The sequence below is a fragment of the Herbaspirillum frisingense genome, assembly GCF_047325095.1.
Taxonomy (GTDB): Bacteria; Pseudomonadota; Gammaproteobacteria; order Burkholderiales; family Burkholderiaceae_D; genus Herbaspirillum; species Herbaspirillum frisingense.
Window position 1 is genome coordinate 3,637,818 of the sequence record NZ_CP168558.1, and the last position, 54,604, is coordinate 3,692,421.

55 protein-coding genes (2 of these 55 only partly in view) are annotated in these 54,604 nt (G+C 64.5%); 14 read left to right on the plus strand and 41 right to left on the minus strand.

Translation table 11 applies throughout. The annotated features are described in order from the left end of the window. The 3 genes from ACEOAC_RS16770 to ACEOAC_RS16780 form a co-directional block, all read right to left on the minus strand. Positions 1-278, minus strand: the 5' end (the start) of a protein-coding gene (locus tag ACEOAC_RS16770; RefSeq protein ID WP_077238220.1) for an ABC transporter permease. Its footprint begins 436 nt before the window's first position; only the first 278 of its 714 coding nucleotides appear in the window; the start codon lies at positions 276-278; the stop codon falls past the left edge of the window. Positions 279-885: 607 nt separating this feature from the next. Next, positions 886-1,584 (minus strand): DUF4197 domain-containing protein, encoded by a 699-nt coding sequence (locus tag ACEOAC_RS16775; RefSeq protein ID WP_006464551.1) that lies wholly within the window; start codon positions 1,582-1,584, stop codon positions 886-888. A 61-nt stretch (positions 1,585-1,645) separates the two neighbouring features. Then, complete coding sequence (locus ACEOAC_RS16780) at positions 1,646-2,980, minus strand: MFS transporter (protein WP_342222436.1); 1,335 nt, start codon at positions 2,978-2,980, stop codon at positions 1,646-1,648. 288 nt (positions 2,981-3,268) lie between these two features. Here ACEOAC_RS16780 and ACEOAC_RS16785 point away from each other — a divergent pair, with 288 nt between their 5' ends. Beyond that, on the plus strand, positions 3,269-3,667 hold the full coding sequence (locus ACEOAC_RS16785) for an NINE protein (RefSeq protein ID WP_006464549.1): 399 nt from the start codon (positions 3,269-3,271) through the stop codon (positions 3,665-3,667). Between the two features lie 24 nt (positions 3,668-3,691). On the opposite strand, the gene ACEOAC_RS16790 is transcribed toward ACEOAC_RS16785, so the two are convergent. The 9 genes from ACEOAC_RS16790 to ACEOAC_RS16830 form a co-directional block, all read right to left on the minus strand. Then, a complete protein-coding gene (locus tag ACEOAC_RS16790; protein WP_234296080.1) occupies positions 3,692-3,874 on the minus strand; it encodes a DUF1289 domain-containing protein in 183 nt (60 codons plus the stop codon). A 329-nt stretch (positions 3,875-4,203) separates the two neighbouring features. Then, a complete protein-coding gene (locus ACEOAC_RS16795; protein WP_077238223.1) occupies positions 4,204-5,562 on the minus strand; it encodes a hemolysin family protein in 1,359 nt (452 codons plus the stop codon). Between the two features lie 138 nt (positions 5,563-5,700). Next, on the minus strand, positions 5,701-7,227 hold the full coding sequence (locus tag ACEOAC_RS16800; RefSeq protein WP_413628460.1) for a sulfite reductase subunit alpha: 1,527 nt from the start codon (positions 7,225-7,227) through the stop codon (positions 5,701-5,703). A 2-nt stretch (positions 7,228-7,229) separates the two neighbouring features. Further along, positions 7,230-8,237 (minus strand): FAD:protein FMN transferase, encoded by a 1,008-nt coding sequence (locus tag ACEOAC_RS16805; protein WP_413628461.1) that lies wholly within the window; start codon positions 8,235-8,237, stop codon positions 7,230-7,232. 84 nt (positions 8,238-8,321) lie between these two features. Then, positions 8,322-9,152 (minus strand): DUF4198 domain-containing protein, encoded by an 831-nt coding sequence (locus ACEOAC_RS16810; RefSeq protein ID WP_413445678.1) that lies wholly within the window; start codon positions 9,150-9,152, stop codon positions 8,322-8,324. A 53-nt stretch (positions 9,153-9,205) separates the two neighbouring features. Next, a complete protein-coding gene (locus ACEOAC_RS16815) occupies positions 9,206-9,751 on the minus strand; it encodes a DUF2271 domain-containing protein (protein WP_039876113.1) in 546 nt (181 codons plus the stop codon). 76 nt (positions 9,752-9,827) lie between these two features. Continuing rightward, positions 9,828-10,505, minus strand: coding sequence for a PepSY-associated TM helix domain-containing protein (locus tag ACEOAC_RS16820; protein WP_077238227.1), 678 nt, complete (start codon positions 10,503-10,505; stop codon positions 9,828-9,830). Positions 10,506-10,656: 151 nt separating this feature from the next. Continuing rightward, a complete protein-coding gene (locus ACEOAC_RS16825) occupies positions 10,657-11,601 on the minus strand; it encodes an alpha/beta hydrolase (protein ID WP_413628462.1) in 945 nt (314 codons plus the stop codon). Continuing rightward, on the minus strand, positions 11,601-13,670 hold the full coding sequence (locus ACEOAC_RS16830; protein ID WP_241812830.1) for a TonB-dependent receptor domain-containing protein: 2,070 nt from the start codon (positions 13,668-13,670) through the stop codon (positions 11,601-11,603). The genes ACEOAC_RS16825 and ACEOAC_RS16830 overlap by 1 nt, the downstream gene beginning before the upstream one ends. A 225-nt stretch (positions 13,671-13,895) precedes the next feature. Here ACEOAC_RS16830 and ACEOAC_RS16835 point away from each other — a divergent pair, with 225 nt between their 5' ends. Together ACEOAC_RS16835 and ACEOAC_RS16840 are read left to right on the plus strand one after the other, a co-directional pair. Continuing rightward, the gene (locus ACEOAC_RS16835; RefSeq protein ID WP_413445616.1) at positions 13,896-14,639 is read left to right on the plus strand and encodes a response regulator; all 744 of its coding nucleotides are present in this window, start codon (positions 13,896-13,898) and stop codon (positions 14,637-14,639) included. Further along, complete coding sequence (locus ACEOAC_RS16840; protein WP_413628463.1) at positions 14,636-15,943, plus strand: ATP-binding protein; 1,308 nt, start codon at positions 14,636-14,638, stop codon at positions 15,941-15,943. The genes ACEOAC_RS16835 and ACEOAC_RS16840 overlap by 4 nt, the downstream gene beginning before the upstream one ends. Before the next feature lie 18 nt (positions 15,944-15,961). On the opposite strand, the gene ACEOAC_RS16845 is transcribed toward ACEOAC_RS16840, so the two are convergent. Next, a complete protein-coding gene (locus ACEOAC_RS16845) occupies positions 15,962-16,633 on the minus strand; it encodes a glutathione S-transferase family protein (protein ID WP_413628464.1) in 672 nt (223 codons plus the stop codon). Between the two features lie 69 nt (positions 16,634-16,702). On the opposite strand from ACEOAC_RS16845, the gene ACEOAC_RS16850 reads away from it, so the two are divergent. Next, the gene (locus ACEOAC_RS16850; protein WP_241812834.1) at positions 16,703-18,142 is read left to right on the plus strand and encodes a PLP-dependent aminotransferase family protein; all 1,440 of its coding nucleotides are present in this window, start codon (positions 16,703-16,705) and stop codon (positions 18,140-18,142) included. Between the two features lie 53 nt (positions 18,143-18,195). Here ACEOAC_RS16850 and ACEOAC_RS16855 read toward each other — a convergent pair whose 3' ends face one another. The 3 genes from ACEOAC_RS16855 to ACEOAC_RS16865 all read right to left on the minus strand — a co-directional run bounded on the left by ACEOAC_RS16855 (position 18,196) and on the right by ACEOAC_RS16865 (position 21,502). Beyond that, the gene (locus ACEOAC_RS16855) at positions 18,196-18,486 is read right to left on the minus strand and encodes a helix-turn-helix domain-containing protein (RefSeq protein ID WP_413444644.1); all 291 of its coding nucleotides are present in this window, start codon (positions 18,484-18,486) and stop codon (positions 18,196-18,198) included. Between the two features lie 15 nt (positions 18,487-18,501). Next, a complete protein-coding gene (locus ACEOAC_RS16860) occupies positions 18,502-20,829 on the minus strand; it encodes an FdhF/YdeP family oxidoreductase (protein WP_241812836.1) in 2,328 nt (775 codons plus the stop codon). A 184-nt stretch (positions 20,830-21,013) separates the two neighbouring features. Further along, complete coding sequence (locus ACEOAC_RS16865; RefSeq protein ID WP_006464533.1) at positions 21,014-21,502, minus strand: Lrp/AsnC ligand binding domain-containing protein; 489 nt, start codon at positions 21,500-21,502, stop codon at positions 21,014-21,016. Positions 21,503-21,654: 152 nt separating this feature from the next. Here ACEOAC_RS16865 and ACEOAC_RS16870 point away from each other — a divergent pair, with 152 nt between their 5' ends. Beyond that, positions 21,655-22,956: a D-amino acid dehydrogenase gene (locus ACEOAC_RS16870; protein ID WP_077238235.1), complete on the plus strand. Its 1,302-nt coding sequence runs from the start codon at positions 21,655-21,657 to the stop codon at positions 22,954-22,956. 115 nt (positions 22,957-23,071) lie between these two features. Here ACEOAC_RS16870 and ACEOAC_RS16875 read toward each other — a convergent pair whose 3' ends face one another. Further along, positions 23,072-23,884, minus strand: a complete 813-nt coding sequence (locus ACEOAC_RS16875) for an AraC family transcriptional regulator (RefSeq protein WP_413444645.1) — start codon at positions 23,882-23,884, stop codon at positions 23,072-23,074. A gap of 117 nt (positions 23,885-24,001) precedes the next feature. On the opposite strand from ACEOAC_RS16875, the gene ACEOAC_RS16880 reads away from it, so the two are divergent. Continuing rightward, a complete protein-coding gene (locus tag ACEOAC_RS16880) occupies positions 24,002-24,934 on the plus strand; it encodes a DMT family transporter (RefSeq protein ID WP_413444646.1) in 933 nt (310 codons plus the stop codon). 219 nt (positions 24,935-25,153) lie between these two features. After that, positions 25,154-26,344 (plus strand): DNA topoisomerase IB, encoded by a 1,191-nt coding sequence (locus ACEOAC_RS16885; RefSeq protein ID WP_241812839.1) that lies wholly within the window; start codon positions 25,154-25,156, stop codon positions 26,342-26,344. An 18-nt stretch (positions 26,345-26,362) separates the two neighbouring features. Here ACEOAC_RS16885 and alkB read toward each other — a convergent pair whose 3' ends face one another. From alkB to ACEOAC_RS16905, 4 genes are all read right to left on the minus strand, one after another. Then, the gene (gene alkB / locus ACEOAC_RS16890; protein ID WP_413444647.1) at positions 26,363-27,016 is read right to left on the minus strand and encodes a DNA oxidative demethylase AlkB; all 654 of its coding nucleotides are present in this window, start codon (positions 27,014-27,016) and stop codon (positions 26,363-26,365) included. Next, complete coding sequence (locus ACEOAC_RS16895; protein WP_413444648.1) at positions 27,013-27,924, minus strand: alpha/beta hydrolase; 912 nt, start codon at positions 27,922-27,924, stop codon at positions 27,013-27,015. The genes alkB and ACEOAC_RS16895 overlap by 4 nt, the downstream gene beginning before the upstream one ends. A gap of 85 nt (positions 27,925-28,009) precedes the next feature. Continuing rightward, positions 28,010-29,215, minus strand: coding sequence for a bifunctional DNA-binding transcriptional regulator/O6-methylguanine-DNA methyltransferase Ada (gene ada, locus ACEOAC_RS16900; protein WP_413628465.1), 1,206 nt, complete (start codon positions 29,213-29,215; stop codon positions 28,010-28,012). Between the two features lie 109 nt (positions 29,216-29,324). Then, positions 29,325-29,843, minus strand: coding sequence for an Lrp/AsnC family transcriptional regulator (locus ACEOAC_RS16905; RefSeq protein WP_006464522.1), 519 nt, complete (start codon positions 29,841-29,843; stop codon positions 29,325-29,327). Positions 29,844-29,989: 146 nt separating this feature from the next. On the opposite strand from ACEOAC_RS16905, the gene hppD reads away from it, so the two are divergent. Together hppD and ACEOAC_RS16915 are read left to right on the plus strand one after the other, a co-directional pair. Further along, on the plus strand, positions 29,990-31,090 hold the full coding sequence (gene hppD, locus ACEOAC_RS16910) for a 4-hydroxyphenylpyruvate dioxygenase (protein WP_166758443.1): 1,101 nt from the start codon (positions 29,990-29,992) through the stop codon (positions 31,088-31,090). Between the two features lie 180 nt (positions 31,091-31,270). Further along, a complete protein-coding gene (locus tag ACEOAC_RS16915) occupies positions 31,271-31,621 on the plus strand; it encodes a hypothetical protein (protein WP_241812844.1) in 351 nt (116 codons plus the stop codon). 40 nt (positions 31,622-31,661) lie between these two features. Here the strand turns inward: ACEOAC_RS16915 and ACEOAC_RS16920 are convergent, their stop codons facing one another. The 8 genes from ACEOAC_RS16920 to ACEOAC_RS16955 all read right to left on the minus strand — a co-directional run bounded on the left by ACEOAC_RS16920 (position 31,662) and on the right by ACEOAC_RS16955 (position 39,199). Then, positions 31,662-33,029, minus strand: a complete 1,368-nt coding sequence (locus ACEOAC_RS16920; RefSeq protein WP_413628466.1) for an MFS transporter — start codon at positions 33,027-33,029, stop codon at positions 31,662-31,664. A gap of 65 nt (positions 33,030-33,094) precedes the next feature. Continuing rightward, on the minus strand, positions 33,095-34,138 hold the full coding sequence (locus ACEOAC_RS16925; RefSeq protein ID WP_413628467.1) for an amidohydrolase family protein: 1,044 nt from the start codon (positions 34,136-34,138) through the stop codon (positions 33,095-33,097). Next, a complete protein-coding gene (locus ACEOAC_RS16930) occupies positions 34,131-34,829 on the minus strand; it encodes an RraA family protein (protein ID WP_077235118.1) in 699 nt (232 codons plus the stop codon). The genes ACEOAC_RS16925 and ACEOAC_RS16930 overlap by 8 nt, the downstream gene beginning before the upstream one ends. 34 nt (positions 34,830-34,863) lie before the next feature. Further along, positions 34,864-36,066: a pyridoxal phosphate-dependent aminotransferase gene (locus tag ACEOAC_RS16935; protein ID WP_413444425.1), complete on the minus strand. Its 1,203-nt coding sequence runs from the start codon at positions 36,064-36,066 to the stop codon at positions 34,864-34,866. Positions 36,067-36,120: 54 nt separating this feature from the next. After that, positions 36,121-36,849, minus strand: a complete 729-nt coding sequence (locus tag ACEOAC_RS16940; RefSeq protein WP_006464515.1) for an amino acid ABC transporter ATP-binding protein — start codon at positions 36,847-36,849, stop codon at positions 36,121-36,123. Beyond that, positions 36,849-37,562: an amino acid ABC transporter permease gene (locus ACEOAC_RS16945; protein WP_413444424.1), complete on the minus strand. Its 714-nt coding sequence runs from the start codon at positions 37,560-37,562 to the stop codon at positions 36,849-36,851. Before ACEOAC_RS16945 ends, ACEOAC_RS16940 begins: the two co-directional genes overlap by 1 nt. Before the next feature lies 1 nt (position 37,563). Then, positions 37,564-38,262 carry an amino acid ABC transporter permease gene (locus ACEOAC_RS16950; RefSeq protein WP_234296045.1) on the minus strand — a complete coding sequence of 233 codons (699 nt, stop codon included), beginning with the start codon at positions 38,260-38,262 and terminating at the stop codon, positions 37,564-37,566. A 133-nt stretch (positions 38,263-38,395) separates the two neighbouring features. Further along, entirely contained in the window at positions 38,396-39,199 is an 804-nt protein-coding gene (locus ACEOAC_RS16955) for an ABC transporter substrate-binding protein (protein ID WP_051110930.1), read from the minus strand. A gap of 287 nt (positions 39,200-39,486) precedes the next feature. Here ACEOAC_RS16955 and ACEOAC_RS16960 point away from each other — a divergent pair, with 287 nt between their 5' ends. Next, a complete protein-coding gene (locus ACEOAC_RS16960) occupies positions 39,487-40,308 on the plus strand; it encodes an IclR family transcriptional regulator (RefSeq protein WP_413444423.1) in 822 nt (273 codons plus the stop codon). 38 nt (positions 40,309-40,346) lie between these two features. Here ACEOAC_RS16960 and ACEOAC_RS16965 read toward each other — a convergent pair whose 3' ends face one another. The 6 genes from ACEOAC_RS16965 to ACEOAC_RS16990 form a co-directional block, all read right to left on the minus strand. Beyond that, entirely contained in the window at positions 40,347-41,186 is an 840-nt protein-coding gene (locus tag ACEOAC_RS16965; RefSeq protein ID WP_241812848.1) for an ABC transporter substrate-binding protein, read from the minus strand. Positions 41,187-41,414: 228 nt separating this feature from the next. Next, complete coding sequence (locus ACEOAC_RS16970; protein ID WP_006464509.1) at positions 41,415-42,119, minus strand: ABC transporter ATP-binding protein; 705 nt, start codon at positions 42,117-42,119, stop codon at positions 41,415-41,417. Next, entirely contained in the window at positions 42,119-42,895 is a 777-nt protein-coding gene (livG, locus tag ACEOAC_RS16975; protein WP_241812849.1) for a high-affinity branched-chain amino acid ABC transporter ATP-binding protein LivG, read from the minus strand. Before livG ends, ACEOAC_RS16970 begins: the two co-directional genes overlap by 1 nt. Beyond that, positions 42,892-44,118: a high-affinity branched-chain amino acid ABC transporter permease LivM gene (locus tag ACEOAC_RS16980; RefSeq protein ID WP_006464507.1), complete on the minus strand. Its 1,227-nt coding sequence runs from the start codon at positions 44,116-44,118 to the stop codon at positions 42,892-42,894. Before ACEOAC_RS16980 ends, livG begins: the two co-directional genes overlap by 4 nt. A 43-nt stretch (positions 44,119-44,161) precedes the next feature. Continuing rightward, positions 44,162-45,088, minus strand: coding sequence for a high-affinity branched-chain amino acid ABC transporter permease LivH (gene livH / locus ACEOAC_RS16985; protein ID WP_006464506.1), 927 nt, complete (start codon positions 45,086-45,088; stop codon positions 44,162-44,164). 103 nt (positions 45,089-45,191) lie between these two features. Then, complete coding sequence (locus tag ACEOAC_RS16990) at positions 45,192-46,313, minus strand: branched-chain amino acid ABC transporter substrate-binding protein (RefSeq protein WP_077235111.1); 1,122 nt, start codon at positions 46,311-46,313, stop codon at positions 45,192-45,194. Between the two features lie 413 nt (positions 46,314-46,726). On the opposite strand from ACEOAC_RS16990, the gene ACEOAC_RS16995 reads away from it, so the two are divergent. Beyond that, positions 46,727-47,512: a phosphodiester glycosidase family protein gene (locus tag ACEOAC_RS16995; protein WP_413444422.1), complete on the plus strand. Its 786-nt coding sequence runs from the start codon at positions 46,727-46,729 to the stop codon at positions 47,510-47,512. A 346-nt stretch (positions 47,513-47,858) separates the two neighbouring features. Here the strand turns inward: ACEOAC_RS16995 and ACEOAC_RS17000 are convergent, their stop codons facing one another. Beyond that, on the minus strand, positions 47,859-48,140 hold the full coding sequence (locus ACEOAC_RS17000; protein WP_039876100.1) for a hypothetical protein: 282 nt from the start codon (positions 48,138-48,140) through the stop codon (positions 47,859-47,861). Between the two features lie 207 nt (positions 48,141-48,347). Here ACEOAC_RS17000 and ACEOAC_RS17005 point away from each other — a divergent pair, with 207 nt between their 5' ends. The 3 genes from ACEOAC_RS17005 (at position 48,348) to ACEOAC_RS17015 (ending at position 50,197) form a co-directional block, all read left to right on the plus strand. After that, entirely contained in the window at positions 48,348-49,226 is an 879-nt protein-coding gene (locus ACEOAC_RS17005) for a M15 family metallopeptidase (protein WP_413628468.1), read from the plus strand. 149 nt (positions 49,227-49,375) lie between these two features. Next, positions 49,376-49,570, plus strand: a complete 195-nt coding sequence (locus ACEOAC_RS17010; protein ID WP_413445992.1) for a hypothetical protein — start codon at positions 49,376-49,378, stop codon at positions 49,568-49,570. 150 nt (positions 49,571-49,720) lie between these two features. After that, a complete protein-coding gene (locus tag ACEOAC_RS17015; protein ID WP_413628469.1) occupies positions 49,721-50,197 on the plus strand; it encodes an N-acetyltransferase family protein in 477 nt (158 codons plus the stop codon). A 31-nt stretch (positions 50,198-50,228) separates the two neighbouring features. Here ACEOAC_RS17015 and ACEOAC_RS17020 read toward each other — a convergent pair whose 3' ends face one another. From ACEOAC_RS17020 to ACEOAC_RS17040, 5 genes are all read right to left on the minus strand, one after another. After that, on the minus strand, positions 50,229-51,158 hold the full coding sequence (locus tag ACEOAC_RS17020; RefSeq protein WP_413445092.1) for a CysB family HTH-type transcriptional regulator: 930 nt from the start codon (positions 51,156-51,158) through the stop codon (positions 50,229-50,231). Further along, positions 51,155-52,234, minus strand: a complete 1,080-nt coding sequence (locus ACEOAC_RS17025; RefSeq protein WP_006464496.1) for a sulfate/molybdate ABC transporter ATP-binding protein — start codon at positions 52,232-52,234, stop codon at positions 51,155-51,157. Before ACEOAC_RS17025 ends, ACEOAC_RS17020 begins: the two co-directional genes overlap by 4 nt. Positions 52,235-52,243: 9 nt before the next feature. After that, a complete protein-coding gene (cysW, locus tag ACEOAC_RS17030) occupies positions 52,244-53,143 on the minus strand; it encodes a sulfate ABC transporter permease subunit CysW (RefSeq protein WP_006464495.1) in 900 nt (299 codons plus the stop codon). A 1-nt stretch (position 53,144) separates the two neighbouring features. Further along, entirely contained in the window at positions 53,145-54,035 is an 891-nt protein-coding gene (gene cysT / locus ACEOAC_RS17035) for a sulfate ABC transporter permease subunit CysT (protein ID WP_077235102.1), read from the minus strand. Positions 54,036-54,194: 159 nt separating this feature from the next. Then, positions 54,195-54,604: the 3' portion of an RBBP9/YdeN family alpha/beta hydrolase gene (locus ACEOAC_RS17040; protein WP_413445091.1), read on the minus strand. It continues 169 nt past the right edge of the window; 410 of the gene's 579 nt are visible here — the last part of the coding sequence; its start codon lies beyond the right edge, outside the window — the gene reads right to left on this strand; the stop codon is at positions 54,195-54,197.

The window sequence follows — 54,604 nt, forward strand, 5'->3', positions numbered from 1 at the left end:
ACGGCGATGGACGGGATGGTGTTACCGATGTTGAAGATCTGGATGAATTTTTCTGCACTGCGCTGCATCGAGGGACGCGACAGCGCAATACCGGCCGGAATGCCGGCCGCGAGGGCCAGCGCCATGGAAAAGAAGACCAGTTCCAGGTGCTTGCCGGTGTAGTAGATCAGGTCACCGCGATACTTCTGGATGACCTCCGGACCGATCCACCAGACCAGTCCAGCAAGGACCAGCGCAATACCGCATGCGCCGGCGAAGACGTGACGAACACGTGTCATGTTACCCCCGTTGGTATAGCCGGCACGACATGACGCCGCGACGACGGGTTATAGAGTCAATTTTTAAGGGGTTCGCTTGCCCATCAGGGCGTATCGTTTGGATGCGAACCGAAAGCTGCAAGGGCAGCGATGAAACCGAAGCGATGAAGCCAGCCTCGGCATGATGCACACCGGACAGGGATGGGAACGGGTCACCGTGGAGAACGGGAGGGCGTTCGCGCTGCCAGCCGGAAATTTGGACAACCCGCACAAGCGCGGATCGGACACTGCTGAGAGTCGTAGTTGAACAAGTTATGTCGCGAAGACAAACGATAGTTTAAACCAATCGCTTAATGCTGTCCAGCAATGTAGCAATATGAATCCATAACTTGGAGATCTGAAGCACTTTTAAAAGTTCCCAACAGCGGTCAATATGCTGTCAAAAGAGTGCAACCTGAAAACCGCCCTTCCGGCGCTATCCCTTGTCCCAAGCGGCATCCTGCCGAGCTTGGCGACGATGTAAAGCGTCAAAAAAAAATCGCCAGTCACGGCTGTGACTGGCGATCTTTTCCATGCAACCTGCTGGCGACGGCCAGCGTCGGAAATCAGGAATCGGCCTGGAACGTATTCAGCGGATAGCCCCAAACACCTTGCCGATGATGGCGCTGCCACTGCCCACCGGGTCCTTGCGGATCGCCTTTTCCTCTTCGCCGATCATCAGGAACAGGCCATCCAGCGCGCGCTGCGTAACGTAGCCCTCTACCGTGCTCTGGTCGGCGCTGACCAGTCCGGACTTGGCAACCTGCCCCATCACCGCGTTATAGCGGCCGGAGAGCCCGTTGCGGTCGGTGATCTGCTTGACCAGCGGCAGGAACTTCACGGCCAGCTCACCCGAGGTCTTCTGGCGGAAGAAGTCGGTCACCGAGGTGTCGCCACCGGTCAGGATGTTCTTGGCATCGCTCACCGACATGGCCTTGACCGCGTTGATCAGCAGCGGCTTGGCCAACGGCACGGCGGCTTCGGCCGCGTGGTTCATGTCGGCCACCAGGCCATCGACCTGGCCACCCATGCCGGTCATGCGCAGGATGGGCATGGCCTGCTCCAGGGCCCCTGGCAGGTGGATCTTGACCTTGTCGTTATTGAGGAAGCCATTGGGACGCCCGAGGTTGGCGACCGCCGTGCTGGCGCCCTTTTCCAGCGCGGCCTTCAAGCCGGCGCTGGCGTCCTGATTGCTCAGGTCGGAGAGGGAAAATGCGAAGGCGCTGCAGGAGGCGAGGATCAGGCTGGCTGCGACCAGGCGGCGCAGCGGGGAGGAAGGAAGGGACATGCGGAACTCCATCGTGACGGTGCGGCGATGATACCAGCCCTGCCCCGTGTCCCCTATCGGCTCATTTGCCGCGCGACAGCTCCAGGCCCGCGTTGTGCGGCAGCCTGCCGCTGATCGGCACCGAGGCCACCGAGAACAGGCCGATCACCACGAAGGCCGGCCAGAAGTCGGCAGCGACGATGCTGGAATGGCCTTGCAGGTGGTTCGACAGCTGCAGCACGATACCGGCCACGGTCACGCCCAGTCCCAGCGACAGCTGCTGGATCACGCTGGCCAGGCTGGTGACGCGACCGGCATCGCGGTTGTCGATGTCGGCATAGGCAATCGAATTGAGACAGGTGAACTGCAGCGCCGGGAACACGCCGCCCATCAATACGATGGTGACAATGAGCAGATAAGGCGTGTGGATGCTGAAGATACCGTACGCCGCCAGGGCAATACCGGCGAACACGGCATTGACCATCAGCACCGTGCGGAAGCCATAGCGGCGCAGCACGCGGCTGGCCAGCAGGCGGATGAACAGCGAGCCGAAGGCCGAGGCGCAGGTGATGCTGCCGGCCTGGAAGGCGGTCATCCCCAACCCTTCCTGCAAGGCCAGCGGCAGCAGGAAAGGCACGGCGCCCAGGCCGATGCGAAACAGCGAACCACCCACCACGCTGGCATGCAGGGTGGGAATGCGCAGCAGCCGGAAGTCCAGCAGCGGGAAGGCGATCTGGGTGGAATGGCGGTAGTACATCACCAGCGCGATGGCGCCGATGGAGCACATGGCCACCGGCGTGGCGCCATCCACCAGATGGCTGCCGAACAGCGACAGGCCCAGCATGATCATGGCCGCGCCGACCGAGGTCAGTACAAAACCCTTCACATCCAGCGGTGCCGGGTCGTCTTCCTTGAAGTTCTGGATGAAGCGATTGGCCAGGTACAGGCCGAGGAAGCAGAACGGGATATTGATCAGGAATACCCAGCGCCAGTGGAAGTAGGTGGTGATGAAACCACCCAGCAGCGGCCCCACCACCGGCCCCAGCAGCGCCGGCAGGGTGAGGTAGCTGACCGCCTTGACCAGTTCGGACTTGTCCACCGAGCGGGCGATGATGACCCGCCCCACCGGCACCATCATGGCCCCGCCGATGCCTTGCAGGAAACGCGCTGCCACGAAGGTCACCAGCGACCCGGAGACCGCGCACAGGATGGAACCGGTCATGAACACGATCATGGCCGCGCTGAACACCTTGCGCGCGCCCAGCTTGTCGGCCATCCAGCCCGAGATCGGGATGAACACGCCCAGCGCCGCGACATAGGCGGTCATGGCCAGCTTGAGGGTGATCGGGTCCTGGTTGAGATCGCGCGCCAGCGCGGGGAGCGAGGTGGCCAGCACGGTGGCGTCCATGTTTTCCATGAACAGCGCACAGCCGACGATAAGCGGAATGAGCAGCGAAGGTCGCACGATGGGCAACAGATGGCGGAATGAAGGTGGCGGAGGTTCTGTGCCTCCTGAAGCTTCACAGTTTATACCAGTTGAGCTTTTCTTGCGGGCAAGCCCCGCGGGGCTTTGCTGACCGGTGCCTGTCGCTGAACTTCACTTTTGTTTGTAACTCTACCGTAAAGTAACGCACCGTCCGCGCACTACAATGTGTCGAACCGCCTGCTTTTTACGGTTTTGAACTGCACTTTTTCTGGAGCCTGCATGAACAACGACACCCATAGCAAAACCCTGGGCTACCTGCTCTGGATCTTCGGATTCACCGGCGCTCACCGCTTCTACTACGGCAAGCCGGTGACGGGCACGATCTGGTTCTTCACGCTGGGCTTGCTGGGCATCGGCTGGATCATCGACCTGTTCCTGATCCCGTCGATGGACCGCCAGGCCGATGCGCGCTTCGTCGGTGGCGAGGTCAATTACTCGGTGGCGTGGCTGCTGCTGACCTTCCTGGGCCTGTTTGGCGTACACCGCATGTATATCGGCAAGTGGATCTCGGGCATCGTCTACCTGTTCACGGGAGGCTTCTTCCTGCTGGGCGTGCTCTACGATTTCTGGACGCTCAACGCGCAGATTTCGGAACGCAACCACGGGGCCAGGGCGTAAGCTCGCGGCGGCACACAGCCGCCGCTATTTCTTCTTCAGGGCCTTCAGGCGCTTGGCGGCGAGATGGACGGTTTCCAGCTGCGCCTTGCGCTTCATCGATTTCCAGTCCTTGATTTCATCCCGGGTGCGCCCGCAGCCGGTACAGACTTCGTGCTTGAGCTTGCACAAGGAGACGCAAGGGCTCTTGACCTCTTTTCCCAATTTCACTTCCCGCTTGAATACACCAAAGGCCTGACTGTACTTCAATGCGGCAGGCGCTGCAGGCCGGGCATCGTCGATGGCAGCATCGATACGGAAATCGACCGACGAAAAAAAGCCCGCATCCTTCCGGATGCGGGCTGCCCACGACTACCTCTGCTACGGTTACTTCAGTTACTTCAGTTACTGCGTTACTGCATTTGCTGCATTTGCTGCGTTTGCTACTTTTTGAAACGGCCGTCTGCTTTCCCCGAGTACCAGTCTTTCAAGCAAACGACCGAGGGGAAGTATCCCGATTCGGGCAGGTCGTGAGGATAGGAAAAATCTGAAAAATCGTATTAATTCGTACCGGCTTCCTTGTCGGTCTTGTCCGCGTTATCCGCCTTGTCCGCCTTGTCCGTCCGCTCCAGCTTGAAGCGGGTCACCAGCAACTGGTTGATGCGATTGCCCTCGATATCCACCACCTCGAACTTGAAGTCCGAGAACAGCACGAAATCGGTCTTCTTGGGAATCTTGCGCAGCATGTACATGATGAAACCGGCCAGGGTCTCGTAGCCGACCGGGTTGGGATATTCGTCGATGTCCAGTTCGTTCATCACGTCGTTGAGCGGCGTAAGACCATCCATCAGCCAGGAGTTTTCATCGCGGCGCACGATCTGCTGCTCTTCCTCGGCCATGGCCAGCAGGTTGCCCATCAACACCCCGGTGACATCGGTGATGCTGATGATGCCCACCACCAGCGCATATTCGTTGACCACGATGGCCAGGTCCTCGTCCATGGCCTTCATGCGCTCCAGCACTTCCCACAGGTTCAGGCTGTCGGGGATGGACAGCGGGGTATGCACCAGCCCCTTGTCGGCCAGGGAAAACTGCTCGCCCTTGAGCAGGCGCTTCAAGACGTCCTTGCTGTCGATATAGCCCAGCACGGCATCGATATGGCCTTCGCAGACCAGGAAGCGCGAATGCGGATGCTCGATGATCTTCTGGCGTATCGTGTCTTCACTATCGGTGAGCAGGAAGTAGACGATGCTGTCGCGCGGCGTCATGGCCGAGGGCACGTAGCGGCTTTCCAGCTCGAACACGTTTTCGATCAGGTGATGCTCTTGCGTGAGCAGCACGCCGGCCTGGGCGCCGGCATCGACCATGGCGTGGATCTCATTGGGGGTGATGACTTCGGTGCGCACCTGGGGCAGGCCGAAGAGCGTGAAAATCCACTTCGACAGGCTGTTGAAGAACCACACCAGCGGCTTGAAGAGCTTCTCCAGCAACAGCATCGGCTTGACCAGCGCCACCGCCGCCCGCTCCGGCGCCACCATGGCCAGGCGCTTGGGCATCAGATCGGCGAAAAGGATGAAGAAGGCCGTCACCACCAGGAAGGACATGGCGAAGCTGACGTTCTCCAGCAGCGGGCCGACATAGAAGGTGCTGATGATCTCGCGCATGTGCGGCGTCAGTGCCGGCTCGCCGACCACACCACCGAGGATGGCCACGGCATTCAGACCGATTTGCACCACCGTGAAGAAATTGCCCGGCTGCGCCTGCAGCGAGAGCACGCGGTCGGCATTTTGCACGCCCTCCTTGGACATCATCTCCAGGCGGATCTTGCGGGAGGCTGCAATGGAAATCTCGGCGCAGGAAAGAAAGGCGCTGACCACCACCAGGAGCAGGATCAGCAGCAGGCTGGCGAATAGGCTCATGTTGTTCTTATCTCATTGATTTGATGTGACATTCTCTCGCGCAACGGGGAGAAAAAGCAAATAAAGCAAATGCCGGCAAATCCATGGGATTTCCCGGCATTGTCAGCCAACTTCACCTGTGAGGCCCGACGCCTGCCCTCAATAGACGTCGCGCCGGTAACGCCCCTGCTCGGCCAGCGCCTGCAGGGCCGCCTCGCCCAGAATCTCCTGCAGCGCCAGCGTGACGCCGGCCGCCATGCCCTGCAGGCTGCCGCACACGTACAGGCTGGCGCCCTGCTCCACCCACTGCTGCAGTTCAGCGGCGGCCTCGCGCAGCTTGTCCTGCACGTAGATGCGCTGCGCCTGGTCGCGCGAGAAGGCCAGGTCCAGCCGCTGCAGATGGCCCTCGGCCAGCCAGCCCTGCAGTTCGTCGCCATGGAAGAAGTCGTGCCGATGCGAACGCTCGCCGAAGACCAGCCAGTTGCGGCGCTGCCCGGCGGCGATGCGCTGGTGCAGATGCGCACGCAGTCCGGCCAGCCCGGTGCCGTTGCCGATCAGGATCAGCGGCCGGTCGTCCTGCGGGCCATGGAAGGCGGTATTGACCCGCACCCGCAGGTCGATCTCCTGGCCCGGCGCGGCATGCAGGCCCAGCCAGCCGGAACCGATGCCGGCCCGTCCATCGGGCTGGTGCATCAGCCGCACCATCAGCTCCAGGCCACCATCGGCCGGCAGCGAGGCAATCGAATAGGCACGGTGCGGCAAGGGTTTCAGGCGGGCGAGCAGGTCAGCGCCGGACAAGCCGCGCAAGGCCTGCAGCGCCGCGGCCTCGTGCGGCAGCAAGCGGCTGGCGAGCACCGGAGCCAGCGTTGTCGTTTCATTCTGCAAACCCAACGCCTGTATGAAGCCCTGTACTGCCTGGTCGCTGTTGCGCGGGCCGATCTCGGCGATGTCGCCGGCCTGCCAGCTCGGCGCGGGCAGGTCCAGCGGCGTGAGTTGCAGGTGGCACACCGCTCCACCGGCGCTACCCGGATTGAGCAGCCGACGCTGCGCCAGCCGCCAGCGCCCGTAGGCCGGCGCACTCCAGTCGGCCTCGTCGCTGTGACCGCTGAGTACGCCCAGCTGATGTTGCCAATGGCGCAGGGCGCCGTCGTCGCCGTTGTCGACGTCAATCACATCGAACAGCGGCTGCGCATGGCGGCGCCCCAGCCAGGCATGCAGCGCATAGCCGAAGGCGCAATATTGCTGGTAGCTGCGGTCGCCCAGCGCCAGCACGCCGAACTGCAGTTGCGGCAGCGGCGCGCCCGGGGACGGCTGCGCCATGCGTTGCGCCAGGGTGGCGGCCATGTCGGGCGCATCGCCCTCGCCGGTGGTGCTGACCACGAACAGGAGCAGTCGGCTGCGCAGCAGGTCATCCTCGCGCAACTGGTCCAGCGGCAGCACGCGTACCGCCATGCCGCCGGCCCGCAGGCTCTGCGCGCTCTGCAGAGCCAGGCGCTCGGCCGTGCCGGTCTGGCTGGCAAAGGCCAGCAGCACGGTGGCGGCATCGCTATTGCCTGCGGCCGCGCCCGCCCATTGCGCCTGCTGCCGGCGCTGCGCGCGGCGGTAGGTGAGCGCCGTCATGACGCAGAACACCAGATAGGTCAGCGCGACGAGCGCCGCCAACAGATAACGGGTCTGCAGTGCCATGCTCACTCCAGCATGGCGGCCAGGGCCGGGGTCATGGTTTCGCGGTAGCCCTGCGGCTGTGCGCTGATGAACAGCGCCGCAATACCGCGCTGGCGGGCGAAGGCCATGCCGGCCTCCTCGCCCAGCACGGTCAGCACGGTGGCCAGTGCATCGGCCACCATGCACTGCCGGTGCAGTACCGTCACCGAGGCCAGCGCCTGCCGTACCGGTGCGCCAGTACGCGGATCGATGGTGTGGGCATAGCGCTGGCCCTGATGATCGACATAGCGGCGATAGTCGCCCGAGGTCGCCACCGACAGGCCGTGCAGTGCCACCACCATGCCCGGGGCGGTATCGTGCGGGGGCCGTTCCAGCGCCACCCACCAGGGCTGGCCGTCGGCCTTGACGCCCTGCCCGGCCAGCTCGCCACCGATTTCCACCAGCCAGCTTGCACAGCCAAGTTCATGCAGGGCCTGCGCCACCAGATCGACCGCGTACCCCTTGGCGATGCCTGAAAAATCCAGAGAAACGCCACCGGCCTGCAGCATCCGGCGCTGCTCGCGGTCCAGCACGATGCGCTGCCAGCCGCAGCGCTGGCGCACGGCCGCAAGGCGCTCCGGATGGGGCAAGCGCAGACGGTCGGCGGCCACGCTACCGGCGCCAAAACCCCACAGATCGACCAGCGGCCCGACCGTGGGATCGAAGGCGCCTTCGCTGTCGGCCGCCATGGTCAGCGCGGCATCGAGCACGGTAAAGAATGCTGGCGGCAATGCATGCCAGCTACCGGCCTGGGCCTGGTTGAAGCGGCTGATGATGGACTGTGGCGACCAGGTGCTCATCTCGTCGATCACGCGCTGCAACTGCGCCTGGATGGCATCGGCAATGGCCGCCGTGGTCAGCGCCGGTGGGGCCAGTAACTGCACGCTCCAGGTCGTGCCCATGGTGTCGCCGGCCAGGCGATGGGCCACTGCCCCGGCGGGCAGCGCGGCCGGGGCCTCCAGGTCGATGGGGATCAACACGCGATGGGACATCGTCACCGCTCACACTCCAAACAGGTATCTAAAATGAAAACGGCGCCCGCATCGCAGGCGCCAACAAGGTCGGTCAGGCCGTGCTCAGGGCAGTACTTCGATGGTGGCGATGTAGGTGGCGCGGCGTTGGGTGGCCTGCGGCAGCGTGGTCTTCTGGTCGGCGACGCTGGCTTCCATCCAGTACATGCCCGGACCCGCCCACTTCACGCTGAACTTGCCGTCGGCCGCGGTCTTGAGCTTGGTGTCGAGCAGCTTGTCGCGATAGCGGATGCCGCCGGGTACCAGTTCCACCTCGATGTCGGCGGCCGGCTTGCCGTCCAGCAGCAGCTGGAAGGTCGCGGTGTCACCCGCCACCAGGTCGGTGGGATGGGTCACGGGGACCAGCTCCAGACCGGTGCCGGTCGGCGCCAGGGCAGCCGTGGTCGGCTTGCCGGCGGTGACGAAGGTCTCCACCCGGCTATTCATCTGGGTCACCTTCAGTTCGGTGGCGTTGGCCGGGATCTCCTTGGCCAGGGCCTCGGCGCTACCGCGCCAGCGCTTCTGCTGGCCATCGATCTTGTAGCTGGCGAAGACGCCGTTGTTGACCACGGCGATCTTGTAGGTGCCGGGCTGGCTCAGTTGCACATCGAAGGTGCTGCGATACTTGCCGGTGGCGGCATTGACCGCCTGCAGCGGCTTGCCGTCGGGGCCGGTCACCACCAGCCCGTCCAGGCGCAGCGGGAAGTGTTCGAAGTAGAACAGGTCGTTGGAGACCGCCGCATCCACCGTCACCCAGGCCTCGCTGCCGGAGAGCACGGTGGCCGAGGGCAGCAGCCACTGGCGGTGGGCATGGGCCGACAGCGGCAGGCTGATGGCCAGGGCCAGCGCGGCGATCTTCATGGAGCGGGCGGTGAAATGCTTCAGGGAAAACGTCATGACAGCTTCCTCTTTCTTGATGGTTTTATGGTGTGATGCTGCGCTTCTGTGCCTCAGGGCTTCAGTTCCAGCGCCACCGCCCCCAGTTCACTGCTGCCCTGGCCCTTGGCGCTCTGGACCGACTTGGGCGGCCACTGGAACGGCACCTTGACCAGTTCGCGACCGCCGACTTCGCGGGCGGCTTCCACCATCAGCACATAGTCACCCGGGGCCAGGTTGGCCAGCGGCCCCTTGGCAGAACCGAAATTGAGCTTCTGCTCACCCGGCGCGCGGGTGGCACCGCTGACGCCGTCGATCGGCATCTGCTGCTCGCGGCCAGTACGACGCCACCACTGGCGCATATCCTTGAGCCACTTCTCGCCTTCCTTGTCCTTCTTCTTGACGTCGTACCAGACCGCCAGGTTGGCCGCCACGCTCTGGTCGGCGCGTTCGATCCAGGCCGCCAGGTAGGGCCGGTGGTATTCGGCCACGTTCAGGGTGGGAACCTCGATCTTCAGATTCATCTCCGCCGCCCCGGCCGGGGCGGCCGTGGCGAACAGTGCCGCCATGGCCAGTGCCAGGGCGGTCGGTTTGAGCAGCATGGAATGACTACGCTTCATGTGACCTCGCAAAATAAGACAGGATGACTGGCTGCAAGCCCACCGGGCTCGTCTGGCTGGGAGAAAAACGCAAGCTTCAATGCATGAACAGCAGCGCCAGCAACAGCGGCGCCACCAGGCCCAGCGCGACCAGCGGCCAGGTGGCCGGGCGCTTGCCGGCATGCATCTGCAACAGGAACAACCCGGTGATGCAGAACACCAGGCAGGCTACGGCGAAAATATCGATGAACCAGCTCCAGGCGGCGCCTGTGTTGCGGCCCTTGTGGAGGTCGTTGAAATAGGAGATCCAGCCGCGATCGGTCTTTTCGTATTCCACCTGCCCGTCTTCCAGCGCCACCCGCAGCCAGGCATCGCCGCCGGGACGTGGCAGCGCCACATAGACTTCATCGGTCGACCACTCCGCCGCCTGCGTGCCCACCGCCACCGACCATTGCTGGGCGACCCAGTCCCGCACCGGCGCGGGCAAGGGGTCCTTGCTGCCGCCTTTGGTATCGACGGCGGATGCCGCCTCGGCCTGCTGGCGTAGCGGGGTCAGCAGCGCGGGCGGCAGCACGGCGGTGCGATGCACCACCTGCGGCTTTGCTTCGATCTGTGCGGCGTGGTTCAGCGTCAGGCCGGTGACGGCGAAAGCCAGCATCGCCACCAGGCAGATGCCGGAACTGATCCAGTGCCACTGGTGCAGGTGCTTGAGCCAGAAGGCCCGACGTTTCTGGTCCGCAACGGCATTGACAGGGATGAGCGAAGAATCCTTCATGAAATCGACAACCGAAATGAAGCAGGCTGCAAATAATAACAATTCTCAATTATAGCTTCACTGCTGCGCTGTGCCAGCCCCATCGCGGGTCTTTTACTTTGCGATACATGACGATACAAACCCGCCCACGCAGCTCCCGCAGCCGTCCGTCTCAAGGCGCCAGCCCGGCAGCGATACGCAGCGCCGGGGCCAGTGAGGCCGGCAGCATCGGTCCGTGCGCCAGCCCCGGGAAGCTGCGCATCTGCACCTCCAGCCCCTGGCGCTGACGCAGCCGCACCGCCATTTCTTGCAGTGCCTGGGGCGGTAACCAGGCGCGCGCGGCCAGCATGGCGCGGCTACGTTCATCGAGCTCCCGGGCGGGCTTGCGCTCGCGCTGTTCGGCCTCCCCCACCATCAGCCACAGCCGGGCGCCGGGCGCCTCCGTGAAACGCCGTTCTTCTTCCAGGATCAGGCCGCGCTGCCACCACAGCGACGGGCTGGCGGCGATATAGCGGGAGAACAGCCCCGGCCGGGTGAACAGCGTATGCAAGACGAACAAGCCACCGTAGGAATGCCCCCACAGGCTCAGGCGCCCACTGTCCAATGGTGCCAGCCGACGCACCTGCGGCAGGATGCGATCCTGCAACAGGTCCAGGAACACATCGGCCCCACCGCCCCGGCGTCCGCGCAGGGCTTCGTCATCGGCCTGCCCGGCAGGAATGGGCGGCGTGTAGTCATAGGCGCGGGCCGCGACATCGAAGCGCAGGTCAGTGTCATAGCCAATGGCCACGATCAACGGTGGACCAGCCGCATCCAGCGCCTGCAACTGCGCTTCGTCGATGGCCGCCAGCGCGGCATTGCCGTCCAGCAGGACGATGGCCGGATAACCGTCCGCCGGCGCGGCACGGCGTGGCAGGCACACGGTCACCCGGTAGCCGCGCTGGCCGTCCTGCGAGCGCAGCGCAAAGCGCTCGAAGCGATACCAGGCCGAACCGTGCTCGGCAATCGTCGGCCCCAGCCGCTGCGACAGGTCAGGCTGCGCTACCGCCATTGCCGGCAGGCTGGCCAGCATGGCGGCCACCAGCACGCGCCGCCGGTGCAGATCGACGCCGGCCATCAGAAGCGCTGCGTCAGGCTGACCCACAGGCGGCGCCCATCGCCGACGGTGTTGAAGCTCTGCTCATCCAGACGCTTGTCGGTAAGGTTGTAGATCGCCGCGCTGACCGAGGTGAGCTTGTTGATGTCATGCGTCACACCCAGGTCGGCCAGGGTATAGCCCTGGTACTCCTTGACCCCCGACGAGGAAATGGTGGTGCCGGCAGTCCCCACGCGCGCAGCTGCATTGACCTCCTTGCCGTGGTAGGCCAGCGCACTCCAGACGGTCCAGGCATCGGCCGGGGTCCAGTCGGCACGCAGGTTGAACATGTGCTTGGGTGTGCGGGCCAGCGCATAGCCATCGTAGGCGCCACCCTTCTGGCGTGAATCGGTATAGGTGTAGTTGGACTTGAACGCCACGCTGCGGGTGGCCTGCCAGCGCCCGCTCAACTCGATGCCCTTGATCGTGGCGCGATCGACGTTGTAGCTGGTCCAGAGGCGATAGTTGCTGTTGGCCGACCAGCGCGCAATGCTGCCATCGGCGTTATAGACCAGGGCATTGCTGACCTTGTCCTTGAAGTCGGTGTAGAACAGCGTGGCACCGGCGGCCAGGCCGGCGTGGTTATCCCACTGTGCGCCCATTTCCCAGCTGGTGCTGGTCTCGGGCTTGAGGTTGGGGTCGCCGATGATGACCCCGCAGGTGCCGGTGGGGCCGACCGTGCAGCCAGCGCCCCCGGTGGTATAGGCGTAGCCCGGTGCGATGGTGCGAATGTCCGGCGCCCGGAAACCACGCGAGACACCACCCTTGAGCACCAGTTGCTCGCTGCCATGCCAGACCGCATACAGGCGTGGGCTCCAGTGGTTGCCATAGACCTGGTGGTGGTCCAGGCGCAGGCCGCCGGTGAGGGCCAGGCGTTCGGTCAGCTTCCACTCGTCCTCGACGAACAGCGCCTTCTGGGTGATCTTGAACTGCTGCACCAGGGTACTGCTCACGCCCGGGTTGACGTCGGTGAGGGTGGCCTCGTTCCACTGGCCGCCCAGTACCAGCCAGTGCGCCCCCAGCGGCAGGGACAGCTTGCCGTCCATCACCAGGTTCTCGATCTTGGGGGCGCGCGCGGCCTGGGTGTAGCTGTCGCTGCCGACCGGGCTTTCGGTGTAGCTCTTGCGCTGCGCCTTCTCGTAGGAGATGGACACATCCGAGGTGGCCCAGCCATAGCGACCGGTGTGCGACAGCGACATGTGGTCGCGCGGGTTTTCGTTGTAGGTATCGGCCGTGGTACGCGTGGCCGCCAGGGTGTGATAGCTGGAGGCATCGCGCCGGACCTGGGTGGTCCCGATCTCGGCCAGGATGTCGTGGTCCTTGTTGGGCGTCAGCGCCAGGCGGGCGGTAAAGTCGGTGTCCAGCGCCTTGGTATTACCGTTGAGGATGCGGTCTTCCTGGCGCTTGTAGACCTTGCCCCACATCTGCAGTCCCAGCACATCGCTGGCGATGGGACCGTTGACGTAGAACTGGCCCTGGTAGGCATCTCCCGAGTCGGCATGCTGCTGCAAGGTGGTATCGACGCTGACCGAGCCGCCCCACTGGCGCGCCACCTTCTTGGTGATGATGTTGATCACGCCGCCCATCGCATCTGAGCCGTAGAGCGAGGACATCGGCCCGCGCACCACCTCGATGCGTTCGATGGCCGCCAGCGGGGGAATGAAGGATTGCTCGAAGCCGGAATTGCCGTTGGTGCGCGCATCGCGCGTGCTCTGCCGCTTGCCGTCCACCAGGATCAGGGTATAGGCACCGGGCAGGCCACGAATGAAGATGTCCTTTTCGCTGGCGGTGCCGGTGACAGTCACGCCCTCGACATCCTTCAAGGCATCGGTAAGGTCGCGAAAGGGTTTCTTCTTCAATTCATCCTGGCCGATGACGGTGATGCTGGCCGGTGCATCGATGACTTCCTGCTCGAAACCGGTGGCGGTGACCACCACCTGGCTGAGGCCGGCTTCGGCCTGCTGTGCCTGCGCCAGACCGGCCGACAAGGCCAGTGCGGCAGCCACCGCGAGCGTCATGCGATTGGGTGTGAAAAGACGGTATGCGTACATGTGATTGCTTCCCCTGTTGGATGCCAGCGTGCCGACGTCCGGGCGCACACGCTCCCCTGCTGGCCACGGTCATGGCCTGCAACGTTGCTGGGGAAATGGATTTGCGCCAGACCGGACGGGTCCTGGTCGATTGCCGTTGATTTGCAAATGAGAATTATATTCATTTAAAATTGGCAAAAGTTTGTCAAAGTGTGGCAAGCCAAGGCCACCGGAGAAGGAACAACCATGCAAGCGCAACGCCACATCCTGGTGGTGGATGATCATCCCGATATCTGTGAACCGCTGGCCGCCTACCTGCGCCGCCAGGACCTGCTGGTGAGCATGGCCCTGGATGCCGCACAGGCGCGCGCGCTGCTGGGCAGGCAACGCTTCGACCTGGTGGTGCTGGATGTGATGATGCCGGGCGAGGACGGCCTCTCGCTGTGCCGCTACATCGACCAGCAACTGGGTACGCCGGTGATCCTGCTGACGGCCATGGCCTCCAGCGACGACCGCATCCGCGGCCTGGACACTGGTGCGGACGACTACCTGATCAAGCCCTTCGAACCCGGCGAATTGCTGGCCCGCATCCGCAGCGTGCTGCGCCGCATCGCCCGCCAACTGCCGGGCGCATCGCTGCCCGCTGCGCCGCTGGCGGTGCGGCGCTACCTCTTCGATACATGGACCCTGGATGTGGACAAGCGCGAACTGCGCGACCGCGACGGCGCCAGCGTGACCCTCTCCAGCGTCGAATACCGCCTGTTGCGCGTCCTGGTGGAACATCCCAACACCGTGCTCTCGCGCGACCGCCTGCTGGACCTCACCGCTGGCACCGAAGCCCAGGCCTTCGATCGCAGCATCGACAGCCAGGTTAGCCGCCTGCGCAAGAAACTCGAACCCGACCCGCGCCGCCCCAGCCTGCTCAAGACGGTATGGGGCAACGGCTATCTGCTGGCGGCCCAGGTCAGCGCAGAGCCCGCCGTCTCATGAGACTGTGGCCGCGCACCATGACCGGCCAGTTGCTGGCCCTGCTGCTGGTCGGTCTGGTAGCGGCCCATGCCATCGGCCTGATGTTGGTATTGGGCAATGGCGAACGTATCCACGTGATCTCGCGCGAGCAGATGGCCGAACACGCCGCCATCGCCTGGCGCCTGGGCCTGCTGCCCACGCCCCAGGCCCGGGCGGCGCTGCTCCAGGCCAGCCTGGACAGCCGACGCTATACGCTGGACCCGCAACCGCACATCGATGCCCAGCACCAGCGAGGACGCGACCAAGACATCCTGCGCCAGCGCCTGCAGGACCTGCTGGCGCTGCCCGCCGATGCCCTGCGGGTGAGCCTGTACGAATCCCCGGAAGGCCCGGCCACGCTGCGCATGGCGTTGCGCACGCCAGACGGGCATTGGGTCAACACCGTGCAGTTCCCGGTGATCACCCAGGGCTGGCAGCGCCCGCTACGCTTCTCGGTGCCGGTCTCGACGCTGCCGGTGCTGGTCATCGTGGCGCTGTTCCTGCGCCGCATCCTGCGCCCGATCAAGGCCCTGGCACAGGCCGCCGAACGGGTCAGCCGGGGTGAGCAGATCGACGCCCTGCCGGTCACCGGCCCGCAGGAAGCGCGCGACGTCACCAGCGCCTTCAACCTGATGCAACAACGGCTGCGCCGCTTCGTGGAAGACCGCACCCGCATGCTGGCCGCCATCAGTCACGATCTGCGCACGCCGATCACCTCCCTGAGACTACGGGCCGAACTGGTGGACGATGCCGCGCTGCGCACGGCGATGATCCACACCCTCGAGGAGATGCGGGTCATGGTGGAAGAAACGATGCACTTTGCCCGCGACGACGCCCACGCCGAAGCCACTCAACAGATCGATCTGCAGGCACTATTGCGCGAGATCGCCGAGGAACAGTCGGCCCAGGGGCACCAGGTGCTGCTGGAAGAGGCGACTTCCCAGCCCTATCGCTGCCGCCCGATCCACCTGCGCCGCGCCCTGGGCAACCTGGTGGACAACGCAGTGCGCTATGGCCAGTGCGCGCGCCTGTCCCTGAGGGCGCAGTCCGATGGCGCGCTCACGATCCTGGTCGACGATGACGGCCCCGGCATCGCCGAGGCGCAATTGGAGGAAGTCTTCAAGCCCTTCGTGCGCCTTGACCCGGCCCGCCATCGGGGCCGCGACAGCCATGTCGGCCTCGGGCTGGCCATCGCCCGCTCCAGCGTGGAGGCCCATGGCGGGCGCCTGCTGCTGTGCAATCGCAGCGGCGGTGGCCTGCGCGCCCAGGTGAGCTTGCCGGCCTGAAATCTCCCGCGCCGAAGGCTAGCGCAACAGCTCGTAAGGCCCGCCCTTTTCCAGCGCCCGCTGGTAGGCCGGCCGGGCGTGGATGGCTTCCAGGTAGCGGAGCAGCCTGGGATAGCGCCCATCCAGCCCGCCCCGCGCCCGCAGGCCCTCGACCGGGAAACTCATCTGGATGTCCGCCCCCGTGAACTGCGCCCCGGCGAACCACTCGTCCTTGCCCAGTTCCGCTTCCATGAACTTGAGCTGCCGCTCCTGCTGCGGCGCGACCACGCGGCTGCGCATGCCCTGCGCCAGCATCTTGGCGATCGGACGGATCAGCACCGGCACGGCCCCGGGCATCTTGGCGAAGATCAGGCCCAGCAACAGCCAGGGCATGGCCGAGCCCTCGGCGAAGTGCAGCCAGTAGCGATAGCGCAGGCGCTCGGCAGTACCGGCGGCCGGCAGCAGGCCACTGTCGGCGCCGTAGCGCTCCAGCAGGTATTCGATGATGTTGCCCGACTCGGCCACCGTCAGGTCGCCATCGGTAATCACGGGCGACTTGCCCAGGGGATGGACCGCCAGCAGTTCCGGCGGGGCCAGCATGGTCTTGGGATTGCGCTGGTAGAACTTGATCTGGTAATCCAGCCCCAGCTCTTCCAGCAGCCACAGTACGCGCTGCGAGCGGGAGTTGTTCAGGTGATGCACGGTGATCATGGCGGCGTCCTTGTACCTTGTAGAATGCGGGCTTAGCACTCTAACACCACTCTCCCACATCCCTCTTCCATGGCCGCCATGCCTCTCTACAAACAATTTGCCGACCAGCTGGCGGCCTCGATCCGCGCCGGCGTGCTGCGCCCGGGCGAGCGCATCGCCTCGGTACGCATTGCCAGCCAGCAACACAAGGTCAGCGTCACGACCGTGGTACGCGCCTACGAACTGCTGGAAAGCCAAGGCATCATCGAAAGCCAGCCGCAATCCGGCTACTTCGTACGGGCCCAGGCCGAGACCGTGGCCATGCCCGTGGCCAAGGCCTCGCGCGAGGATCACCCGGCCTGGCAGGAATCGACCGAGGTCGACGTCAGCCGGCTGGTGCTGGCCACGCTCAGGACCATCCAGCAGGACGGCACCGTGCCGCTGGGGTCGCCCTACCCCAATCCGGCGCTCTTCCCCTCGCACCGGCTGGCGCAGTATGCCGGCAAGATCGCCCGCCATGCCAGCCAGTCCAGCGTGTTCGACGACCTGCCGCCGGGCCATCCGGAACTGCTGCGCCAGATCGCCCGGCGCTACCTGGAAAACGGTCTCAAGGTCGCCCCCGAGGAAATCGTCATCACCGTCGGCGCGACCGAGGCCATCAACCTCTGCCTGCAAGCCGTGGCCAAGCCGGGCGACACCATCGCGGTCGAGACCCCGACCTTCTATGCCATGCTGCACGCCATCGAGCGACTGGGCATGCGGGCGCTGGAAATCCCCACCGATCCCGAGCGCGGGATGGACGTCGGGGCCCTGGAAGAATGTCTGAAGACGCAAGCCGTGGCGGCCTGCATGGTGATGCCCAACTTCCAGAATCCACTCGGATTCCAGATGCCGGACAGCGAAAAGGAAAGGCTGGTGCGCCTGGCCGAACAGCACCAGATGCCGCTGATCGAAAACGCCGTCTATAGCGAACTCTATTACGGCAATGCGCATCCTTCTTCGCTGAAGAACTACGACCGCGACGGCCTGGTGCTGCACTGCTCGTCCTTTTCCAAGAGCCTGACCTCCGCCTACCGCATCGGCTGGGCCATGCCCGGCCGCTACCGCGATCAGGTGGAAAAGCTCAAGTTCCTCAACACCCTGGCCACGCCTACCGCCCCGCAACGGGCCATCGCCGAATACCTGACCCAGGGCGGCTACGAGCGCCACCTGCGCCGGGTCCGCCGCGCCTTTGCCCAGCAACGCGAGTTGATGCGGCACTTCGTGCTGCGCTTCTTCCCGGAAGGCACGCGGGTCTCCGCGCCCGAAGGCGGTTATGTGCTGTGGGTGGAATTGCCGCCGCAGGTGGATGCGATGGAGTTGTATCGCCGCAGTCTGGCACTGGGCATCACGGTGGCGCCGGGGCGCATCTTTGCGGCCACCAATCGCTACAGCCATTTCATCCGGCTCAACTACAGCTATGACTGGTCGAGGGAGATCGAACAGGCCCTCAAACTGATGGGCAAGCTGGTGCAGGAACTGGCGGATTGAGTTGTCTGCGGCTGCTCACGGCGGCGATGGCGCCTAGGTCGCTCAGGTAGCGCTTACTGAGGCGGCGGCACCAGCAAGCTGACGCTGCCGGTCCCGTCCTCGTTCATCGCTACCTGCACCACGCCGGCCTCTTCCAGCGCCGACAGCAGACGCCGCAAGGTACTCATGCGCAGTTGCGTGCGCTTGGACAGGCGCGCCAGTGACAGCGCGCCGCCCTCCTTCTCTTCGGCGTCGGCCTGCAAGGTCTCGACGATGAGCAGTACCTCGGGCGGGACGCCCAGTTGCCGCGCCCGCTCCTGCAGGTCGCCGCTGCCCGGGTCCGCCGAGTCCGCCATGTCTGCCATGTCCACCATCTCTGCTTACGCCGCCGTGCGCTGCACCGCCGAACGCGCCAGCAGCACCGGAATCGACTTCGAGGTCGGCGTGCGGGCCTGGTCGGCAAAGCTCTCCAGCGGCACCAGCGGGTTGGTCTCGGGATAGTAGCTGCCGATGCAACCGCGAGGAATGTCGTAGGCCACCAGCAGGAAACCATCAGCGCGACGTTCCACGCCATCGTCCCAGACGCTGGTGATATCGACCCACTCGCCATCCTTCAAGCCCAGCATCTGCAGATCGGCCGGGTTGATGAACACCACCCGGCGCTGGCCGAACACACCGCGATAACGGTCGTCCATGCCATAGATGGTGGTGTTGTACTGGTCGTGCGAACGGGTGGTCATCAGGGTCAGCAGCTTCTCGCCGTGGATCGCCCGGGCACGATGGATGGGCGTGTCCTTGGGAATGTCGAGGACCATGAAGTTGGCCTTGCCGGTGCTGGTCTTCCAGACCCGGTCACGCGAGGCCACGCCCAGGTGGAAGCCACCCGGATTGGCGATGCGTTCGTTGTAACCCTTGAAGGCGTCGTAGACCTTTTCGATGGCATCGCGGATGCGAGAATAATCCTCTGCATACCACAGCCAGTCGATCTGCGGACCGTTGCTGCGCGACTGCATGGTGGCCTGCGCGATATGCGCCACGATGGCGGTTTCCGACATCAGCTGCTCGGAAGCCGGCTTGTTGATGCCATAGGAGACGTGCACCATGCTCATCGAATCCTCCACCGTCACACCCTGCGGACCGGACTTCTGCATGTCGATCTCGGTGCGGCCCATGGTCGGCAGGATCAGCGCGTCACGGCCATGCACCAGGTGACTGCGATTGAGCTTGGTGGTGATATGCACCGTCAGGTTGCAGGAGCGCATGGCCTCGAAGGTGCGCGGGGTATCGGGCGTGGCCATGGCGAAGTTGCCGCCCAGGCCGATGAAGACCTTGGTGCGGCCTTCCAGCATGGCCATGACCGAGCCGACCGTGTCGTTGCCGTGGTGGCGCGGCGCCTTGAAGCCGAACACCTGTTCCAGGCGATCCAGGAAGGCCGGGGTCGGCTTTTCGTCGATACCCACGGTGCGGTCGCCCTGCACGTTGGAGTGACCACGCACCGGGCACAGGCCAGCGCCCTGGCGGCCGATGTTCCCGCGCAGCATCATCATGTTCGACAGCAGCTGGATGGTGGCCACCGCATGCTTGTGCTGGGTCAGGCCCATACCCCAGGTGGCGATGACCGCCTTACCCTTGACGTAGACCTGGGCCAGCTTTTCGATGTCGTCACGGGAGACGCCGGATTCCTCGACGATGTCGTCCCAGCTTTCGCCACGCGCCTGGGCGGCGAACGCCTCGAAGCCGGCGGTATGTTGCTCGATGAAGGCCACGTCGATCACGCGCTCGGTCCCTGCGGCCAGGGCAGCGTCGTCCAGCTCGATGGTGCGCTTGATGACGCCCTTGATCAGCGCAAGGTCACCGCCCAGCTTGGGATGGATGAACATGGAGCTGATCCGGGTGCTGCCCATGGTCAGCATCTCGACCTTGCTTTGCGGATCGGCAAAGCGCTCCAGGCCGCGTTCCTTCAGCGGATTGATGGCCACGATGGTGGCGCCGCGCTTGGAGGCGTGACGCAGCTCGCCCATCATGCGCGGGTGGTTGGTGGCCGGATTCTGGCCGAACAGCAGCAGCGTGTCGCAGTGGTCGAAGTCTTCCAGCAGCACGGTGCCCTTGCCGACCCCGACAGTCACCGGCAGGCCCACGCTGGTGGGCTCATGGCACATGTTGGAGCAGTCGGGGAAATTGTTGGTGCCGTACTGGCGCACGAACAACTGGAACAGGAAAGCCGCCTCGTTGCTGGCGCGGCCGGAGACGTAGAAGTCGGCCATGTTCGGATCGGGCAAGGCATTGAGATGCTGGCCGATCAGTTCGAAGGCGGCACTCCATTCGATCTTGCGGTACTTGTCGGTGGCGGCGTCGTAGACCATGGGATGGGTCAGGCGGCCGTGTTCTTCCAGTTCATAGTCCGACTGCTGCATCAGCTCGGCCACGGTGTGCTGGGCGAAGAAATCGGGCGTCACCCGCTTCTTGGTCGCCTCGGCAGCCACCGCCTTGACGCCGTTTTCGCAGAATTCGAAGGTGGAGGTATGCTCCCGGTCCGGCCATGCACAGCCGGGGCAATCAAAACCGTCCGGCTGGTTTTGCGACAACAGGGTGCGCAGCCCCTTGCCATCGGCCACGTGTTCCTTGACTAGGTTTAGCGCCACGTATTTCAGTGCGCCCCAGCCGCCTGCGGGTTGATTGTATTGCTCGATTCTTGGTTTGGAAGGCATGATGTCTCGGGTCGGAGTGGAGTCCAGTGTAGGTGAAGTCTAGGTCACACCAAACCAAACAGGAATGCACAGGAACGCACGCCGGATTCAAGTACAGTGCAGGTCAAGCAAGCTGCTCAACCATCCCTCGCGCCCCAGCCCCGCCCCCGACCCTTTATCTGGCGACGCCATGCGCCCGATCATCTCAGTCGTCCAGCGGCAAGGCCAGGGTTTCCTTGATTTCCTCCATCACCACATAGCTCTTGGACTGCGCCGCCCCCGGCAGCTGCAGCAGGATATCGCCCAGCAGCTTGCGGTATTCGGCCATGCCCCGGATGCGGGCCTTGATCAGGTAGTCGAAATCGCCCGAGACCAGGTGGCATTCCTGCACCTCGGGAATGCGCAGCACCTCGCGCCGGAACTGCTCGAACATGTTGCCCGACTTGTGGTTCAGCGTGATCTCCACGAACACCAGCAAGGTCGCCCCCAGTGACTCCGGATTGACGCGCGCGTAATAGCCGGTGATGACCCCATCGCGCTCCATGCGCCTGACCCGTTCGATGCAGGGCGTGACCGATAGCCCGACCTGCTCGCCCAGCTCCTTCATGGAAATGCGCCCATCCTTCTGCAGCACCGCCAGGATGCGGTGATCAAGCTTGTCGAGGGTACGGACGGACTGCTGCTGGGTTCTCATGGGATTTTTCCTGTTTCAGCGCGATTTAAATTATTTCTTCCTGAAATTATCAATAAATACGCGAACAAACACTATTTATTCGCCCATATCATAGCTGAATCTTCTAATCCAGCAGCCTTTCGTAGCGGCATCATTGAAAACGGGGAATCAACATGCGCGTCGTCATTCTTGGAAGCGGTGTCATCGGGGTCACCAGTGCCTGGTATCTGGCCAGGGCCGGCCATGACGTGACCGTACTGGACCGCCAACCCGGCGCCGCGCTGGAAACCTCGTTCGGCAATGCCGGCCAGATCTCCCCCGGCTACGCCTCGCCCTGGGCTGCACCCGGTATTCCGTTGAAGGCCATCAAGTGGATGTTCCAGGAACACGCCCCGCTGGCCATCCGCCCGGACGGTACGCTCAACCAGCTGCGCTGGATGTGGCAGATGCTGCGCAACTGCAATGCCGAGAGCTATGCCGTCAACAAGGAACGCATGGTGCGCCTGGCCGAATACAGCCGCGACTGCCTGCGCGCGCTGCGCGCCGATGTCGGCATCCCCTACGAAGGCCGCGAGCAAGGCACGCTGCAGCTGTTCCGCACCCAGGAACAACTGGATGGTGCCGCCAAGGACATCGCCGTGCTCAAGGAAGCCGGTGTTCCCTTCGAACTGCTGCGCCCGGACCAGTTGGGCGGCGCCGAACCGGCGCTGGACAAGGTGCGCGGCAAGCTCACCGGCGGCCTGCGCCTGCCCAATGACGAAACCGGCGATTGCCAGCTCTTCACCACCCGCCTGGCCAAGATGGCCGAACAGCTGGGCGTGAAATTCCGCTACGACGTCTCCATCGATGCGCTGGCCATGGCCGGCGGCAAGATCGCCGGCGTCGTCTGCGGCAAGGAACTGGTACAGGCTGACAGCTACGTGGTCGCCTTGGGCTCCTACTCCCCCCAATTGCTCGCCGATGTGCCGGGCCTGCCCGCCATTCCGGTCTATCCGCTCAAGGGTTACTCGATCACCGTACCCATCACCGACGCCAGCGCCGCTCCGGTCTCGACCATCCTGGACGAAACCTACAAGATCGCCGTCACGCGCTTCGACGACCGCATCCGCGTGGGCGGCATGGCCGAGATCGTCGGCTATGACACCACCCTCAAGGCCAAGCGCCGCGCCACTCTGGAACTGGTGGTCAACGACCTCTTCCCCGGCGCGGGCGACACCCGCCAGGCCAGCTTCTGGACCGGCCTGCGCCCGATGACCCCGGACGGCACGCCGGTAGTCGGCGCCACCCCGGTCTCGAACCTGTTCATCAACACCGGCCACGGCACCCTGGGCTGGACCATGTCCTGCGGCTCGGGACAACTGCTGGCCGACCTGATCTCCGGCCGCCGTCCCGCCATCGCTCATGAAGACCTCTCGGTCGAGCGCTACATGCAAACGGGCGGCCGGGCGCAGGCCCCGCGCCTGGCAGGTGCCTGATCAGGACTGACGACAGGGCGCACGCCCTGCGTCCTTCACCCCGATAGTCTCTTCTGCATCCCTCGCAGAATGGTTGGCCGGAGCGAAATGCCCCGGCCTTTTTTATAGCCGCCGCTCAGCGGCTGCGACGCACCGCCCCCAGCGCCGCCGGATGGGCCGACGGCACATGCCCGGTCATCTTCCTGAACATCGTGGAAAACGCCGCCGGCCGTTCATAGCCCAGGTCATAGGCGATCACCGTCACCGAATGCCCCAGCGCCAGCCGCGAGATCGCATTGACGATGCAGGCCCGCAAGCGCCACTGCTGGAAACCCATCCCCGTCTGCGCCAGGAAACGGCGATTGAAGCTGCGTTCGCTCGTATGCAGTTGCTCCGCCCACTCCCCCGGACGCGAGCGTATCGACGGCGCCATCATGAAGCTGCGGCACAGCGCGCCCAGTTTTTCCTCCTGCGGCAGCGGCACGTGGACCGGAATCGCGCGGGCGCGACCGATCTCGGCCAGGAGCAGGCGCATCAGGTCTTCTTCCCGGCTATTGGGCGCGTAGAGCGGATCGATGCGGGTCGCCTCGATCAGCAATTCACGCAACAAGGGCGGCACCTCCAGCACCTGGCAGGTCTGCGCCTGGCGCGGCGCGTGCTCGGGCTCCACGAAGGCACTGCAGGTCGTCACCGGCAGCAGCATGCGGCTCAGGTGCTCACGCCCGGACGGAATCCACACCGCGTGCTGCGGCGGCACCACCCAGGCTCCATCTTGGGTGACCACCTGCATCATGCCCGCCACCCCGAACAATAATTGCGCCCGCCGATGACTGTGCAGGGGCTGCAGCGAACCGCTGGGATAATCGGCACCCGCCACCACCACCGGTCGCGCAATGTCCCCCACGCGATCGATGGGCAGGGTCGGCGGAGCTGGCGTGGGCTTGGGCATATGTAAACCGGTGATGGCGTAGATTCAAACATTATTGACCAATGATCGAAAGTCAGTCAAAGCCCCTTTGCTCTACTGTGCTCACTTCTGCAGGGCTTTCACTAACCGGCTTTCGACATGAACCCACCCATTCTTTCCGGCATCCTGGTCGCGCTGATCTGGGGCATCCAACCCGTGATCTCGCGCTACGGCTACCAGCAAGGGCTGACCCCCTATGACGCCACCCTGGTGCGCTACCTCACCAGCGGCCTGTTGATGCTGCCCTATGCCTGGCGCCGAGGACTCATCGGTGCCTGTGGCGTGGGCTGGCGGCGCGGATTGGTGCTATTCCTGCTCTCCGGCCCCTTGTTCAGCCTGGTGCTGGTCGGCGGCGTGAACTATGCCCCGGCCTCGCATGGCGCGCTGATCCATCCGGCGCTCACCCCGCTGTTCGGCATGGCGATCAGCCGCTTCGTCTTCCGGCAGCACGAGCGCATCTCGCCGTGGGGCGTGCTCCTGCTCCTGGCCGGGCTGGTGCTGGTCGGTCTCAATGGCATCCTGGCCAGCGGCCTGACCCCGGCAGGCGCCTGGCGCGGCGACCTGATGTTCGTCCTATCGGCCCTGATGTGGGCCTGGTACCTGGTCCTGAACCGCAACTGGCAGGTCGCCCCGCTGGATGCGGTGGCGCTGACGCAGGTACTGTCGCTGGCCTGCACGCTGGTGGCCTTGCCCTGGCTGGGCGAAACCACCTTCAGCAAGCCCCTGCCCGCCCTGGCGCTGCAGAGCGCCTATCACGGCCTGCTGGTGAGCATCCTCAGCGTGGCCTTGTTCAACTGGGTGGTTGCGCGGCTTGGGGTGCGGGCGCTGATGCTCAATGCGCTGTCGCCACTCTTCGGCGTCGCGGCCTCGGCCTGGGTGCTGCAGGAGCCGTTGTCGGTGTCGATGATGGTGGGGGCGGTGGCGATCGTGGCGGGATTGGGGATGGCGTTGCGGGGAGACAAGGCGCAGAGCGGACAAAGCGGACCACAACACCATCTCACCAGAACCTCGCAAGGGGGAGATCGCGCGTGAACGCCCGAAGCGCCACAGCCGCACTGACCGGTGGCTTCAGCCTGCAGTGGTCGTTCTGAGCTAGTCGTTCTGAGTTAGTCGTCCGAGCTAGCTCGACGTGCGGGAAAAGTCCCACACCATCCCCGGCCAATGGCTGACTGTCGGCCGGGGCGGCTTGCTCAATAATGGCCGCCATGGACCATTGCCGGATGTCCCGGCGCCGCGTCCGAGGAGACCATCATGGACCGCAATGCTGCTCCCCCCGCCGATGCCCGTCACCAGGACGAGGCCGCCGACATCGCCCGTGCCAACCAGCTGCGCTACGTCAACGACGAGATGCCGGGCATCCGCCGCAGCCGCCATGGCAAGGGCTTTGCCTATCACGATGCGCAGGGCGCACTGATACGCAATGCCGAAGTGCTGGCGCGCCTGAAGTCGCTGGCCATTCCACCGGCCTGGGAAGAGGTGTGGATCAGCCCCCATCACAATGGCCATATCCAGGCCACCGGGCGCGATGCGCGCGGTCGCAAGCAGTACCGATATCACGCCCGCTGGCGCCTGGTGCGCGACGACGCCAAATACCTGCGCATGATCAGTTTCGCCCGCGCCCTGCCCACCATCCGCAAGGTGGTGGAGCAGGATCTGCAGCGGCCCGGCCTGCATCGGCAAAAGGTATTGGCGGCGGTGGTGCATCTGCTGCAGAGCACCTTCATGCGGGTCGGTAACGACGAATACGCGCGCCAGAACAAGTCCTTCGGGCTGACCACGCTGCGCCATCGCCACGTGCGGGTCGATGGCAGCGATGTGCTGTTCCGCTTCCGTGGCAAGAGCGGGGTGCAGCATGACATCAAGCTGCACGATCCCTATGTGGCGCGCATCATCCGCAAGATGCGTGAGTTGCCGGGGCAGGAGCTGTTCCAGTACGTGGATGACGACGGTGAGCGGCACTGCATCGATTCCGGCGACGTCAATGCCTATCTGCGCGAGGCGGCGGGCGAGGATTTCAGCGCCAAGGATTTCCGCACCTGGGCCGGCACGGTGCTGGCCACGCTGGCGCTGCAGGCCTTCGAGCGGGTGGACTCGCAGGCCCAGGCCAAGCAGAACGTGGTCCGCGCCATCGAGAACGTGGCCCGCCGGCTGGGCAATACGCCGTCGATCTGTCGCAAATGCTATGTGCACCCGGCGGTGATTGAAAGCTATCTCGATGGCAGTTTTGCCGAGCTGCTGGAAGAACGCGTGCAGGCCGAACTGGTGCAGGAGCTGCACGACCTGTCGCCGGAAGAGGCGGCGGTGCTGGCACTGCTGCAACAACGCCTGCACGAAGCCGATGATTCCCCTGCACGCCGGCCGGCGCGCAAGAAAGCGACCCGCCGGACGAGCAGCACTGCGCGCAAGGCTGCACACGGCAGCGCGCACGCTGCACCGGCCTGATCGGCAGGATCGTTGCCCTCAGCGGGCGCGACGGAAGGTCAGGTTATAGCGGCAGCGGCCGGTGAGCGGATGCTCGCCGTCGCGCAGCACATCCACGCCATGAAAGGCCAGCCGCGCCGGGCCGCCCCAGACCACCACATCCCCACTCTCCAGCCGCATGCGTTGCGGCTTGTCGCTGCGTTCCATGCCGCCAAAGAGGAAGGTCGCCGGCAAGCCGAGCGAGACCGAGACGATAGGCTGCTGCATGTCTTCTTCGTTACGGTCCTGGTGCAGCGACATGCGGGCGCCAGGATCGTAGCGGTTGACCAGGCAGGCGTCCGGCAGGAAGGGAGCAAACCCGGCCGCCTCGGCCGCCCGCTGTGCCAGTGCGACGAATGCAGGCGGCATGTCGGGCCAGCGTTGCCCGGTCACCGGGTCCAGCGTCTGGTAGCGATAGCCACGACGGTCGGTCACCCAGCCGAATTGCCCGCAATTGCTCATCGCCACCGACATGCGAAAGCCGCCCGGCGTCTGCATATTGCGCAAGGGGGAGTGTGCCAGCACGGTATCGATGGCAGCCACCAGCGCTGCAGCCTCCTCGTCGCTGACGAAGGCGCGCAGCAAGCTCGCGCCCTCGGTGATGGGCTCGATGTCGGGCTCGCGGGGCAGCGCGGCAAACAGGTCACCGGTCACGGCGCGGCCTTGGTGCGCGGGGGCGGCGCGGCGATGAACTCGCTGACCGTCTCCAGCGTCGGCGCCAGGAATCGCAGCGGCCGTGCCAGACTGCCTACCAGGGAGGCGTGCGAGGTGTTGTCGAAGTAACGTTCCTCCACCGGCACCTGCTGTGCGCGCAGCAGTGTGGCCAGCCCGCCCGTGTTGCGGGTGGCCGATACCAGCTTGTCCTTGTGCGAGGCGATCAGCAGCGCGGGTGGCGCACCAGCCTGGACGTGGCGCACCGGTTGCGAATCAGGCGGCGAGTCGGGGGCAAAGAATACCGGCTTGACGTCCGGGTTTTCGATGGGCAGGAAGTCGTACGGCCCGGCCAGGCCGATCCATCCACGCAAGGCATCCGGCGAGGCGCCGGCCTGGCGCAGCCAGCGCGCGTCCAGGGCCAGCATGGCCGCGTTATAGGCGCCGGCACTATGCCCCATGACGAAGACCCGTTGCGGATCGCCGCCCAGTTCGTGCAGGGAACGCAGGGTCCAGGCCAGGGCCTGGGCGCTGTCCTTGAGGAAATCCGGATAACGGACTTCGGGATAGACGCGATAGTCCGGCAGCACGGCGATGATGCCGCGAGAGCTCAAGGCTTCGCCGACGAAGGCGTAGTCCTTGCGGCTGCCTTCATTCCAGCTGCCGCCATAGAAGAAGACCACCACCGGCAAGCCCTTGGCGCTCGCCGCGTCGGCCTGCGCGGCCGGCCGGTAGATGTCCAGCTTCTGGCGTGGATTGTCGCTGTCGGCGTAGGCCACGCCTTCGGTCTTGATGTAGCTGGAGCTCGGGGTAACCGCGTTGATGGCCGATAGCGGCGAACAGGCGATCAGGCCACCCAGGACCAGAACCGCGCCGGTGAGGGCGAGGCCGGCCTTGCCAAGAACATGCATGCACGACTCCTGCAATATGAAGTAACAGCCATTGTAGCCGCCTCTGCCCGCGCCTTCAGGCGGGCTTGCGGTTGGCGGTGGCTGGCTACGGCTGCGACTGCGGTTGCGGCGGTTGCGGCGGTTGCGGCGGTTGCGCCACTGCCTCGCGCGCCAGCAAGGCCGCCTTGCGCTCGATGCCCCAGCGGTAGCCGGACGGTGATCCATCCTGGCGCACGATGCGATGGCAGGGAATCAGCAAGGCAATCTCGTTGTGCGCGCAGGCGCTGGCCACCGCCCTCACCGCCGCCGGCTGGCCGATGCGGGCGGCCAGTTCGGCGTAGCTAAGGGTCACCCCCGGCGGTATCTCGCGCAGGGCCTGCCACACGCGCTGCTGGAAGGCCGTGCCACGCACGTCCAGTGGCAGCGTGGCGCCACGTTGCGGGTCATCCAGCGCGGCCAGCACCTGCGCCAGCGTCTGCTCGAAGGCGGCATCGCCCGGCGCCAGTTCGGCCTGGGCAAAACGGTCCTGCAATTGCTGCACCAGGACCTCGGCATCCTCGCCCAGGGTGACGGCGCAGATGCCCTGCTCCGTGGCCGCCACCAGCAAGGCGCCCAGCCAGCATTGCGCCACCGCGAAACGGATTTTTTCGCCACGGCCGCCGTGGCGGTAGGCCGTCGGCTTCATGCCCAGGTCGGCATGGCGGTGGGCGTAGAAGCCACCGCTGGAATTGAAGCCGGCTTCGTAGAAGGCCTCGGTGACACTGGCGCGTGATGCCAGTTGCTGACGCAGGCGCTGTGCCCGCCTGGCGTCGCCATAGGCCTTGGGGGTCAATCCGGTGTGGGCCTTGAAGAGCCGATGGAAGTGGTAGCGGCTCAAGCCCACGGCCTGGGCCAGGTCCTCGGTGGCGGGGGCCTGCTCGGCGGCTTCGATCAGGCGGCAGGCCTGGGCAATGGCCTGGGCCTGGCGTTCCTGCAGCGGTGGCAGGTCGGGCCGACAGCGCTTGCAGGGGCGAAAACCAGCCGCTTCGGCAGCCGCACCACTGGCGTGAAAGGCCACGTTCTTGCGCAAGGGCGTGCGCGCGCCGCAGGAGGGCTTGCAATAGACGCCGGTGCTCTTGACCGAATACCAGAACAGGCCGTCGAACGCCGGGTCGCGGCGCTGCACGGCCAGCCAGCGTTGCTGGTCGGCGAGGGACGGGGCGATTAGGGACGGGTCGGTCAGGGACGGCTCGGCGGACGCGGAGCCCTCCTCCGTGGAGGGCGCGGGGGACGTAGGGGGCCTGGAAATCATCGGGGAGGTCGTGCTCGGCATGGGGTGCTCCTGCTATCGGGTCAGGATGATTCTAGGCGCCCCCTGGTGGCGTCGCACTCGGGCGCTTGCTTTTGAATTCACAGGCGGCCCACCCTTCACCTTCACTCCCTTATTGGGAGAAGCGAATGCGCTGGCGCGACTTCACCGGCTGCATGACGTGTTCCAGCGGCAGTTCGTGCGATTGCTTGACCTTCTTGAGGGTGATGTTGGATTTGACGTTGGTCACGCCAGGCAGGCGCAGCAGCCGGCTCATCATGAATTCGGAAAACGCCGCCAGGTCGGGGGCGACAATGCGCAGGATATAATCGCCCTCCCCCGTGACGGAGAAGCATTCGGTGACCTCTGGCATCGTTTCCACGGCTTTTTCGAACAATTCGCCCCGGGTTTCGCCCTGGCGATCCAGGGTCACGGTGGTGAAGGCCGTCACGCCCAGGCCGACCACTGCCGGGTCCAGCACGGCGGTGTAGCGTTCGATGACGTGGGCTTCTTCCAGTCGCTGCACTCGACGACTGATCTGGGAGGTGGACAAGTGAACTTTCAGTCCCAGTGCACTGTTGGTAATATGTCCGTCACGCTGCAACTCGGTCAGCAAGGCCAGATCGTAGCGATCCACATTGATGATGCTCATTTATCTCTCCAATTTTCTTATTTAAGATTTATTTGTGCATATTAACCCCTAATTTGCGCAAAAAACAATCACAAATTGCAGTGGCGACGCAATAAACTCCTCGCATGGGCCGGGCTTGCCGGCCTTTCCAATCCGAGGAGACACAGATGGGCCACGCAGATAGCCAGATCAGCCAACTTGCCGCCGCCAGCACGGACCTGTTCGACAACCCCATGGGGACCGACGGTTTCGAGTTCGTCGAATACACCGCCGCCGACCCGGCCGCCATTGCCGGCGTGCTGGAACTGATGGGCTTTACTGCCGTGGCGCGTCACCGTTCCAAGAACGTGACCCTGTATCGGCAGGGTCAGATCAACTTCATCCTCAACGGTGAGCCGGACAGCAATGCCGCCGCCTTCGCCCAGGTGCATGGCGCTTCGGTCAATGCCATGGCCTTCCGCGTCAAGGATGCGGCCTTCGTCTACAAGCGCGCGCTGGAACTGGGTGCCGAAGGCGTGGAAGCCCGTCTGGGCCCGATGGAGCTGAACATCCCGGCCATCCGCGGCATCGGTGGCTCGCTGCTGTATCTGGTGGACCGCTATGGCGACAACGGCTCCATCTATGACGTCGATTTCCAGTTCTTCCCCGGCGTGGAGCGCAATCCCAAGGGCGTGGGCCTGACCTATATCGACCACCTGACCCATAACGTCATGCGCGGCGCCATGGATACCTGGTCGTCGTTCTACACGCGCCTGTTCAACTTCCGCGAGATCAAGTATTTCGATATCGAGGGCAAGGTCACCGGCCTGCGCTCGCGGGCCATGACCAGCCCGTGCGGCAAGATCCGCATTCCCATCAACGAGAGCGCGGACGACAAGTCGCAGATCGAGGAATTCATCAAGCAATACAACGGCGAGGGCATCCAGCACATCGCCCTGGGCACCGACGACATCTACCAGACCGTGCGCGCCCTGTATGCCCGCGGGGTGCCTCTGCAGGACACCATCGCCACCTACTACGACCTGGTGGAACGCCGCATCCCCGGCCATGGCGAAGACCTGGCCGCCCTGCGCGAGCTGAAGATCCTCATCGATGGCGCCCCCACCGCCGGCCAGGGGCTGCTGTTGCAGATCTTCACCCAGAACCTGATCGGCCCGGTGTTCTATGAAATCATCCAGCGCAAGGGCAACGACGGCTTCGGCGAGGGCAATTTCAAGGCCCTGTTCGAATCCATCGAACTGGACCAGATGCGCCGCGGCGTCATCTGACGGACCCGCCGGCAGCCATGCCGGCCCTGCATGCAAGGCGCAGCGCCCTTCCCGGGCCTGCGCCTTTTCCTTTTTTTACATGGCCCGACTCAAGCTTTGCAGGAAGCTGCCGTAACTCTACCCAAAGGCAATCTTGCCTGAACCTGCAAGACTGGCGCCTCGACCGGGGCTGGAGTTCGCATGAACATCGCGTATGAACAAGAAAAAACTGCCGAAGCCACCCAGGCCCCCCGTGCAGACACGCTGGACCATGACCCCGCCGAACTGATCGAGCAGCTCAGTCACCGCATCCTGATCCTGCAACAGCAGGCGCAGTCGCTGGCACGCTTCCCGGCCAATCGCGACGGCAAGCAGCAGCGCCAGTTGCTGCAGCAGCAGATCCGCACCCTCTACCAGCAATTGTTTGCGCTGGAGCAGCAACAGTCCCGTCAGCGCAGGCGCGGTGAGAATTACCTCAGCATGGCCCTGTCGGTGGCCGCCCATGCGGCCCACCACCACGCCCAGAGCGAGGCCCTGGCCGCAGTCGCCTGAGCCCTGCCCTCGCCGTTCTCTTCCGCTCCTTGCGTACCCTTCAATAGCGCAGCCGTGTCAGGCTGACCGCACACGCCAGCGCCGCCAGCCCGGCGGTGCAGCACAGCACCAGCGCATACGGTGCATCCGACGACGCCAGCAACATGGCCACCACCGAGGCGCCCACGGTCTGCCCGGTCAGGCGCGCCGTGCCCAGCATGCCGCTGGCGCCACCGGTACGCTCACGCGGGGCGGCGCTGATCATGGTGCGGTTGTTGGGCGACTGGAACAGCCCGAAGCCAAACCCGCATATCGCAAACTGCAGTGCCATCAGGCCGTCTGGCGTGCCATGGTCGATCGTCAGCAGCGACAGCAGGCCCAGGCACATCACCCCGAGCCCTATCCCGCCCAGCAAACCCGCCGCGATGCGATCCGACAGCTTGCCCGCCACCACTCCGGTCAGGGCCACGGCAATCGGCCAGGCCGTCAGCAACAGCCCGGCACGGGCGGCGCTGATGCCCAGGTAGTTCTGCAACATGAAGGGCAGCATCACGAACACCGCCATCTGCGCCGCGAAGGAACAGAAGGAGGTACCGATGGACAGCGCAAACAAGGGAATGCGCAGCAGGTCCAGCGGCAGCATGGGCGCGCTGGACGATTGCAGCTTGAGCAGCAGGAACAGGCTCAGCCCGGTCAGCACGGCGCAGCCGGCCACCACCCAGACGCCCTGCAGATGGCCGACCGCATCGATGGTATAGAGCAGCAAGCCGATGAAGCACATGCACAGGAGCGCGCTCTGCCGGTCGAAGCGGCGCGGGGCCAGCGGATTGGTGGGCAGCGCCTTGTTGCCCACCACGAGCGCCAGGAGCCCGAGCGGGATATTGATCAGGAACAGCCAGTGCCAGGACGCCAGGTGCAGGATGAAGCCGGCCACGGTCGGCCCCAGGGCATTGCCGGTGCCGGCCACCAGGGCGTTGTAGCCGATGGCACGGCCCAGCAGGCGCGCCGGGTAGATGAAGCGGATCAGCGCCGTATTGACCGACAGGATGCCGGCCGCGCCCAACCCCTGCAGCACCCGCGCCAGACTCAGCTGCAACATGTCATTGCTGGCGGCGCAGGCCAGCGAAGCCAGCGTGAAGAGGAACAGCCCGCCCAGATAGACGCGCCGGTAGCCCACCACCTCGCCCAGCGAAGCCAGCGGCAGCAGGCACACCGCCATGGCGATCTGGTAGCTGTTGATGACCCAGATGGCATCGGCATCGCTGGCCTTGAGATCGGCCGCCATCGACGGCAGCGCCAGGTTGGCGATGGAACCGTCCAGGACCGCGATGGTGATGCCCAGCACCACGGTGGCTATGGCGAGGAAGCGCTGCCGGGGCGGCAGGCCGTCGGCGTCATGCGGGGCGCCGCTGCGGGTCTGTACGTGCACTGTCTGCTTTCAAGGCTTGAGATATTCCGGGGACGCCTGGGCGTCCGAACGAGGGCGCTATGCTATCACCGCCCTGCCTCCTGCATACGGTAGACCTCCCGGGCGGTTCCACTGAAGAGCGCTGTGCGCTCGGACGCGGACAGGTCAGCGGTCAGCCGCTTGAACGCATTCCACAGGCTGACATAGCCGAACATGCCCTTGTCCACCGGGAAATTGCTCTCGAACATGCAGCGCTGCGGACCGAAGAGGTCGATGCAGGTGACGATATACGGTCGCCAGGCCTGCGCCAGCTGGATCGAATCCGGCGGTGCGGCCTGACGATGGAAATCCCAGCCACCCACGGGCATGCCCAGACCACCCAGCTTGAGCCAGACATTGGGCAGGGCCGCGATGGCGCGCATGCCGCGCTCCCACTCGCGTCGTGCTGCCTCACGCTGGCCGGCGTAGGGGCCGGCGCCGAGCGGGCCGCCGCAGTGATCCAGGACCAAGCGCGTGTCCGGGCAGGCCTGGGCCAGCGCCAGCACTTCATCCAGCTGGGTGTGATAGGCCCAGACGTCCAGCGACAGGTCGTAGCGCGCCAGCAGGCGTGCACCGGTGCGGAACCTGTCCTGCGCCAGCAGGCCGGGTGGTGGCGGCTGCGGGTTGCTGCGAATCGATGGATCGGCATGCCAGGCCGTGGTATTGCGGATGCCGCGCAGGCGGCCGTTGCCGGCCTGCTGCAGGGCTTCGACCACAGCCTGTACGTCGGCACCCAGCATCAGGTCGGCAAAGCCGACGATGGCCGCGCAGGCGCGCACCGAGCCGTAAAGGCCGCTGGCCGATTGCGCCGCCACGCCATTGACGAACTCCACCTCGCCCACCGGCTGCATGGCCTGCGGCCCCTCCTGCCGGTACATCGAACGGCATTGCACGAACACCGTCTCGGTGATGCGATGGCCGCTGGACAGGTCGGCCATCCACTGCTCGAACAGGTAACGGTTGCCGGCGCGGTCCCACAGATGGTGGTGGGCGTCGATGATGGGCAGCTCCGGCTCCAGCACCGCTTCCTGCGTCAGGGCCAGCCAGTCGGGGCGTACCTGCAGGTGCGGCGAGGCGGCGGCATCAGCCATGGCGCGACACCGGCTGGCCGATCTGTTGGCAGCCCAGCCGCTTCAGGCTCGCATCGATCCAGCCACGGTCGCTGGTGCCGGCCTGGATGGCCGCCATCTGCGCCACCTCGGCATCATTCTTGGCCTTGGCGGCAGCGTAGACGGCGGCGATGTCGTCATAGCCCACGCACAGCAGGCCGTCGTAGTCGCCCACCACCAGGTCGCCCGGGGCAATCACCATGCCGTCGATGGCGATGGGCACATTGATCTCGCCCGGGCCATCCTTGTAGGGACCGCGATGCGTGACACCGGCAGCGAACACCGGGAAGCTGCCGCCCTGGATGGCGTCCAGGTCGCGCACCGCGCCGTAGATGACGATGCCGCCCAGGCCGCGCTGGATGGCGTGTGCCACCATCAGCTCGCCGATGATGGCGTTGGACAGGTCGCCCCCGGCATCGACCACCACGATGTCGCCCGGCTCGGCCAGGTCCAGGGCCTTGTGCACCATCAGGTTGTCACCCGGGCGCGACTTCACCGTGATGGCGGCGCCGGCCAGCTTGCCGCCGCGGTGCAGTGGCCGCAGGCGCGCACCGGCAGCGGTCATGCGTGCCATCGAATCGCTGATGTTGGCCACCGGGATGGCGGCGAAGTTCTTGACGTCTTGCGCGCTGACCTTGCGCACGCGCTCAAGAATGCGGAATCCTGCTGACATGGTGTTCTCCCTGCAAGAATAAAAAGTGAAAGATTCAGCGCAAGCTGGCGCAGAAGCGCTGGATGCGCACGCAAGCCTCGCGCAGGCGCTCGGTGGAATCGGCATAGGACAGACGGAAGTTCGGCCCCTGGCCGAAGGCGCTGCCATGCACCAGCGCCACACCCTCGGCCTGCAACAGGGCCGAGACGAAGTCCTCGTCATTACCGATGACCTGGCCGTCTTCGGTGCGCTTGCCGATCACACGTTCGCAGGAGGGGAAGACATAGAAGGCGCCTTCCGGCACCGGGCAATCCAGACCCTCGGCCTGGTTCAGCAGCGATACCACCAGGTCGCGACGGCCCTGGAATACCTTGCGGCTCTCGTGGATGTAATCCTGCGGACCATTCAGGGCCTCCAGCGCGGCCCATTGCGAGACCGAGCTGGCGCCCGAGGTCAGCTGGCCCTGGATCTTTTCCATGGCCTTGATCAGTGCCAGCGGACCGGCCGCGTAGCCGATGCGCCAACCGGTCATGGCATAGGCCTTGGAGACGCCGTTCATGGTCAGGGTGCGCTCGTAGAGTTCGGGCGCGATCTGGGCCGGGGTGGTGAATTCGAAGTCGCCGTAGGTCAGGTGTTCGTAGATGTCGTCGGAGAGGATCCAGACCTGCGGATGGCGCTTGAGCACCTCGGCCAGCGCCTCGATCTCGGCACGGGTGTAGGCCGCGCCGCTGGGGTTGCAGGGCGAGTTGAACATCAGCCACTTGGTGCGCGGGGTGATGGCAGCCTCCAGCGCTTCGGGGCGCAGCTTGTAGCCAGCTGCGCGGGTGGTCTTGGCGTACACCACGTGGCCGCCGCACAGGGCCACCAGTTCGGGATAGGAGACCCAGTAAGGGGCCGGCACGATGACTTCGTCGCCGGCATTGACGGTGGCCATCAGGGCATTGGCGATGACCTGCTTGCCGCCGTTGGAGATGATGGTCTGGGCCACGCTGTAGTCGAGCTGGTTCTCGCGCTTGAACTTGGCGACCACGGCTTCGCGCAGCTCGGTGATGCCGGCCACCGCCGTATAGCGGGTCTCGCCACGGGCGATGGCGGCGTAGGCGGCCTCTTTGATGTTGTCGGGGGTGTCGAAGTCGGGCTGGCCCGAACTGAGGGCGATCACGTTGCGGCCCTGGGCGGCCAGTTCGCGCGCCTTCTGGGTGACGGCGATGGTGGCCGAAGTCTTGATGCGGGAGAGTGAATCGGAAATGAATGCCATGGTGGTCTCGTCTTGTTGATCCCGGATCTCCGGGAAATCTTGGGGATGGTGCGATCAGGCGTGGCGGATGTCGGCCACGAACTTGCGGGCGCGTTCATGCTGCGGTCGCTCGAAGAAGTCCTGCGGGGTGGCGCGCTCCAGTACCTGGCCATCGGCCATGAAGATGAGGCGGTCCGCCACTTCGCGGGCAAAGCCCATCTCGTGGGTGACGCACACCATGGTCATGCCCTCGGCGGCCAGCTGCTTCATCACCTGTAGCACCTCGCCCACCATCTCCGGGTCCAGTGCCGAGGTCGGCTCGTCGAACAGCATCACCGGCGGCTTCATGGCCAGGGCGCGGGCAATCGCCACACGCTGCTGCTGGCCGCCCGAGAGCTGGCCGGGATAGGACTGCGCCTTGCCGGCCAGGCCGACCTTTTCCAGCAGGGCCATGGCGCTGTCGCGGGCGGCTTTCTCGGACAGTTTCAAGACCCGCATGGTGGCCAGCATGACGTTGCGCTCCACACTCATGTGCGGGAACAGGTTGAAGGACTGGAACACGAAGCCGATGCGGCTGCGCAGGCGGTTGATATCGACCCCGTTGCCGTGCACGTCCTGGCCGTCCACGTAGATGTGACCGTCGTTGATGGGTTCGAGCCGGTTGATGGTGCGAATCAGGGTCGACTTGCCCGAGCCCGAGGGGCCACAGACGATCACCACTTCACCGCGCTTGATTTCCTCGTTGACGCCGCGCAGGGCGTGGTAGTCGCCGTACCACTTGTTCACATTGTTGAATCGGATCATCAGAGACTCCTGAATTGACGTTTTAGCTTGATACGGCGCTCGGCCAGCCCCACCAGCGAACTGAGCAGGTAGCACAGCACGAAATAGGTCATGGCCAGCAGGAAGTACACCTGGAAGGGCTTGGTCAGCAGTTGCGCATTGACCTGGTAGGCCGCATAGGTGAGTTCGTTGACGCTGATGATGTAGGCCAGCGAGGTGTTCTTGATCAGCGAGATCAGCTGGTTGAGGATGCTGGGGATCATGTTGAACAGCGCCTGCGGCAGCACCACCTCGCGCAGCGTGGTGAAGTAGCTCATGCCCAGCGAGCGCGAGGCCTCGACCTGCCCTTGCGGAATGGCCTGGATGCCGGCCTTGATGACCTCGCCCAGGAAGGCGGTCTCATAGGCCACCAGCGCACAGATCACCGTGGTGGTGCCGGAGATGGACTTGCCGGTCAACAGCGGTACGATGAAGTAAGCCCAGAAGATCAGCATCAGCACCGGCAGCCCGCGCAGGGTATGCACGATGGCGCCGGCCGGCCAGGCCACCCAGCGCACAGTGCTGGTACGGGCGATGCCGAACAGCACCGCCAGCGGGAAGGCGCAGACCAGGCCGGTGACGGCCAGGATCAGGGTCAGGGAGAGCCCGCCCAGCGGACCATGCGGGAATTCGCCGATCAGCAACTGCAGGCCGTAGGTGCGGAGGATGTCGAAGATATCGAGGATGGTGTGCATGTCAGCGCCCCTTCACTTTCAGATGGCGGCCGTTGTACCAGCCACCGATGGCCATGATCGACCACGACATCAGCAGGTAGAAGGCCGAGGCCAGAGCGAAGGTTTCGAAGGTGCGATAGGTTTCGTTTTCGATCTGGCGACTGGAGTAGGTCATCTCGGCCACGCCGATGGCCATGGCCAGGCTGGTGGACTTGAACAGCGACAGCGACTGGTTCACCAGTGGCGGTACCGAGATGCGGATGGCCTGCGGCAGCAGCACGTCGCGCATCGATTGCAGATAGGACAGCCCCAGCGCGCGCGCCGCTTCCATCTGGGTGGCCGCCACCGAGCGCATGCCGCTGCGCAGGTCTTCCGACATATAGGCGGCACTGTTGAGGGACAGCGCGATCAGGGCAAAGATGAATTCGCCGTTGTGGTTGTTGATGAAGTCGGTGATCCAGGCGGGCAGCAGTTCGGGGATGCCGAAATACCAGACGAAGATCTGTACCAGTCCCGGCACGTTGCGGTGGTAGTTGACGTAGCCGGCGATGAGCCACTCCAGCGGCGGCAGCGCCAGGGTGCGCAGGCCCACCAGCAGCACTGCCAGCAGAAAGGCGCAGACCCAGGCCGCCGCGAACAGCCACAGCGTGGTGAAGGCGCCGCCGATGAGCCAGTGCAGGTACTGGCCATGCAACACCGCGCCGAAATCAAGATTGAGCATGTGAGCGCTTCCTTGCTAGAACAGCCTGGCGCAGGAAAATCGCCAGGCGAAGGGTAAGCCGGTCCCGCACGCACCGGCCGGGCCGGTGCGCGTGATCCTTGTTGCAGCGGGGACGAAGGCTTGACTGAAGGGCTTACTGGAAGGCAGAGATCGGCGTGAGCTTCTTCTCGCGCGGGATGTTGAACTTGGTATTGGGGCCGAACCACTTGTTCCAGAGGGCGTCGGTCTCGCCACTCTTTTCCAGTTTTTCGAGGGCGTCGTTGACGGCGGCCAACAGGGCCGGCTCATCCTTCTTCACGCCCATGGCGGTCGGTTCCCAGGCCAGTTCGCCATTGAGGAACTTGTACTTGCCCTCGGATTCGTTGACGAAGCGGATGCCCGAAGGCTGCGACAGCGCCAGTCCCTGCACCTTGTTCTGGGCCAGTGCCAGGAAGGCGGCCGGGGTGTCCTGGAAGGTCAGGATGGTGGCCTTGGGCAGGACGCGGCGCGCATACAGCTCAGGGGTGGAACCCTTGTTGGCGCTGATGCGCTTTTCAGCCAGGTCCTCGACCTTGTTGAAGCCGCCGTTGCTGTGGGCGATCAGCTTGATCGGAGTCTGGTAGTGCGCAGCGGTGAAATCGATCTGCTGGGCGCGCTCCTTGGTATAGCCCAGCGCGGCTACCACCAGGTCGACCCGGCCCAGCGTCAGTTCCGGGATGCGCGCCTCCACCGAGACCCCCTTGTGTTCCAGCTTCACTCCCAGCTGCTTGGCGACCGCATTGCACATGTCGACGTCGAAGCCGACGATCTGGCGCGTAGCTGGATCGGGAAAGCCCAGGGGTTCGCTGCTGGTCAGGGTGGCGCACACCAGGGTGCCGCGTGCCTTGATATCGGCCAGGCGGTCAGCGTGCGCGGCCGTGGAAAACACCAGCGAAACGGCCGCAGCCGCGATTGCCATACAGGTCTTGTTGAAGCGCCCCAAAGTCATTTTCTATCCTTTCCCAGGTTGAACAACGAACATCGATGAAATAAATCATAATTGCGTTATGATTTTTAAACAAGCACAATTTGTCCTTATATTTCAGATACTTAGGACATGCATCGCGGCGGTGCAAAAATCCCTGAAATGGGCATGCAGATTCCCGCCGGCGGTGCAGGCAAGGCCGCTGGTGGCGATTTTTTGGTGCGCCGCGCCAATCGAAAAAGGTGATAACCTCGCCCCATTCCGAAATTCGACGTCGATTTATGAAAAAAGAGAGTGAGCCCGACAAAAAGGATGCGGCACCCGACCGCACCGTGCTCGGCGCCGAACGCAGCCTGGCCATCCTGAGCGCCTTCATCGATGCCCCCGAGCCGTTCGGCCTGACCGAGCTGGAAGCCCGGACGGGACTGTTCAAGAGCGTGATCCACCGCTACATGATGTCCTTCATCAAGGCGGGTTATGTCGTGCAACGGGCTGACAATTCCTATCAGCTGGGGCCGCGCGCCTACCAGCTGGGCAAGGCCTTCGAGGCCCGGTTCGACTATGCCGACTTCATCATGCCCACGCTGGAGAAGCTGGTGCGCGAGACCGGCGAAAGCACCGCCTTCTACATCCGCCAGCAGGAGCAGCGGCTGTGCCTGTATGCGGCCGAGACCCCGGCCTCGGTGAAGGCCACCGTCAAGGCGGGTAGCCTGTTCCCGATCGACCAGACCTCCAGTGCGCAGGTACTGCGTTTCTTCTCGGTGCCGGGCAATGCGGCGCGCTCGGGTGGGCGCTATGTCTGCATTTCGGTGGGGATCAACAATCCGCTGTCGTCGTCGATGTCGGCCCCGGTGTTCGGGCCTGGCAATGCGCTGGTGGGTTCGTTGACCATCTTCGGCCTGACCTTGCGCTTCGATCCGGCCGCCAGCGGCGCCATGCGCGCTACCCTGCTGCAGATGGCGCAGGAATTGTCGACACGACTGGGCGCTTCGCCACAGGTCTATCAGGCGCCGAGTGCGGACATCTTCGATGAAGCTGCGGCACAGGCAGCACTGGCGGCACAGGCAGCCCAATCCACACAGGCCACAGTTGGCGACGGATGAAAAAAAAACGATGCCGCGGCATCGTTTTTTCATCGGCCCTAACGCAGGCTGGCAATGGGTGTGAGCTTCTTGTCGCGGGGGATGTTGAACTTGGTCTTGGGCCCGAACCAGCGACTCCACAGGGCATCGATCTCGCCCTCCTTCTCCATCTCCATCAGACCCTGATTGATGGCGGCCAGCAGTCGGCGCTCACCCTTCTTGACACCCAGCGCGGTGGGCTCCCAGGCCAGCGCCCCTTCCACGAAGCGAAAGCGTCCCGTGGATTCGTTGACGAAGCGCACGCCCGACGGCATGGAGATGGCCAGTGCGTCCACCTTGCCCTGCGCCAGCGCCAGGAAGGCCTGCGGAGTATCGACAAAGCCCAGCACCGTGGCCTTGGGCAGTACGCGTCGCGCCGCCTGTTCCGGGGTGGAGCTGCGATTGGCGCTGATGCGCTTGTCGGCCAGGTCCGATACCAGGTTCAGGCCGGAGTCGGATTGCACGATCAGCTTGATCGGGTTCTGGTAATGGGAGGCGGTGAAATCGATCTGGTGTGCCCGTTCGCGGGTGTAACCCAGCGCCGCCGAGACCAGGTCGGCTTCGCCATGGATCAGCGCCGGCAGGCGGGCTTCCACGGTTACGCTCTTCTGTTGCATCTGCACGCCCAGCTTGCGCGCCACCGCGGCACACATGTCGACATCGAAGCCGACCACCTGCCGGGTCTGCGGATCGGGATAGCCTAGGGGTTCGTTATTGGCCAGCGTGGCACAGACCAGGATGCCGCGTGCCTGGATGTCGGCCAGCCGGTCGGCATGCGCCGCAGCCGGAAAAAGCCAGGCACTGGCCAACAGCAAGCTGCCCATGCCCAGTTTCTTCATATGCTGCGAAATCATTTTCATGCTTTTCCTCATTGAATATCGAGAATAGCCTGAAACAATCCCAAATGTCACTTACAGCAGACGGCGGCATGCACACCTGTCCAAAAAACCATCTGTATCTGCACACTGCCAGGGACAGCTGGTCGTCTGGTATGACATGTCAGCCCGGCTGGCCGCTCTCGTAGTGCGAAAAAAAAACGGCCCGGTCTGAGAGCGACCGGGCCGTCATCTGCAAGCGCTACCAGGGGATCAGCCGTGTCCCAGATACGCCTTGCGCACGTCGCTGTTGGCCAGCAGGTTGGCACCGGTGTCGGACATGACCACGTGACCGTTCTCCAGCACATAGCCGCGATCAGCCACCCCCAGTGCCTTGTTGGCGTTCTGCTCGACCAGGAACACCGTCACGCCGCTTTCGCGGATGGTGCGGATGATCTCGAAGATCTGCGCGATCACCAGCGGTGCCAGTCCCAACGTGGGCTCGTCCAGCAACAGCAGGCGCGGCTTGCTCATCAGCGCACGGCCGATGGCCAGCATCTGCTGCTCGCCACCGGACATGGTGCCGGCGCGCTGGGCCGCGCGTTCCTTCAGGCGCGGGAACAGGCCGAAGACATACTCGATGCCTTGTTCGATGGCCTCGTTGCTGGCGAAGAAAGCGCCCATCTTGAGGTTTTCCAGCACGGTCAGGCTGGGGAAGACGCGCCGCCCTTCCGGCGAGATCGCCAGGCCGCGACGCATGATCTCGTGGGTCGGCAATGCGGTGATGTCCTGCCCCTCGAAGATCACGCGGCCGCTGGAGGCACGCGGACGTCCGCACAGCGTCATCAGCAGCGTGGTCTTGCCGGCCCCGTTGGCGCCGATCAGGGTGACGATCTCGCCCTTTTCCACATTCAGCGACACGCCGTGCAGCGCTTCGATGGCGCCGTAGTGGGTATGCACCTTGTCAAACTGCAGCATCATTCTTCTCCCAGGTAGGCCTTGATCACACGCTCGTCGCTGCGCACCTCGTCCGGGGTGCCGGTGACGATGGGCTTGCCGTGCTCCATGACGAGGATGCGGTCGGAGATGCCCATGATGAGGCTCATGTCGTGTTCGATCAGCAGCACGGCCACGCCGTGTTCGCGACGCAGGCGGTCGATCAGTTGCGAGAGCTCCTGCTTTTCCTGCGGATTCAGGCCGGCGGCGGGTTCGTCCAGCAACAGCAGGCGCGGCCGGGTGATCATGCAGCGGGCGATCTCCACCCGGCGCTGCAGGCCGTAGGAGAGCGTGCCGGCCTCGCGGTTGGCCAGCGCCGTCAGGCCCAGATGGTCCAGCCAGTAGGCGGCGCGTTGCAGCGCCTCCTGCTCGGAACGACGGTAGCCGGGGGTCTTCAAGAGGCCTGCCAGCAGGTTGGTATTGACCTGCTGGTGTTGCGCCACCAGCAGGTTTTCCACCACGGTCATGGACTTGAAGAGACGGATGTTCTGGAAGGTGCGCACCAGTCCCTGCTGTGCCACCTGGTGGCTGGGACGGCGGGCGATGGAGACGCCATCGAGCGCGATCTCGCCCGAGGTCGGCTGGTAGAAGCCGCTGATGCAGTTGAAGACGGTGGTCTTGCCGGCGCCGTTGGGGCCGATGATGGCGAAGACTTCACCTTCCTTGACCGACAGCGAGACGCCATCGACCGCCAGCAGGCCGCCGAAGCGCATCGACAGATTGGCCACTTCCAGCATGGTGTTCACAGGTTGGTTCATTGCGGCAGCTCCACATGCGGACGGGTGGCAGGCAGCAGTCCTTGCGGACGCCACATCATCATCAGCACCATCACCAGACCGAAGATGAGCATGCGGTATTCGGCAAAGCTGCGCGCCACTTCCGGCAGCACGGTCAGCAGGATGGCGGCCAGGATCACGCCCAGCTGCGAGCCCATGCCACCCAGCACGACGATGGCCAGGATCAGGGCGGACTCGATGAAGGTGAAGGATTCCGGCGTCACCAGACCCTGGCGGGCGGCGAAGAAGGAACCGGCCAGGCCGGCGAAGGCGGCGCCCAGCGTGAAGGCCGAGAGCTTGACCTTGGTCGGGTTGATGCCCAGCGAGCGGCAGGCGATCTCGTCTTCGCGCAGGGCTTCCCAGGCGCGGCCCATGGGCATGCGCAGCAGGCGGCTGGTGACCAGGTAGGTGAACAACACCATCAGCAGGGCCAGGAAGTACAGGAAGATCACCATGTGTCCACCCTGGTACGACAGACCGAACACCTGATGGAAGGTGGTACCACCCTCGGTCAGGGGGTTGCGCGCCATCGCCAGGCCGAACACGGTGGGCTTGGGGATGCCAGAGACACCATCGGGGCCGCCGGTCAGGCTGGTCATGTTGTTGAGCAGCAGGCGGATGATCTCGCCGAAGCCCAGCGTGACGATGGCCAGGTAGTCACCGCGCAGGCGCAGCACCGGGAAGCCCAGCAGGAAGCCGAACAGCGCCGCAGCCGCCGCCGACAGCGGCAGGCACTCCCAGAACGAGAGGCCGACATACTGGTTCAGCAGTGCATAGGTATAGGCCCCCACGGCGTAGAAGCCGACATAGCCCAGGTCCAGCAGGCCGGCGAAGCCGACCACGATGTTCAGGCCCAGGCCCAGCACCACGTAGATCAGCGCCAGGGTCATCACGTCCACGTAGCCACGCGAACCGAAGAAGGGCCATACCAGCGCCGCCATCAGCAGGATGATCACGGCGGCGCGCTGCTGGCGCGGCTGCATGCGTGGCAGGGCCGGCAGCTTCACGCCAGCGGCCGAGCGCGACAGCGCCGGCTTGACCAGCTGGAACAGGAACACGGCAATCACCGCCACCAGCACCGGGGTCCAGTGGGTATTGAGCACCACCCGGTAACCTTCCAGCTGCAATTGCATGCCCAGCAGCGGGATGGTCAGTACGGCGGTCACCAGCGCCGCCGCCACGGCATTCTTGAAAGTCTCAGGCATCACGCCTCCTTGAATAATTCGTTGTCCGTCAGGCGCGCTGCGCTCAGACCTTTTCGATATCGGGCTTGCCCAACAGGCCCGTGGGACGGAACAGCAGGATCAGCACCAGCAGGCCGAAGGACACCACGTCCTTGTATTCCGACGGCAGGTAGCCGGCGGCAAAGGTCTCGGCCAGGCCCAGCAGGACGCCGCCCAGCATGGCGCCGGGAATGCTGCCGATGCCACCCAGCACCGCCGCCGTGAAGGCCTTGATGCCGGCGATGAAGCCGATGTAGGGATTGAGCTTGCCGATGGTCAGCGCGATGAGTACACCACCGACCGCTGCCAGCATCGCACCCAATACAAAGGTGAAGGAAATGACCTTGTTGGTGTCGATACCCAGCAGGTTGGCCATGCCCATGTCCTCGGCGCAGGCGCGGCAGGCGCGGCCCATGCGCGAACGCGCGATGAATAGCGTGAGCGCCACCATCAGCAGCAGCGTGACACCGACGATGACCATGCGCGAATACGGCACGGTGACGGTGAAGTCGCTGCCCATCTGGAATTCCAGCGCGCCCGAGATCAGCACCGGCACCGACATGTCGCGCGCGCCCTGGCCGATCTGTACATAGTTCTGCAGGAAGATGGACATGCCGATGGCCGAGATCAGCGGCACCAGGCGCGGGCCGCCGCGCAGCGGGCGATAGGCCACGCGCTCGACGGTCCAGCCATACAGGCCCGTGACCAGTACCGACACGATCAGCGCGCCACCCAGCAGCAGCGGCAAAGGGTAGCCGGACTGCACGCCGATGGCGGTGAGCGTCACCAGGCCCACGTAGGAGGCGATCATGTAGATCTCGCCGTGGGCGAAGTTGATCATGCCGATGATGCCGTAGACCATGGTGTAGCCGATGGCGATCAAGGCATAGATCGCGCCCAGCGAAAGCCCGTTGACGAGCTGCTGGGTCAGTTGTGGGAGCAATTCATTCATGTGGAGGGTCCAGAAGTGGAAATGCCCCATCCGAGAATTTCGCGGTGGGGCATTTCGCTGTTTGACGTCAGGTCAGACGGTCATGCCAACGATTCGCGGGGAATCACTTGGCTTCGGTCTTGGTGGCGTCCTTGTGCCAGGTGAAGACCACGAACTTGAAGGACTTCAGGTCGCCCTTCTTGTCGTATTCGACATTGCCGATGGGGGTCTTGAAGCTGTTGGCGTGGATGTAGGCCGCGACCTTTTCCGGATCGGTGGACTTGGCGCCGGTGATGGCGTCGGCAATGATCTTCACGCCGGAATAGGCCGGCATCTGGAACGGACCGTTGGCGTCGCGCTTGGCGGCGGCAAAGGCCTTGACCAGGGCGGCATTGGCCGGGTCAGCGGCGAAGTCGGCCGGCAGGGTCACCAGCATGCCTTCGGAAGCCGGGCCGGCAATCGCGGTGATGTCCTTGTTGCCCACGCCTTCAGGGCCCATGAACACGGCCTTGACGCCCTGCTCACGCGCCTGGCGCATGATCAGGCCCATTTCCGGGTGGTAGCCGCCGAAGTAGACGAAGTCCACGCCCTGCGACTTGAGCTTGGTGACGATGGCGGAGTAGTCGCTGTCACCGGCATTGATGCCTTCGAACAGCACCACCGGCACCTTGGCGGCGTCCAGTGCGCCCTTGACCGAGGAAGCCACACCCTGGCCGTAGGACTGCTTGTCGTGCAGCACGGCGACCTTCTTGGGCTTGAGCTTTTCGATCACGTAGCGGGCAGCGGCAGGACCCTGCTGGTCATCGCGACCGATGGTGCGGAAGATGAACTTGTGCGGCTTGGCTTCGGTCAGCTGGGGAGCGGTGGCCGACGGGGTGATCATCACCACGCCTTCGTTTTCATAGATGTCGGAAGCCGGGATGGTGGAGCCGGAGCAGACGTGACCGATCACGTACTTGATGCCCTGGCTGACGATCTTGTTGGCCACGGCCACGGCTTGCTTGGGTTCGCAGGCGTCGTCCATCATCACGGCTTCGAACTTGTTGCCATTGGCGCCACCGGCGGCGTTGATCTGTTCGATCGCGGTCAGGGCACCGGCCTTGACCATGTCGCCGTACTGGGCCACGGCACCGGTCAGGGGACCGGCGATGGCGATCTTGACGGTCTCGGCATGCGCCACGCCGGCAAAGGCGGCGAAGGTGGCGGCGGCCAGGGCGATCTTGGTCAGACGGCTTGCAGATTTCATTGACGTTTCCTCCAGGATGGAACGGATTCAAGAGGCGCCGTTACCTGGCCAGCAGGCCGGCGCGCGTAGGGCTCCGGTTCTCTGGCCCTGATAATTCCGGGGGCCGGCCGAAGCATGGGGGCAGAGTGTAACACCCTCGTCATGAAGGGCAACTTTTTTTTGAGAATTGGCCATAGTCCGTCATTTTTACCCTGCTAAATTCGATTTCTCGCACATTTCATGCTGCTTTTCTTCATTTTCCTAAATTTGGTGCAGGCTCGCACTGCAGCATGATCTATTTCGGTGCGATGCACGCAAAGCCATGCTGGTGGCCGATTTGCAGCCGATCGGGGGAAACCGGTGGCAGGCCGGGCTGCCCACAATTACAATACGGCCTCGCCCCGCGTATTCCCGCAGAACAAGACCCGGTTTCGATGCTTCATTTCCTCCTCCGCTCCCCCCTGTTGCGCCGCCTGGCGCTGGCCATCCTGGCGGCTCCCCTGCTTTGTCCGGCGCTGGCCGGCGCTGCCGACATCAGGCAGTACCAGTATCACCAGGTCTTCATCAGCACCTGTCGCGCCGATCCGCGCAGCGACACCATCCGCATGTACTGGAAGGATGCCAATGGCGCGCCGCTGGGCAATTTCCTGCGGCTGGACGCCCATCTGCGCAGCCAGGGGCTGGACATGGTGTGCGCCACCAATGCCGGCATCTACGACAAGCAGCTGCAGCCGCTGGGTCTGTACGTCGAGGCCGGCACGCAGCTGCGCCGCCTCAATACGCGCAAGAACGCCTATGGCAACTTCTACCTGCAGCCCAATGGGGTGTTTGTCCTCAGCGAGCACCAGGCCTATATCGTGGAGACCTCGGACTACGAGGCCGAGCTGGGGCTGTGGAATTCGGTGGCACGCTATGCCACGCAGTCGGGGCCGCTGCTGATCGTGGATGGCAAGATCAACCCGCGCTTCGATCCCGATTCAGCCAATACGGTGGTGCGCAATGCCGCCTGCCTGGACGCAGCCGGGGTGGTCACGCTGGCCATTGCGCGCAATCCGATCAGCTTCCATGACTTCGCCAGTTTTTTGCGCGACGAACTGAAGTGTAGCGACGCCCTTTATCTGGACGGCAGCATCTCGCGCATGTATCCCACGCTGGAAGCCAATATGGGACCGGCTTTTGGCGCCATGATCGCGGTGGTGAAGCCACACAGCGCAAAGTGAGCGGCGAAAAAAAAGCCCGCAGCCAATAAACTGCGGGCAAGTTCCCTATCAAGAGGGAGGTTGAAGGAACAGTTCAACCACCTGTACGACTGCGGGCCGCAAAAAAAAGTTCGGAAAGATTTTGACGCCTTCCCCAGGAGGCAGAACGGCCTGCCCCATGGGCCCATCTCGCCCTGCCCGTCGCGCCCCTTTCACTAGCCTCTCACTGCCGTACCTCAAAAGAAAGCGCCGCGTCAGTTGCCTGACGCGGCGCATGCAGTGCTGTTCCCACTGCGGGATGATGGTGCGGCTGTTGCCGTTCTTGTCTGGCTCTTGTTATGCGAAGGCTGGCGCTTGAATGCTGTGCTTACTTCTTCTCGCCACCGGCGGTGTCGCCCGTGGTCGCAGGCGGCGTGCTCGGGCTGGTGGCCGAGGAATCCGACGGCGTGGTCGGAGTCGGGGTCGCCGGAGTGGCGGTCGAGCCGGAGTCAGCCGGTGCCGGTGTGGTCGGGGTGGTGGTGGCCGGAGCCGGTTCCGATGCGGCCGGCGGGGTGGCGGCCGGCGTGGCGGGCGCTTCGTCGCGCTTGTTGCAGCCGGCGAGCACGGCAGTAAAGACGGCGGCAGCCAAGAGGGTGTGGCGAATCTGCATGTTTTGCCTCCAAAGGTTGTTGATGGGTTGTGCCGACATTCGGCCAGATGCTTCTTCGCCGAAGTTCGACTGTTTCTGGATATGGATTATTCCCGCTCCGGCGGCCGCAGGCTGTCAGAAAATGGCGCATCTTGATGTCAGTCATCGCAGGCAATGTGAATCAAAAGGCAACACTTTTTTGCCTGAAAACCCGTATCATCGCCGCCTATGACGACCTTGCCCGCCCTCCTCCTGCCGCCCTCCCCTGGCCGCCGGATTACCCTGATCGCCGCCCTGCTCGCCGGCTTGTCCATGATGTCTGCGGCCCATGCCGACATTGCACCTGTCTCGCCGGCGCAGTGTGCCGACATGAAGGCGCGCAAGGTCATCACGGCGGCCAATCCGGTTCCCTGTGCGCGCCTGTCCCGGGTCAGCTTCGACTACACCGACTTCGACGGCGCCACCCGCCAGGGCGCGGTGGTGGTGCTGGATGCAGTGGCGCCGCAGGTGGAGTCGCTGTTCGGCGAACTGCTATTGCGCTCCTTTCCGCTGGCCGGTGCGCGCGCACTGGAAGAGTTCGATGGCGATGACCAGCGCTCCATGGCCGCCAATAACAGTTCTGCCTTCAACGGTCGGCCCATGACCGGCGGCGGTGGCTGGTCCAAGCATGCCTACGGCGCCGCCATCGATATCAATCCCCTGCAGAACCCCTATGTCAGCCAAGCGGGCAGCAGCGCGCAGGAAGTGCTCCCGCCCAAGGGCAGCAGCTACCTGCAGCGCACGCCCGCGCAAGCCGGCATGGCCGAGGAGGTGGTGAGCGTGTTCTACGATCACGGCTTCCTGGTCTGGGGTGGCCAGTGGAAGCAACCCATCGACTACCAGCACTTCGAGATCGGCAGCCGTGGCTTCATCGTCCGCCTGGCCAGCCTGCCCAGGGCGCAGGCGCGGGCCGAGTTCGAGCGTTATGTGGCGGCCTACCGCCGGTGCGCGCATCCGGGCGTACCGGGCGCACCGGGTGCACAGGCCGCCGCCACCAGCGATGGCGACGACGACACGGCGGAAGACACCACCCTGCGCGACCAGTGCGCGGCACGCCTGCGCAAATGAAGCGATCCGACGCCGCCAGCCGGTACAGGTAAAGATGCGCAAGTTTGGGTAAACCGGCGTAGCAGCACGCTATCACGCACCTTATACTGCCCCGGCAACATCGGTCTGGGCGCTCGCCCGGGGGGACAGCCTTAATCAGGAGTGCACGCATGTCGATCAATTCCATTTCTTCCATCTACCACAGCAATACGCCGGCCAACACGCAGCAAACGACGAAGAAGCCGGCCGTCAATTTCAACGACATCCTCAATGCGGCCGGTCAGTCCGCCCAGGTGGCGCAGGCTGCCAGCACCCAGCCCAGCAGCACCGACACCTTCACCACGACGCCGACCCGCACGGTCTGACACGATCGAGATTCACGCATCACCCCGGGCGAACCGCCCATGAAAAAGGCCGGAGGGCGTAGGGCTGTAGCTACGTCCTCCGGCCTTTTGATTTGTCCGCGCAAGGCTATACTGCGGCTTCACGCGCCCGACCGGCGCCCTGGAGACCCGATGCCCGAGCAAGCCCCTGTGAGCGCGCTGCAGATTCGCGGCGCACGCCACGACGACTACCCGCAATGGAAGATCCTGTGGGATGACTACAATGCCTTCTACGGTCGCAGCGGCGCCACCGCCCTGCCCCTGACGATCACCCAGGCCACCTGGGCGCGCATCCACGATGCTGGCGAGCCGGTCCATGCGCTGGTGGCCGAAGCCGACGGCCGGCTACTGGGCCTGGCACACTACCTCTACCACCGCAATACCATCCTGATCGGACCGACCTGCTATCTGCAGGATCTGTTCACCACCGAAGCCGCCCGCGGACGCGGCGTGGGGCGCGCACTGATCGAAGAGCTCTACCGCCGTGCGGCTGCCGATGGCGCCGAACGCGTCTACTGGCATACCCACCACGGCAATGCGACGGCGCGCCGGCTCTATGACACGCTGGCCATCGACTCCGGCTTCATCGTCTATCGCAAGAACCTGTAGGCGCGTCTGCGTTCAACCCTGGGTATTGACCTCAGATACTGGCCTCATTGAGCGCCGCGACGATGTCGGCGCGCTTGAGCTCGGGGGCGAACTGCTGGATGAAGTCCAGCGCATAGCCACGCAGGTAGGCGCCTCGGCGCACCGCCAGTCGGGCGATGTTGGCCTTGAACAGGTGCGCCGCATTGATGGCGACCATGTCCTGGTGCTTGCCCTGGTCGACCGCCATCGAGGCCACCAGGCCCACGCCCATGCCCAGCGACACGTATTGCTGGATCACGTCCGAATCCATGGCGGTGAGCACGATGTCGGGCTCGATGCCGGCCTGGCGGAAGGCGTCGTCGATATGGCCCCGACCGGTAAAGCCGACGTCATAGGTGATCAGGGGCCAGGTCCCCAGGTCTTCCAGGGTCACCTGTTCCAGACCCAGCAGCGGGTGGCCCTTCGGCACCACGATCACGTGGCTCCAGGTATAACAGGGGAAGGACACCAGTTCCTTGAACTGCGACAGGCCTTCGGTGGCGATGCCGATGTCGGCCTTGCCGGAGATGACCCATTCGGCGATGTGTTCCGGCGCGCTCTGCTGGAGCGCGATGCGCACCTGTGGAAAGGCGTCGCGGAAGGCCTGCACGATGCGCGGCAGCACGTAGCGGGCCTGGGTGTGGGTGGTGGCGATGGAGAGCGTGCCGCTCTGCTCGCCGGCGTATTCCTTGCTGGCGCGGCGCAGGTTCTCGGCTTCCAGCAGCAGCCGTTCGACGATGCCCAGGATGCCCTTGCCGGGCTCGGTCAGGCCGATCAGGCGCTTGCCGTTGCGTTCGAAGATTTCCACGCCCAGTTCTTCTTCCAGCTCGCGAATCTGGCGACTCACGCCAGGTTGCGAGGTGAACAGCACATTGGCCACTTCGGTCAGGTTGAAGCCGCAACGGGCGGCTTCGCGGATGGAGCGCAGTTGCTGGAAGTTCATCGTGCCGTCCCTCCCTCCTGCTGGGCAAACACCTGCAGGCGGCGCGGGCGCACCACCAGGGTGTCGCCATTCTTCAGTCCCAGCTGCGCAAAGCGTTCGTTGGGGATGACGGCTTCGATGAGCTCGGCGTTGTCGTCGCGTTCCAGTTCCAGCTGGGCCAGCGGGCCGATGGCATGGGCGCGGCGCAGTTGCACCACGATGCCCTGGGCACCGGGCGCGTAGCGTTCCACGTCCAGATCGTGCGGCCGCACGTAACCGACGCCGGACGCATCGCGGGTATCGTCATGGCCGGGCGCCTCGAAACGGGCACCGGCGGCATCCAGCACGCCCTCGTGCAGGCGGCCATGGAACAGGTTCACATTGCCCAGGAAGCCGTAGACGAAGGGCGAGGCCGGATGGTTGTAGACCGCTTCGGGCGTGCCGATCTGTTCCACCTGTCCCTTGTTCATCAGCACCACCTGGTCGGCCACTTCGAGCGCTTCTTCCTGGTCGTGGGTGACGAAGATGCTGGTGACGTGCAATTCATCATGCAGGCGTCGCAGCCAGCGGCGCAGTTCCTTGCGCACCTTGGCATCGAGTGCACCGAAGGGTTCGTCCAGCAACAGCACGCGTGGCTCGACGGCCAGTGCGCGCGCCAGGGCGATGCGCTGGCGCTGCCCGCCCGAGAGTTGCGGCGGATAGCGGTCGGCCAGCCAGTCCAGCTGCACCAGTTCCAGCAGGCTCTTGACCTTTTCGCGGATGGCCGCTTCCGAAGGGCGCTGGGCGCGCGGTTTCACGCGCAGGCCGAAGGCGATGTTCTCGAACACGGTCATGTGCTTGAACAGGGCGTAGTGCTGGAACACGAACCCGACCTGGCGCTCGCGCACATGGCGTGCCGAGGCGTCTTCGCCATCCAGCAGCACCTGGCCGGAGTCAGGCGATTCCAGCCCGGCGATGATGCGCAACAGCGTGGTCTTGCCGCAGCCCGAGGGCCCCAGCAGCGCGGTCAGTTCGCCGGCCGGGAAGTTGAGCGAGACGTCGTTGAGTGCGGTGAAGCTGCCGAAACGCTTTTGGATGTGATGGACTTCGATGCTCATGAGAACTCCTTAGACTTGCTCGCTGGCGCTGTGCTGCTGGTGCAGCCGCCACTCGATGACACTCTTGATGGCCAGTGTGACCAGGGCCAGGAAAGCCAGCAGCGAGGCCACGGCAAAGGCGCCGGTGATGTTGAATTCGTTGTAGAGGATTTCGACCTGCAGCGGGATGGTGTTGGTCTCGCCCCGGATGTGGCCGGAGACCACCGATACCGCGCCGAACTCGCCCATGGCACGGGCGTTGCAGAGGATCACGCCATACAGCAGGCCCCATTTGATGTTGGGCAGGGTCACGTGCCAGAAGGTGCGCCAGCCGGAGGCGCCCAGCACCAGCGCGGCTTCCTCTTCTTCGCTGCCCTGCGACTGCATCAGCGGGATCAGCTCGCGCGCCACGAACGGGAAGGTCACGAAGATGGTGGCCAGCACGATGCCCGGCACGGCGAAGAGGATCTTGATGTCATGTTCGCGCAGCCAGGGGCCGAGGTAGCCTTGCAGGCCGAACAGCAGCACGTAGATCAGGCCCGAGATCACCGGCGAGACCGAGAACGGCAGGTCGATCAGGGTCAGCAGCACGTTCTTGCCGCGGAACTCGAACTTGGCGATGGCCCACGCTGCCGCCACGCCGAATACCAGGTTCAGCGGTACGGCGATGGCCGCCGTGATCACCGTCAGCTTGATGGCCGACCAGGCGTCGGCCTCGGTGATGGAGGCCACATAGACATCCCAGCCCTTGCGCAAGGCTTCATAGAACACCGCCACCAGCGGCACGAACAGGAACAGCGTCAGGAACACCAGGGCAATGCCGATCAACAGGGCTCGCACCCAGAACGGTTCCAGGGTGGCTCCGGGGGTGATCGGCGGCTCGCCGCGGGCGATGTTCTGGGAGGCGAGGGAAACAGGCGCGCCACTCATCTCAGGTCCTCTCCGCCTGGCCGCGCTTGCGGGTCCAGGCTTGCAACAGGTTGATGGTCAACAGCAAGACGAAGGACACCAGCAGCATCACCATGGCGATGGCGGTGGCGCCGGCGTAGTCGTACTGCTCCAGCTTGGTGACGATGAACAGCGGCGTGATCTCCGACACCATCGGCATGTTGCCGGCGATGAAGACCACCGAGCCGTATTCGCCGGAGGCGCGCGCGAAGGCCAGCGCAAACCCGGTCAGCAGCGCCGGCAGGATGGTGGGGAAGACCACGCGGGTGAAGGTCTGCCAGCGGTTGGCGCCCAGGCTGGCGGCGGCTTCTTCGAGCTCGCGCTCGGCCTCTTCCAGCACCGGTTGCACGGTGCGCACCACGAACGGCAGGCCGATGAAGGTCAGCGCCACCAGCACACCCAGCGGGGTGAAGGCGACCTTGATGCCCAGCGGGGCGAGCAGCTTGCCCAGCCAGCCGTTCTGCGAATACAGGGTGGTCAGGGCGATACCGGCCACGGCCGTGGGCAGGGCAAATGGCAGGTCGACCAGGGCGTCGATGATGCGCTTGCCCGGGAAACGGTAGCGCACCAGCACCCAGGCCACGATGCCGCCGAAGATCACGTTCAGGAACGCACCGATCAGGGAGGCCCCGAAGCTGAGGCGATAGGACGCCATCACCCGTGGCGAGGTCACGGCATCGATGAAACCGCCCCAGGTCAGCGTGAAGGTCTTCAGGAACAAGGCCGACAGCGGGATCAGGACGATCAGTGCCAGATAGAAGATGGTGAAGCCCAGCGACAATCGGAAACCGGGCAATACGCGCCGGCCGGTCCCGCCGGAAGCGGCCACCGGAGCGGCCCGGGGGGCCGCCAGGGAAACAGGGGTTGCGGACATGTCGTTCTCTTTTTATTACAAATGCGACTATAGGTGACCGATAATCGCATTCGCAGGTTATAAAGAGAACGAAGTTTTTTGCATGCCTTTAGAAGAAAAGCGCATAAGAAGCCACCGAAAACCGTCTTTATGTGCGCGGCCCTGCAGACCGAATACGCCTCAGGGAATCTGCTCCAGCAACTCCAGCAACCATTGCTGGCCCTGTGTCCAGTCGCCCAGGCCGGACTCGGAATTGATATGCCCGCGGGGGCCGATGGAGCGGAACTGTGCGCCCCAGGCCTCGGCCCAGTGGCGGGCGCGGTCGGCGCTCATCCAGGGGTCGTTGTCGCTGCCGACCACCAGGGCCGGATACGGCAGCCGGTGGCGTACCGCCGAGCTCACGCTGAATTTGGCCGGATCGGCCGGTGCCACCAGCAGGGCTGCCACGATGGGATGGGCCGAGCCCCCTTCGGCCAGCAGGGCAGCGGTGCGCTGCACGGTGGTCAGGCATCCGAAGCTGTGCGCCACGATCACGGTCGGTCGGCCATCGCGCGCCAGCACTTCGCCCAGGCGATGCGACCAGGCCGGCA

What these genes read in the sequence shown, in the direction of transcription:
- ACEOAC_RS16775 (WP_006464551.1), bottom strand. Translation starts at nt 1,584, where the DNA reads ATGTCCCTTCCTTCCTCCCCGCTGCGCCGCCTGGTCGCAGCCAGCCTG.
- ACEOAC_RS16780 (WP_342222436.1), bottom strand. Translation starts at nt 2,980, where the DNA reads ATGGAAAACATGGACGCCACCGTGCTGGCCACCTCGCTCCCCGCGCTG.
- ACEOAC_RS16785 (WP_006464549.1), top strand. Translation starts at nt 3,269, where the DNA reads ATGAACAACGACACCCATAGCAAAACCCTGGGCTACCTGCTCTGGATC.
- ACEOAC_RS16795 (WP_077238223.1), bottom strand. Translation starts at nt 5,562, where the DNA reads ATGAGCCTATTCGCCAGCCTGCTGCTGATCCTGCTCCTGGTGGTGGTC.
- ACEOAC_RS16800 (WP_413628460.1), bottom strand. Translation starts at nt 7,227, where the DNA reads ATGGCACTGCAGACCCGTTATCTGTTGGCGGCGCTCGTCGCGCTGACC.
- ACEOAC_RS16805 (WP_413628461.1), bottom strand. Translation starts at nt 8,237, where the DNA reads ATGTCCCATCGCGTGTTGATCCCCATCGACCTGGAGGCCCCGGCCGCG.
- ACEOAC_RS16810 (WP_413445678.1), bottom strand. Translation starts at nt 9,152, where the DNA reads ATGACGTTTTCCCTGAAGCATTTCACCGCCCGCTCCATGAAGATCGCC.
- ACEOAC_RS16815 (WP_039876113.1), bottom strand. Translation starts at nt 9,751, where the DNA reads ATGAAGCGTAGTCATTCCATGCTGCTCAAACCGACCGCCCTGGCACTG.
- ACEOAC_RS16820 (WP_077238227.1), bottom strand. Translation starts at nt 10,505, where the DNA reads ATGAAGGATTCTTCGCTCATCCCTGTCAATGCCGTTGCGGACCAGAAA.
- ACEOAC_RS16825 (WP_413628462.1), bottom strand. Translation starts at nt 11,601, where the DNA reads ATGGCCGGCGTCGATCTGCACCGGCGGCGCGTGCTGGTGGCCGCCATG.
- ACEOAC_RS16830 (WP_241812830.1), bottom strand. Translation starts at nt 13,670, where the DNA reads ATGTACGCATACCGTCTTTTCACACCCAATCGCATGACGCTCGCGGTG.
- ACEOAC_RS16835 (WP_413445616.1), top strand. Translation starts at nt 13,896, where the DNA reads ATGCAAGCGCAACGCCACATCCTGGTGGTGGATGATCATCCCGATATC.
- ACEOAC_RS16840 (WP_413628463.1), top strand. Translation starts at nt 14,636, where the DNA reads ATGAGACTGTGGCCGCGCACCATGACCGGCCAGTTGCTGGCCCTGCTG.
- ACEOAC_RS16845 (WP_413628464.1), bottom strand. Translation starts at nt 16,633, where the DNA reads ATGATCACCGTGCATCACCTGAACAACTCCCGCTCGCAGCGCGTACTG.
- ACEOAC_RS16850 (WP_241812834.1), top strand. Translation starts at nt 16,703, where the DNA reads ATGGCCGCCATGCCTCTCTACAAACAATTTGCCGACCAGCTGGCGGCC.
- ACEOAC_RS16855 (WP_413444644.1), bottom strand. Translation starts at nt 18,486, where the DNA reads ATGGCAGACATGGCGGACTCGGCGGACCCGGGCAGCGGCGACCTGCAG.
- ACEOAC_RS16860 (WP_241812836.1), bottom strand. Translation starts at nt 20,829, where the DNA reads ATGCCTTCCAAACCAAGAATCGAGCAATACAATCAACCCGCAGGCGGC.
- ACEOAC_RS16865 (WP_006464533.1), bottom strand. Translation starts at nt 21,502, where the DNA reads ATGAGAACCCAGCAGCAGTCCGTCCGTACCCTCGACAAGCTTGATCAC.
- ACEOAC_RS16870 (WP_077238235.1), top strand. Translation starts at nt 21,655, where the DNA reads ATGCGCGTCGTCATTCTTGGAAGCGGTGTCATCGGGGTCACCAGTGCC.
- ACEOAC_RS16875 (WP_413444645.1), bottom strand. Translation starts at nt 23,884, where the DNA reads ATGCCCAAGCCCACGCCAGCTCCGCCGACCCTGCCCATCGATCGCGTG.
- ACEOAC_RS16880 (WP_413444646.1), top strand. Translation starts at nt 24,002, where the DNA reads ATGAACCCACCCATTCTTTCCGGCATCCTGGTCGCGCTGATCTGGGGC.
- ACEOAC_RS16885 (WP_241812839.1), top strand. Translation starts at nt 25,154, where the DNA reads ATGGACCGCAATGCTGCTCCCCCCGCCGATGCCCGTCACCAGGACGAG.
- ACEOAC_RS16895 (WP_413444648.1), bottom strand. Translation starts at nt 27,924, where the DNA reads ATGCATGTTCTTGGCAAGGCCGGCCTCGCCCTCACCGGCGCGGTTCTG.
- ada (WP_413628465.1), bottom strand. Translation starts at nt 29,215, where the DNA reads ATGCCGAGCACGACCTCCCCGATGATTTCCAGGCCCCCTACGTCCCCC.
- ACEOAC_RS16905 (WP_006464522.1), bottom strand. Translation starts at nt 29,843, where the DNA reads ATGAGCATCATCAATGTGGATCGCTACGATCTGGCCTTGCTGACCGAG.
- hppD (WP_166758443.1), top strand. Translation starts at nt 29,990, where the DNA reads ATGGGCCACGCAGATAGCCAGATCAGCCAACTTGCCGCCGCCAGCACG.
- ACEOAC_RS16915 (WP_241812844.1), top strand. Translation starts at nt 31,271, where the DNA reads ATGAACATCGCGTATGAACAAGAAAAAACTGCCGAAGCCACCCAGGCC.
- ACEOAC_RS16925 (WP_413628467.1), bottom strand. Translation starts at nt 34,138, where the DNA reads ATGGCTGATGCCGCCGCCTCGCCGCACCTGCAGGTACGCCCCGACTGG.
- ACEOAC_RS16930 (WP_077235118.1), bottom strand. Translation starts at nt 34,829, where the DNA reads ATGTCAGCAGGATTCCGCATTCTTGAGCGCGTGCGCAAGGTCAGCGCG.
- ACEOAC_RS16935 (WP_413444425.1), bottom strand. Translation starts at nt 36,066, where the DNA reads ATGGCATTCATTTCCGATTCACTCTCCCGCATCAAGACTTCGGCCACC.
- ACEOAC_RS16940 (WP_006464515.1), bottom strand. Translation starts at nt 36,849, where the DNA reads ATGATCCGATTCAACAATGTGAACAAGTGGTACGGCGACTACCACGCC.
- ACEOAC_RS16945 (WP_413444424.1), bottom strand. Translation starts at nt 37,562, where the DNA reads ATGCACACCATCCTCGATATCTTCGACATCCTCCGCACCTACGGCCTG.
- ACEOAC_RS16950 (WP_234296045.1), bottom strand. Translation starts at nt 38,262, where the DNA reads ATGCTCAATCTTGATTTCGGCGCGGTGTTGCATGGCCAGTACCTGCAC.
- ACEOAC_RS16955 (WP_051110930.1), bottom strand. Translation starts at nt 39,199, where the DNA reads ATGGCAATCGCGGCTGCGGCCGTTTCGCTGGTGTTTTCCACGGCCGCG.
- ACEOAC_RS16960 (WP_413444423.1), top strand. Translation starts at nt 39,487, where the DNA reads ATGAAAAAAGAGAGTGAGCCCGACAAAAAGGATGCGGCACCCGACCGC.
- ACEOAC_RS16965 (WP_241812848.1), bottom strand. Translation starts at nt 41,186, where the DNA reads ATGAAAATGATTTCGCAGCATATGAAGAAACTGGGCATGGGCAGCTTG.
- ACEOAC_RS16970 (WP_006464509.1), bottom strand. Translation starts at nt 42,119, where the DNA reads ATGCTGCAGTTTGACAAGGTGCATACCCACTACGGCGCCATCGAAGCG.
- livG (WP_241812849.1), bottom strand. Translation starts at nt 42,895, where the DNA reads ATGAACCAACCTGTGAACACCATGCTGGAAGTGGCCAATCTGTCGATG.
- ACEOAC_RS16980 (WP_006464507.1), bottom strand. Translation starts at nt 44,118, where the DNA reads ATGCCTGAGACTTTCAAGAATGCCGTGGCGGCGGCGCTGGTGACCGCC.
- livH (WP_006464506.1), bottom strand. Translation starts at nt 45,088, where the DNA reads ATGAATGAATTGCTCCCACAACTGACCCAGCAGCTCGTCAACGGGCTT.
- ACEOAC_RS16990 (WP_077235111.1), bottom strand. Translation starts at nt 46,313, where the DNA reads ATGAAATCTGCAAGCCGTCTGACCAAGATCGCCCTGGCCGCCGCCACC.
- ACEOAC_RS16995 (WP_413444422.1), top strand. Translation starts at nt 46,727, where the DNA reads ATGCTTCATTTCCTCCTCCGCTCCCCCCTGTTGCGCCGCCTGGCGCTG.
- ACEOAC_RS17000 (WP_039876100.1), bottom strand. Translation starts at nt 48,140, where the DNA reads ATGCAGATTCGCCACACCCTCTTGGCTGCCGCCGTCTTTACTGCCGTG.
- ACEOAC_RS17005 (WP_413628468.1), top strand. Translation starts at nt 48,348, where the DNA reads ATGACGACCTTGCCCGCCCTCCTCCTGCCGCCCTCCCCTGGCCGCCGG.
- ACEOAC_RS17010 (WP_413445992.1), top strand. Translation starts at nt 49,376, where the DNA reads ATGTCGATCAATTCCATTTCTTCCATCTACCACAGCAATACGCCGGCC.
- ACEOAC_RS17015 (WP_413628469.1), top strand. Translation starts at nt 49,721, where the DNA reads ATGCCCGAGCAAGCCCCTGTGAGCGCGCTGCAGATTCGCGGCGCACGC.
- ACEOAC_RS17020 (WP_413445092.1), bottom strand. Translation starts at nt 51,158, where the DNA reads ATGAACTTCCAGCAACTGCGCTCCATCCGCGAAGCCGCCCGTTGCGGC.
- ACEOAC_RS17025 (WP_006464496.1), bottom strand. Translation starts at nt 52,234, where the DNA reads ATGAGCATCGAAGTCCATCACATCCAAAAGCGTTTCGGCAGCTTCACC.
- cysW (WP_006464495.1), bottom strand. Translation starts at nt 53,143, where the DNA reads ATGAGTGGCGCGCCTGTTTCCCTCGCCTCCCAGAACATCGCCCGCGGC.
- cysT (WP_077235102.1), bottom strand. Translation starts at nt 54,035, where the DNA reads ATGTCCGCAACCCCTGTTTCCCTGGCGGCCCCCCGGGCCGCTCCGGTG.